General features: G+C 65.6%; 51 protein-coding genes and 1 pseudogene (1 of these 52 running past the window's edge). 16 read left to right on the top strand and 36 right to left on the bottom strand.

Going from position 1 to position 56,024, the window contains the following annotated elements; translation table 11 throughout:
• A protein-coding gene (locus PHP91_RS04580) for a sigma 54-interacting transcriptional regulator (protein WP_300137511.1) crosses the window boundary here: on the bottom strand, positions 1–821 show its 5' portion. 502 nt of this gene lie to the left of the window's left edge; 821 of the gene's 1,323 nt are visible here — the first part of the coding sequence; its start codon is at positions 819–821; its stop codon lies off the left edge, out of view.
• Positions 822–939: 118 nt separating this feature from the next.
• Between PHP91_RS04580 and PHP91_RS04575 the strand changes: the two genes are divergently transcribed.
• The 4 genes from PHP91_RS04575 to PHP91_RS04560 all read left to right on the top strand — a co-directional run bounded on the left by PHP91_RS04575 (position 940) and on the right by PHP91_RS04560 (position 3,932).
• Positions 940–1,581 (top strand): DNA-3-methyladenine glycosylase I, encoded by a 642-nt coding sequence (locus tag PHP91_RS04575; RefSeq protein ID WP_300137509.1) that lies wholly within the window; start codon positions 940–942, stop codon positions 1,579–1,581.
• Between the two features lie 158 nt (positions 1,582–1,739).
• On the top strand, positions 1,740–2,531 hold the full coding sequence (locus PHP91_RS04570; RefSeq protein ID WP_300137507.1) for an ABC transporter substrate-binding protein: 792 nt from the start codon (positions 1,740–1,742) through the stop codon (positions 2,529–2,531).
• A gap of 60 nt (positions 2,532–2,591) precedes the next feature.
• Positions 2,592–3,260 (top strand): amino acid ABC transporter permease, encoded by a 669-nt coding sequence (locus PHP91_RS04565; RefSeq protein WP_300137504.1) that lies wholly within the window; start codon positions 2,592–2,594, stop codon positions 3,258–3,260.
• A gap of 3 nt (positions 3,261–3,263) precedes the next feature.
• Entirely contained in the window at positions 3,264–3,932 is a 669-nt protein-coding gene (locus PHP91_RS04560; RefSeq protein ID WP_300137501.1) for an amino acid ABC transporter permease, read from the top strand.
• A 670-nt stretch (positions 3,933–4,602) separates the two neighbouring features.
• Here the strand turns inward: PHP91_RS04560 and sppA are convergent.
• The 4 genes from sppA to PHP91_RS04540 form a co-directional block, all read right to left on the bottom strand.
• Complete coding sequence (sppA, locus tag PHP91_RS04555; RefSeq protein WP_300137499.1) at positions 4,603–5,580, bottom strand: signal peptide peptidase SppA; 978 nt, start codon at positions 5,578–5,580, stop codon at positions 4,603–4,605.
• Between the two features lie 128 nt (positions 5,581–5,708).
• Entirely contained in the window at positions 5,709–6,434 is a 726-nt protein-coding gene (locus tag PHP91_RS04550) for an adenosylcobinamide-GDP ribazoletransferase (protein WP_300137497.1), read from the bottom strand.
• A 2-nt stretch (positions 6,435–6,436) separates the two neighbouring features.
• A complete protein-coding gene (locus PHP91_RS04545) occupies positions 6,437–7,255 on the bottom strand; it encodes an SAM-dependent chlorinase/fluorinase (RefSeq protein ID WP_300137495.1) in 819 nt (272 codons plus the stop codon).
• Positions 7,255–8,133 (bottom strand): YitT family protein, encoded by an 879-nt coding sequence (locus tag PHP91_RS04540; protein WP_300137492.1) that lies wholly within the window; start codon positions 8,131–8,133, stop codon positions 7,255–7,257. Before PHP91_RS04540 ends, PHP91_RS04545 begins: the two co-directional genes overlap by 1 nt.
• A 149-nt stretch (positions 8,134–8,282) precedes the next feature.
• Between PHP91_RS04540 and PHP91_RS04535 the strand changes: the two genes are divergently transcribed.
• Positions 8,283–8,774, top strand: a complete 492-nt coding sequence (locus PHP91_RS04535; RefSeq protein WP_300137490.1) for a PocR ligand-binding domain-containing protein — start codon at positions 8,283–8,285, stop codon at positions 8,772–8,774.
• A 74-nt stretch (positions 8,775–8,848) separates the two neighbouring features.
• A complete protein-coding gene (ilvD, locus tag PHP91_RS04530; protein ID WP_300137487.1) occupies positions 8,849–10,510 on the top strand; it encodes a dihydroxy-acid dehydratase in 1,662 nt (553 codons plus the stop codon).
• A gap of 280 nt (positions 10,511–10,790) precedes the next feature.
• Here the strand turns inward: ilvD and PHP91_RS04525 are convergent, their stop codons facing one another.
• Positions 10,791–11,954: a BamA/TamA family outer membrane protein gene (locus tag PHP91_RS04525; protein ID WP_300137484.1), complete on the bottom strand. Its 1,164-nt coding sequence runs from the start codon at positions 11,952–11,954 to the stop codon at positions 10,791–10,793.
• A gap of 454 nt (positions 11,955–12,408) precedes the next feature.
• On the opposite strand from PHP91_RS04525, the gene PHP91_RS04520 reads away from it, so the two are divergent.
• The 5 genes from PHP91_RS04520 (at position 12,409) to PHP91_RS04500 (ending at position 19,384) form a co-directional block, all read left to right on the top strand.
• On the top strand, positions 12,409–14,046 hold the full coding sequence (locus PHP91_RS04520; protein WP_300137482.1) for an arylsulfatase: 1,638 nt from the start codon (positions 12,409–12,411) through the stop codon (positions 14,044–14,046).
• A gap of 96 nt (positions 14,047–14,142) precedes the next feature.
• Positions 14,143–15,108 carry an HAD family hydrolase gene (locus tag PHP91_RS04515; protein WP_300137479.1) on the top strand — a complete coding sequence of 322 codons (966 nt, stop codon included), beginning with the start codon at positions 14,143–14,145 and terminating at the stop codon, positions 15,106–15,108.
• 151 nt (positions 15,109–15,259) lie between these two features.
• A complete protein-coding gene (locus PHP91_RS04510) occupies positions 15,260–16,537 on the top strand; it encodes a cytochrome b N-terminal domain-containing protein (protein ID WP_300137477.1) in 1,278 nt (425 codons plus the stop codon).
• 18 nt (positions 16,538–16,555) lie between these two features.
• Positions 16,556–17,083 (top strand): Rieske (2Fe-2S) protein, encoded by a 528-nt coding sequence (locus tag PHP91_RS04505; protein WP_300137475.1) that lies wholly within the window; start codon positions 16,556–16,558, stop codon positions 17,081–17,083.
• A 27-nt stretch (positions 17,084–17,110) separates the two neighbouring features.
• Positions 17,111–19,384, top strand: a complete 2,274-nt coding sequence (locus tag PHP91_RS04500; RefSeq protein ID WP_300137473.1) for a tetratricopeptide repeat protein — start codon at positions 17,111–17,113, stop codon at positions 19,382–19,384.
• An 81-nt stretch (positions 19,385–19,465) separates the two neighbouring features.
• Here the strand turns inward: PHP91_RS04500 and PHP91_RS04495 are convergent, their stop codons facing one another.
• The 15 genes from PHP91_RS04495 to rfaD all read right to left on the bottom strand — a co-directional run bounded on the left by PHP91_RS04495 (position 19,466) and on the right by rfaD (position 36,814).
• Positions 19,466–20,845 (bottom strand): TolC family protein, encoded by a 1,380-nt coding sequence (locus PHP91_RS04495; RefSeq protein WP_300137471.1) that lies wholly within the window; start codon positions 20,843–20,845, stop codon positions 19,466–19,468.
• Positions 20,846–20,855: 10 nt separating this feature from the next.
• Complete coding sequence (locus PHP91_RS04490) at positions 20,856–21,809, bottom strand: HlyD family secretion protein (protein ID WP_300137469.1); 954 nt, start codon at positions 21,807–21,809, stop codon at positions 20,856–20,858.
• Positions 21,810–22,121: a DUF3302 domain-containing protein gene (locus PHP91_RS04485; protein WP_300137466.1), complete on the bottom strand. Its 312-nt coding sequence runs from the start codon at positions 22,119–22,121 to the stop codon at positions 21,810–21,812.
• A 200-nt stretch (positions 22,122–22,321) separates the two neighbouring features.
• Positions 22,322–22,507, bottom strand: coding sequence for a hypothetical protein (locus PHP91_RS04480; RefSeq protein WP_300137463.1), 186 nt, complete (start codon positions 22,505–22,507; stop codon positions 22,322–22,324).
• A 284-nt stretch (positions 22,508–22,791) separates the two neighbouring features.
• Entirely contained in the window at positions 22,792–23,796 is a 1,005-nt protein-coding gene (locus PHP91_RS04475) for a M23 family metallopeptidase (RefSeq protein ID WP_300137460.1), read from the bottom strand.
• 357 nt (positions 23,797–24,153) lie between these two features.
• Complete coding sequence (locus PHP91_RS04470) at positions 24,154–24,801, bottom strand: HD domain-containing phosphohydrolase (RefSeq protein ID WP_300137554.1); 648 nt, start codon at positions 24,799–24,801, stop codon at positions 24,154–24,156.
• 31 nt (positions 24,802–24,832) lie between these two features.
• A complete protein-coding gene (locus PHP91_RS04465; protein ID WP_300137457.1) occupies positions 24,833–25,210 on the bottom strand; it encodes a tetratricopeptide repeat protein in 378 nt (125 codons plus the stop codon).
• A 685-nt stretch (positions 25,211–25,895) separates the two neighbouring features.
• Positions 25,896–26,570 (bottom strand): DUF47 family protein, encoded by a 675-nt coding sequence (locus tag PHP91_RS04460; RefSeq protein ID WP_300137454.1) that lies wholly within the window; start codon positions 26,568–26,570, stop codon positions 25,896–25,898.
• 40 nt (positions 26,571–26,610) lie between these two features.
• Positions 26,611–27,849, bottom strand: a complete 1,239-nt coding sequence (locus PHP91_RS04455; protein WP_300137452.1) for an inorganic phosphate transporter — start codon at positions 27,847–27,849, stop codon at positions 26,611–26,613.
• 38 nt (positions 27,850–27,887) lie between these two features.
• Positions 27,888–29,675, bottom strand: a complete 1,788-nt coding sequence (locus PHP91_RS04450) for an ATP-binding protein (RefSeq protein WP_300137449.1) — start codon at positions 29,673–29,675, stop codon at positions 27,888–27,890.
• A 329-nt stretch (positions 29,676–30,004) separates the two neighbouring features.
• Positions 30,005–30,226: a hypothetical protein gene (locus PHP91_RS04445; RefSeq protein ID WP_300137446.1), complete on the bottom strand. Its 222-nt coding sequence runs from the start codon at positions 30,224–30,226 to the stop codon at positions 30,005–30,007.
• Positions 30,227–30,250: 24 nt separating this feature from the next.
• On the bottom strand, positions 30,251–31,378 hold the full coding sequence (gene alr / locus PHP91_RS04440; protein WP_300137444.1) for an alanine racemase: 1,128 nt from the start codon (positions 31,376–31,378) through the stop codon (positions 30,251–30,253).
• A gap of 6 nt (positions 31,379–31,384) precedes the next feature.
• Complete coding sequence (gene mutL, locus PHP91_RS04435; RefSeq protein WP_300137441.1) at positions 31,385–33,268, bottom strand: DNA mismatch repair endonuclease MutL; 1,884 nt, start codon at positions 33,266–33,268, stop codon at positions 31,385–31,387.
• Between the two features lie 135 nt (positions 33,269–33,403).
• The gene (gene lptD, locus PHP91_RS04430; protein WP_300137436.1) at positions 33,404–35,782 is read right to left on the bottom strand and encodes an LPS assembly protein LptD; all 2,379 of its coding nucleotides are present in this window, start codon (positions 35,780–35,782) and stop codon (positions 33,404–33,406) included.
• 51 nt (positions 35,783–35,833) lie between these two features.
• Positions 35,834–36,814: an ADP-glyceromanno-heptose 6-epimerase gene (gene rfaD / locus PHP91_RS04425; protein WP_300137433.1), complete on the bottom strand. Its 981-nt coding sequence runs from the start codon at positions 36,812–36,814 to the stop codon at positions 35,834–35,836.
• 243 nt (positions 36,815–37,057) lie between these two features.
• Here rfaD and PHP91_RS04420 point away from each other — a divergent pair, with 243 nt between their 5' ends.
• Positions 37,058–38,107: an OmpA family protein gene (locus PHP91_RS04420; RefSeq protein WP_300137431.1), complete on the top strand. Its 1,050-nt coding sequence runs from the start codon at positions 37,058–37,060 to the stop codon at positions 38,105–38,107.
• Positions 38,108–38,233: 126 nt separating this feature from the next.
• Entirely contained in the window at positions 38,234–38,728 is a 495-nt protein-coding gene (locus tag PHP91_RS04415) for a hypothetical protein (protein WP_300137429.1), read from the top strand.
• A 187-nt stretch (positions 38,729–38,915) separates the two neighbouring features.
• On the opposite strand, the gene PHP91_RS04410 is transcribed toward PHP91_RS04415, so the two are convergent.
• From PHP91_RS04410 to rbr, 6 genes and pseudogenes are all read right to left on the bottom strand, one after another.
• Positions 38,916–39,704 (bottom strand): transporter substrate-binding domain-containing protein, encoded by a 789-nt coding sequence (locus PHP91_RS04410; RefSeq protein ID WP_300137426.1) that lies wholly within the window; start codon positions 39,702–39,704, stop codon positions 38,916–38,918.
• 203 nt (positions 39,705–39,907) lie between these two features.
• Complete coding sequence (locus tag PHP91_RS04405; protein WP_300137423.1) at positions 39,908–41,113, bottom strand: flavodoxin domain-containing protein; 1,206 nt, start codon at positions 41,111–41,113, stop codon at positions 39,908–39,910.
• 87 nt (positions 41,114–41,200) lie between these two features.
• The gene (rd, locus tag PHP91_RS04400; RefSeq protein ID WP_300137551.1) at positions 41,201–41,362 is read right to left on the bottom strand and encodes a rubredoxin; all 162 of its coding nucleotides are present in this window, start codon (positions 41,360–41,362) and stop codon (positions 41,201–41,203) included.
• Positions 41,363–41,482: 120 nt separating this feature from the next.
• Positions 41,483–41,629, bottom strand: a pseudogene (locus PHP91_RS04395) (rubredoxin); the annotation flags it as partial.
• Between the two features lie 94 nt (positions 41,630–41,723).
• The gene (locus PHP91_RS04390) at positions 41,724–42,113 is read right to left on the bottom strand and encodes a desulfoferrodoxin (RefSeq protein ID WP_300137420.1); all 390 of its coding nucleotides are present in this window, start codon (positions 42,111–42,113) and stop codon (positions 41,724–41,726) included.
• 24 nt (positions 42,114–42,137) lie between these two features.
• A complete protein-coding gene (gene rbr, locus PHP91_RS04385) occupies positions 42,138–42,710 on the bottom strand; it encodes a rubrerythrin (RefSeq protein WP_300137417.1) in 573 nt (190 codons plus the stop codon).
• A 413-nt stretch (positions 42,711–43,123) separates the two neighbouring features.
• Between rbr and PHP91_RS04380 the strand changes: the two genes are divergently transcribed.
• On the top strand, positions 43,124–43,681 hold the full coding sequence (locus PHP91_RS04380; RefSeq protein ID WP_300137414.1) for a NapC/NirT family cytochrome c: 558 nt from the start codon (positions 43,124–43,126) through the stop codon (positions 43,679–43,681).
• A 26-nt stretch (positions 43,682–43,707) separates the two neighbouring features.
• Entirely contained in the window at positions 43,708–45,093 is a 1,386-nt protein-coding gene (locus PHP91_RS04375) for a multiheme c-type cytochrome (protein ID WP_300137411.1), read from the top strand.
• Positions 45,094–45,180: 87 nt separating this feature from the next.
• Here the strand turns inward: PHP91_RS04375 and PHP91_RS04370 are convergent, their stop codons facing one another.
• The 7 genes from PHP91_RS04370 to PHP91_RS04340 all read right to left on the bottom strand — a co-directional run bounded on the left by PHP91_RS04370 (position 45,181) and on the right by PHP91_RS04340 (position 54,567).
• Positions 45,181–45,579 carry a transcriptional repressor gene (locus PHP91_RS04370; protein WP_300137409.1) on the bottom strand — a complete coding sequence of 133 codons (399 nt, stop codon included), beginning with the start codon at positions 45,577–45,579 and terminating at the stop codon, positions 45,181–45,183.
• 247 nt (positions 45,580–45,826) lie between these two features.
• The gene (locus PHP91_RS04365; RefSeq protein WP_300137406.1) at positions 45,827–47,842 is read right to left on the bottom strand and encodes a methyl-accepting chemotaxis protein; all 2,016 of its coding nucleotides are present in this window, start codon (positions 47,840–47,842) and stop codon (positions 45,827–45,829) included.
• A gap of 9 nt (positions 47,843–47,851) precedes the next feature.
• On the bottom strand, positions 47,852–48,265 hold the full coding sequence (locus tag PHP91_RS04360; RefSeq protein WP_300137548.1) for a cytochrome c family protein: 414 nt from the start codon (positions 48,263–48,265) through the stop codon (positions 47,852–47,854).
• A gap of 198 nt (positions 48,266–48,463) precedes the next feature.
• Positions 48,464–51,460 carry an AIR synthase-related protein gene (locus PHP91_RS04355; protein ID WP_300137403.1) on the bottom strand — a complete coding sequence of 999 codons (2,997 nt, stop codon included), beginning with the start codon at positions 51,458–51,460 and terminating at the stop codon, positions 48,464–48,466.
• A 64-nt stretch (positions 51,461–51,524) separates the two neighbouring features.
• Positions 51,525–52,493 carry a polyprenyl synthetase family protein gene (locus PHP91_RS04350; protein ID WP_300137400.1) on the bottom strand — a complete coding sequence of 323 codons (969 nt, stop codon included), beginning with the start codon at positions 52,491–52,493 and terminating at the stop codon, positions 51,525–51,527.
• 42 nt (positions 52,494–52,535) lie between these two features.
• Positions 52,536–53,234 (bottom strand): futalosine hydrolase, encoded by a 699-nt coding sequence (gene mqnB, locus PHP91_RS04345; protein ID WP_300137397.1) that lies wholly within the window; start codon positions 53,232–53,234, stop codon positions 52,536–52,538.
• Positions 53,235–53,244: 10 nt separating this feature from the next.
• Positions 53,245–54,567: a nucleotide sugar dehydrogenase gene (locus PHP91_RS04340; RefSeq protein WP_300137394.1), complete on the bottom strand. Its 1,323-nt coding sequence runs from the start codon at positions 54,565–54,567 to the stop codon at positions 53,245–53,247.
• Between the two features lie 68 nt (positions 54,568–54,635).
• Here PHP91_RS04340 and PHP91_RS04335 point away from each other — a divergent pair, with 68 nt between their 5' ends.
• Complete coding sequence (locus tag PHP91_RS04335) at positions 54,636–54,842, top strand: DUF2065 domain-containing protein (protein ID WP_300137391.1); 207 nt, start codon at positions 54,636–54,638, stop codon at positions 54,840–54,842.
• Positions 54,843–54,860: 18 nt separating this feature from the next.
• Here PHP91_RS04335 and PHP91_RS04330 read toward each other — a convergent pair whose 3' ends face one another.
• Positions 54,861–55,625 carry a ubiquinone/menaquinone biosynthesis methyltransferase gene (locus tag PHP91_RS04330; protein ID WP_300137389.1) on the bottom strand — a complete coding sequence of 255 codons (765 nt, stop codon included), beginning with the start codon at positions 55,623–55,625 and terminating at the stop codon, positions 54,861–54,863.
• Complete coding sequence (locus tag PHP91_RS04325; protein ID WP_300137386.1) at positions 55,626–55,835, bottom strand: hypothetical protein; 210 nt, start codon at positions 55,833–55,835, stop codon at positions 55,626–55,628.
• Between the last annotated feature and the right edge of the window lie 189 nt (positions 55,836–56,024).

Here is a 56,024-nt window from a genome sequence, read left to right as displayed (position 1 = left end):
ACCACGCGCACGTCCGCCCGCACCGGCGCGACCCCGCCCAGGGGCTCGAAGGTCTTCTCCTGGAGAAACCGGAGCAGCTTGACCTGGAGCGGGCCGGGCAGGTCGCCGATCTCGTCCAGGAAGACCGTGCCGCCCTCGGCCATCTCCAGCCGCCCCGGCTTGTCGTGCCGGGCGTCGGTGAAGGCCCCGGCCTTGTAGCCGAAGAGCTCGCTCTCCAACAGGTTTTCGGGCAGCGCCCCGCAGTTGACGGGCACGAAGGGCTTGTCCCGGCGCGGGCTCAGGGAGTGGATGGCCCGGGCGAAGAGCTCCTTGCCCGTGCCGGACTCGCCGAGCAGCAGGGTCGTGGCCTGGCTGGAGCTGACCTGGGGCAGGATGCGGAATATCCGGTCGAGCGACGGGCTGTGGCCCACGATGTCCTCGAACCGGTAGAGGTCCTTGACCTTGCGGCGCATGGCCTGGATTTCGGTCAGGTCGCGAAAGGTCTCGACCCCGCCCACCACCTCGCCGTCGCTGTTGGTCAGCGCCGAGGCGGAGATGGACACGGGCAGCCGGCTGCCGTCGTTCTTGATGATGAAGATGGACTTGTTGGTGATGCTCACGCCCCGGCGCAGGCAATGGTCCACGGCGCAGTTGCCGTCGCACAGGCTGGAGCGGAACACGTCCCAGCACTTGCGGCCCACGGCCTCGGCGTAGCTCACGCCGGTGATGCGCTGGGCCGACTCGTTGAAGTACGTGATGTTCCAGTCGGCATCCACGGTGAAAAGCCCGTCCGCGATGGAGGCGAAGACGTCTTCGAGGGGCAGGTTCCTGGGAAACGGCATGGGACCACTGTACCCGGCGCGGCCGAATATGCCAATGGGCGACGGGGACGAACCGGGCAAAAAACGCATGGTCAGGCCGGGGCCGCGCTGCTAGGGTGCGCCGAGGGAGGGAAGCCGCATGGCCGACATCATCCGCTGCCCCTGGTGCGGCGACGATCCGCTCTACGTGGACTACCACGACCGCGAGTGGGGCGTGCCGGAATACGACGACCGCCAGCTCTTCGCCAAGCTCATCCTCGACGGCGCCCAGGCCGGGCTGAGCTGGATCACCATCCTGCGCCGCCGCGAGTCGTATTATGCGGCCTTCGACGGGCTCGACCCCGAACGGATGGCCCGCTATGACGAGGCCAAGATCGAGGAACTGCTGGCGAACCCCGGCGTCATCCGCAACCGGCTCAAGGTCCGGGCGGCCGTGGCCAACGCGCGCGGCTACCTGGAGATCATGGAGCGCGAGGGCTCGTTCAGCGACTTCCTGTGGCGGTTCGTGGACGGCCGCCAGGTGGTCAATCACTGGCGCACTCCGGCCGAGGCCCCGGCCCGGACCGCGCAGTCCCAGGCCATGAGCAAGGCTCTCAAGTCGTACGGCTTCGGCTTTGTCGGTCCGACCATCGTCTACGCCTTCATGCAGGCCGTGGGCATGGTCAACGACCACCTGGCCGACTGCTTCCGCCACGGGGAATGCCGCCTGCTCGGCGAGGCGGGGAAAACGCGGCCGCCGACCGCCCCCGGTCCATCCGGCGTCGGCGGCATGTGCGGATGACCTCAAATTTCCTTGATTCTTTTGCTGCGGGACCGGGCGGCGCGCTTGCAAAATCGTCACACTTCCATTAGCGTTTCACGCTATTCGGTCCGCTTTTTTCCGGGACGCTGACCACGAATCGTTCGGATCAGCCCTTTCATGCACACCGAGGAGGAACAATGAAACGTCTCATCTGCCTGGCCGTCATGCTCTGCATGCTGATGGCCGCGGCCACCACGGCGTCTGCCGACGCCCTGGCCGAAATCGTCAAGCGCGGCGAGTTGCGCGTCGCCTGCCAGACCCAGTGCCCCCCCTTCAGCTTCGTGGACAAGAACGGCGAGCGCACCGGCTCGTCCGTCGAGTTCTGCAAGCTGATGGCCAAGGAAATGGGCGTGCAGATCAAATTTCTGGACTATGACTGGGACGGCCTGATTCCGGCCCTGCTCTCCGGCAAGGCCGACATGCTGGCCGCCGACATGACCGCCAACCTGCAGCGCGCCCTGAAGGTCTCCTTCACCGACCCGTTCTACTACACCGGCTCCGTGGCCATGACCAAGGCCGACTCCCCGCTGACCTCCTGGGACCAGATCAACCAGAAGGGCATCAAGGTCGCCGTTCTTCTCGGCGGCACCGGCGAGGCTGACGCCAAGCGCCTCTTCCCCAACGCGGAGATCAAGTCCTACAAGGGCGGCGGGCCCATGGTCATCAACGCCCTCATGGCCGGCAAGGCCGATGTCGCGGTCAACGACAAGACCTCCATCATGGGCTCCCTGGCCGCCTTCCCGCCGAACTCCACCAAGTTCGTGGGCGACATCATGTCCAAGCAGCCGCTGTCCTTCGCGGTTCGTCACGAGGACGAGAACCTGCGCCAGTGGATGAACCTGTTCTTCAACTGGATCCGTTCCGATGGGCGCTACGACGCCAACATCAAGTACTGGGTCGAGTCCAAGGACTGGGAAAAGGATCACTAGACCGTAAGCCGTGCGCCATGCCCCGCCGGGGCATGGCGCACCCCTTTACGGGTCCTGCACATGCTCGAATATTTCAACTTTCGCATCATCTGGGAGTATATGCCCCTCTTCATGGAGGGCTTGTACCATACCTGCTGGATTTCCCTGCTCGGGATCATCGGCGCGCTGGTCGTGGGCATGATCGCCTGCGCCTGCCGCATCAGCCGCGTCAAATGGCTCGTCGCCCCGGCCGTGGTCTACATCGAAGCCATCCGCTCCACCCCGCTCCTGGCCCAGCTCTACTTCCTCTACTTCGGCCTGCCCTCCCTGGGCATCGACGTGAGCGAGCTGACCACGGGCATCGTGGCCCTCTCCCTCAACTCGGGCGCCTACGTGGCGGAAATTCTCCGCGCGGGCTTCAAGGGCATCCCCTTCGGGCAGGTGGAGGCCGCCATGGGCCAGGGGTTCAACGTCTACCAGCGCTTTCTGTTCATCCTCCTGCCCCAGGCGCTGGCCAACACCCTGCCGCCGCTGCTCGGCCAGGCCATCGTCCTGGTCAAGGACTCGGCCGTGCTCTCCCTGATCTCGGTCATGGAGCTGACCCGCGCGGGCCAGGTTCTCAACTCCGAACGGTTCATGCCCTCCGAGGCCTTCCTGACCGTGGCCGCCCTGTACCTCGTCATCTACTACGCGCTCAAGGGCGTGACCAAGTTCTATCAACTGCGCATGATGCGCTTCAGGAGCGCCTGAGCCATGTGGGGATATTATTTCGAGCAGCTCCTGCACAGCCTGCCCATGTTCTGGAAAGGGCTGGCCATGACCGCCGGGGTCTCGGCCCTGAGCCTGGTCGGCGGCACCATCATCGGGGTCGTCACCGGCGTCCTGCGCGCCCGGCGGCGCTCCATCATTTCCCACCTGCTCTCGCTGTACGTCGATTTCATGCGCGGCACGCCGTTCCTGGTCCAGTTGTTCATCATCTTCTTCATCCTGCCGGAGTTCGGGTTGCAAATGGAGGCCTTCGCCGCAGCGGTCATCAGCCTGACCATCTACGCCGGGTCCTACATCTGCGAGATAGTCTGCGCAGCCATCGAGGCCGTGCCGTCCGGCCAGGAGGAGGCGTGCCGATCCCTGGGCCACACCCACACCCAGGCCATGCTCCTGGTCATCCTGCCCCAGGCGCTGCGCATGGCGCTGCCCGCCCTGGTTGGCCAATATGTCCTGCTCATCAAGGACTCGTCCATCGTCTCGGTCATCGGGCTTACGGACATCACCCGAGCCGGGTGGCTGACCGTGCAGCGCGTGCCCGAAGGCCTGATGGTCTTCGCCCTGGTCGGCCTGCTCTACTTCGCGGTCTGTTTCCCGCTCATCCACCTCTCCAACTACCTGGAGCGCCGCTTCTCCACCGGCGAGCTGAAGCTCTAGCCGGGCGGGGGGCGGCAGCCCTCCACATCGTTCCTGTAAAAAAGCAAAGCGGAAAGGCAGACAAGGAGCCGTCTCCGGCGGGACTTTATCGGGAGGTTTCGCGCCCAGAAGGCGCGACTTGCTTTTGGACCGGACGCCCAAAAGCAAGCAAGCCGCTCCGGCCGTTTGGACAGCTTCTAAGCCGCCTGGCCGCAGGGCTGCATTGTCGAAACTTGCAGGAACGCCGCAGCGGCAAGCAACAGCCCGATCATCCGCAAAAGCAAAAGCCCAAGACAATCGTCCGGGGCCGCAGTTTCTCTCCATCAATTCGCCGAGCCCAGCCCTGTGTTCCGGCGATTGGCAGCCGACCAAGCGGGTAAGGCGGCTCCATGTGGCCACCAGGACGGTTTTGTGCAGTCTACGAATATGCGTGGAGGAACGGCTTGTAGCTTTTCCGAGAGATGGAGCCGTCCCGCTTGGATCGGATGCTTGGCGACGCGACACACAGGCGGCCAAGCTACCCGCAAGTGCCTTTTTTACTTTTTTTTGGCCCAGCAAAAAAGAAGCGCCGCCCGCGCAGGGCATTACAAAATCGTGGAGGGGGAAGCGGACGCCTCCCCCGGCTCTGGCCGGACTACCAAGCTACTGCTTGCCTTCCCCCCCAAAGGGGAAAAGCAACCAAGCAGCCCCCCTACCGGGTCACCCCCTGGGGCCAGACATAGTAGAACCCCGCCTTGGGCGGCAGGATGTACCCCGCGTCCACGCCGAGCAGGTCGAGCCTGCCCGGCTCGGCCGCCGTCAGGGTGTTGTAGGGATTGTCGTTGGGATAGGTGTCGCGCCTATACGTCACGACCTTGCCGTCGGCGGGCAGCCCGGCCAGCTCGCGCGCCTTGGCGAAGGCGTCCTGGACGTAGCCGATCTGATCGACAAGCCCCACGGCCTTGGCCCGGTTCGCCGTGAACACGCGGGCCGTCCGCACCTCGGCCATGGCCTCGGGCGTCAGCTTGCGATGCCGCATCACCAGGGCCTGGAACCGTTCGGCGTAATCGTCGATGATGCCCTGGAACAGGGCCGCCTCCCCGGGCGTGGTGGGCCGGAACGGCGAGCCCATGTCCTTGTCCGCGCCGGACTTGGTCACCTCCACGTCCACGCCGATCTTGTCGAACAGGCCGACCAGCTTGGGCCGCATGAAGATGACGCCCACCGACCCGGTGATGGTTGTCGGATGGGCCACGATCCAGTCGGCGGGCAGGGCCGCGTAGTAGCCGCCCGACGCGGCCACGTCGAACATGCAGACCACCACCTTCTTGCCGGTGCGCTCCTTGAAGGCCGAAATCTCGTGGTAGAGGATGTCCGACGCCGTGGTGGTGCCGCCGGGGGAATTGATGGCCAGGACCACCGCCTTGACCTCGTCGTCGGCCTCGGCCAGTTGCAGCGCGCTGACCAGCTCCTGCACCGGGCTCGGCGCGGCGCGCAGCACGCCCTGGCGCGGCTGGTCCATCAGGAACCCGTTCAAGTGCACCAGGGCCAGCTTGCCCCCGCCCTGGCCCTCGATGACGAACTCCTTGAGCGGCTCGGTGGACGGGGCGGCGAAGAGTTTGATCTTGGGCGCGCAGCCGGGCAGCAGGAACAGGAGCAGGGCCAGGGCCGGGATGAAACGGAATTTCATGATGCCTCCATGCGGGTTGCGGATGGGCCGAGCGTAACAGGCCGGACGAAAAAGCGCGAGCCCCCGGCGCGGAAAAGACGGTGCGGCGCGCAGGTCCGCGCCGGGCGGCAGGACGGGGGAAGCCCGCCCTACAAGGCCAGGACGAAGCCCAGCCCGGCGGCCAGCTCGCCCAGGATCACGGCGCAGCCCAGGAAATCGCCGTTGGCCCCGCGCACATGCTCGGCCAGCCGGTAGAGCGGGACCAGGGCCAGCCCGGCCAGGGCCATGCCCGCCAGGGTGGCCAGGGGACCGGCCAGGAAAAATCCGCTGACAAGGGCGAAGGCCCCGGCCGCGAGGGCCACGCGCAGGGTCGCGCCGGTCATGTAGAGCCTGCCCAGGCCCGGCCGGGCCAGGTGGTGCACGCCGTAGGCCAGGGCCACGCTGGCGGCCCGGCCCAGGACGAAGGTCCAGACCACGGCCCCGAAGGCGTCGCGCACGGCCATCTCCCGGAACAGGACCGCCTGGCCGCCCAGGGCCAGGACCAGGCCCATGATCCCGAACGCGCCGGAGCGGCTGTCCTTGACCACCTGCCAGAACCGGTCGGGGTCGCCGTGGGTGGTCACCGCGTCGCTGATGTCGGACAGGCCGTCGTGATGGAAGCCGCGCGTCAGGTAGACGCCCAGGGCGACCATTCCCCAGGCCTGGACCCACGGGGCCTTGGCGAACAGCCCGAGCCAGGGCGCCAGGGCCACGGCCGCGCCCAGCACGAGGCCCACGGCGGGCATCCAGCCGATGCAGCGGCTCATCTCCGCCTCCGGGATGACGCGGGCCGGAGCCAGCCGGGTCAGAAAACCGAGGGTGTCGAGAAAACGCATCCTTATTCCTCCCAGGTCAGTTCCACCCGGTCGCCCATGGACAGGCCGAGCTGCCGGGCCGCCGAGCGCTGGTTGACGGCGATCTCCAGGAAGCCCTGGCTGCCCTCCAGCAGGCCGGGACGGCCGTCGGGCAGGTCGGCGTAGGCCGAGGAAAAGCCGAGTTCGCCATGGGCCGGGGAGACCAGCTCGATGCGCCCGGCCGCAGGCAGGGTGCCGGTGGGCAGGTTGAGCACGCAGTTGCCGAAGCGGTCGATGTGCAGGACGTGGCCCGCGGCGCGGCCCGGCTCCACCGTGGGGCTGGCCCAGAGCGGGGACACCAGTTCGGCGGGGTCCATTTCCGTGCCCAGCGAGCCGGGGTCGCCGCCCAGGGCGATCCAGGCCGTCAGCGGAGCGAAGACGTCCCGGCCGTGAAAAGTCTGGGCTACCTTGCTGCGCGCCTGCACGGCCACGGTCAGGTCATAGGCGGCGATCTCCTCGGTCCAGGCGTTGCGCATGGCCAGGGAGAGCAACCCGTTGTCCGGGGCGAGCAGGAACCGTTCGCCGATGCGCACGCCGGCGATGCGTCTGGAAGTGCCCACGCCGGGGTCCACCACGGCCATGATGACCGCGTCCTTGGGGAAATGCATGTACGACGAGGCCAGGAAGAACGCGGCCTGGGCCACGTTGTAGGGCTCCACGCGGTGGGAGATGTCCACCACCGGGCAGGCCGGGGCCTTGCGCGCCAGCACGGCCTTGACCTGGCCGACGTAGGGGTCGGTGACGCCGAAATCCGTGAGCAGCCCGATGGTCCGGGGCGGCGATTCCTTCTTCTTCGCGAACATCAGTAGATCTTCCTTGCTGAAAAACCCTGGCCCAGTACGTGGAAGCCCGACCCTACAATGAAAAAGGCATCCGGGTCCACGGCGTATACCAATTCCTCCAGCCGCTTGAGTTGCAGGGACGAGATCATGGTCAGGATGACCTTCTTGGGGTCGCCGGACCAGCCTCCCGTGCCGTCGAGCAGGGTCACGCCCCGGTCCAGGTCGTCGAGGATGGTCCGCCGCACCGCGTCCGCGTTGTCCGAGACGATGATGACCATCTTCCGCTCGCTGAACAGGTGCACCACGTACTCGATGGCCACGGCCGTGACGAAGGTCATGGCGATGGAATAGAGCACGATGTGCGGGTCCAGGAAGGCGAAGCCGCCCAGGAACCCGAGCATGTTGAACCAGAACTCGAATGAGCCCATGGAGATATTGAACCGTTCCTTGCAGATGACCGCCAGGATGTCCGACCCGCCCGTGGACCCGAGCGAGCGCAGGGCCACGCCCACGCCCGCGCCCAGGATGCCGCCGCCGGTGATGACCGCGAGCCAGACGTCCTCCATGGGCAGGGACCAGGGAATGATGTCGATGAACAGCGATGTGGCGAGCATGCCGTAGAGGCTCAGGAAAAGGAACTTGCGGCTGACGTAGACCCAGCCGAGCACGAAGACCGGCAGGTTGAGCAGCAGGTACCACTGGCCGGTGCTCAGGCCGCCGAAAGCGTAGTAGCAGAGCAGCGCGATGCCCGACATGCCGCCCGTGAGCAGCCCGTGCGGCACGGCCACGGCCTTGACCGCATAGGCGATGAGGAACGCCCCGAAGGTCAGGAGCATCATGTTCCACGGCACCCCGAAGGTCATGGCCCGGAAACGGTTCTTCCAGTCTTGCGTCGTCATGGTCTCTCCACCGCCTCCTTCTAGCCGCTTTTGCCGAAGCTGAAAACCACTATTCTCGAGCGGCCACGCTCCCGCAACCCTTGCGCGCCGCAGTGAATAGGGTTACCAAACCCGTTCACCCAACCAAGACCATCACAAGAGGCTACAACATGAAGCTGACCGACCTTGCGCCCGAAGCCAAGTGGCGCGAACTGCAACAGGACCTGCACGACCGCTTCGGCCTCAATGCCGACATCATGGACGCAGACGGCCACCGGCTCTTCGGCAACACCTGGGGCAACGACCTCTGCCGGGCCATTCGCAACGACGACAAGGGCTTTTCCTCCATCTGCGTCATGGCGGGCCAGATGTTCACCCGGCTGCTCAAGGAAGGCGAGCCCTTCGCCGAGATGTGCGACGCGGGCCTGCTGCGCGTCTCCGTGCCGGTCAAGAGGGACGGCGAGGTCATCGGCGCGGTGGGCGGCTGCGGCCTCCTGCCCGCCGAGGACGAGGAGGTGGACGCGTTCACCGTCGGCATGATGAGCGGGCTCGACGAGGCCGCCATCCCCGGCCTGGCCTCCACGGTCCGCACGGCGGACGAGGCCAGGATCAGAGAGATCCAAGACCATATTTCGAAACGGGTGGCCGAAATAACAGGCTAACCCCCCGGCGCGGTTGACAGCCGCTCCCGTTGTGCGTCAACTGACGCACCGAAAATGCGCTCCGAGGAGGAACCATGCGTAGCAAGAAAATGACCGCCGGGCTGGAAAAAGCCCCCCACCGCTCCCTGCTCTATGCGGACGGACTGACCAAAGAGGAAATGGAACGGCCGATCATCGGCGTATGCTGCGCCGCCAACGAAATCATTCCCGGCCACATCCACCTCGACACCATCGCCGAGGCGGTCAAGGCGGGCATCCGCATGGCGGGCGGCACCCCCATGGAATTCCCGGCCATCGGCGTGTGCGACGGCCTCTCCATGAACCACGAGGGCATGAAGATGTCCCTCCCCAGCCGCGAAATCATCGCCGACTCCGTGGAGATCATGGCCACCGCCCACCCGTTCGACGCCCTGGTCTGCATCCCCAACTGCGACAAGATCGTGCCCGGCATGCTCATGGCCATCCTGCGCCTGAACATCCCGGCCGTCATCGTCTCCGGCGGCCCCATGCTCGCCGGACGCCGCCGCTCCGCCGACCTCATCACCGTGTTCGAGGGCGTGGGCCGCGTCAAGACCGGCTCCATGACCATGGAGGAGCTCACCGAACTCGAAGAGACCGCCTGCCCCTCCTGCGGCTCCTGCTCCGGCATGTTCACCGCCAACTCCATGAACTGCCTCTCCGAATCCATCGGCCTGGCCCTGCCCGGCAACGGCACCATCCCGGCCGTCATGTCCGCCCGCGTCCGTCTGGCCAAGAAGGCGGGCATGCAGGTCATGGAAATGCTCGAAAAGAACATCCGCCCGCGCGACATCGTCACCGAAAAGTCCGTGCACAACGCCGTGACCATGGACATGGCGCTCGGCTGCTCCACCAACACCACGCTTCACCTGCCCGCCCTCTTCGCCGAGGCCGGGCTGGACCTGAACCTGGCCATGTTCAACGAGATCAGCAAAAAGACGCCCAATCTGTGCAAGCTCGCCCCGGCCGGCCCCCACTACATGGAGGAGCTGGAGGAAGCGGGCGGCATCCCCGGCGTCATGAGCGAACTGGCCAAGCGGGACCTGCTCCACCTGGACGTCATGACCGTCACCGGCAAGACCCTGGGCGAGAACCTGAAGGACCTGAACGCCCGCGTCACCAACCACGAGATCGTCCGGCCCATCGACAACCCGTACTCCCCGGAAGGCGGCATCGCCATCCTCTACGGCAACATCGCGCCCGACGGCTGCTGCGTCAAACAGTCCGCCGTGGCCCCGGAGATGATGCAAAACACCGGCGTCGCCCGCGTCTTCAACTCCGAGGAAGACGCCGTCTCCGCCATCCTGGGCAAGGAAATCAAGCCCGGCGACGTGGTCGTCATCCTCTACGAAGGACCCAAGGGCGGACCCGGAATGCGCGAAATGCTCACCCCCACATCCGCCATCTCCGGCATGGGACTGGGCGAATCCGTCGCCCTCATCACCGACGGCCGTTTCTCCGGCGGCACGCGCGGCGCGGCCATCGGACACATCTCGCCCGAAGCCGCCTCCGGCGGCCCCTGCGGACTCATCAAGGACGGCGACAAGATCCAGATCGACATCCCCGCCCGCACCATCGACCTGCTCGTGGACGACGCCGAGCTCGAAGCACGCCAAAAGGCCTTCAAGCCCGTCGAGAAACAGATCGACTCGCCCTTCCTGCGCCGCTACGCCAAACTCGTCACCTCCGCCGCCCAAGGCGCCGTGTACAAACGCTAGGCCCGCACGCGCACACGCGATACAATAACCGCCCGCCCCGGCTCAAGCCGGAGCGGGCGGTTTTGTTTCGTCTGCGGCGACCGGGGGAGACGGGATTGCAAGATGCAGCCGCCACGTTCCCGAGGATCAACTCCCTGCCATATCTCCGCGACATGGCAGGGAGCTACTTGTTGCGCTGCAAGGGCGCAGGATACAGTTCCTTTCAAACAGGGCGTCAACATCTGGAGCAGCGGCTGAGCGCAACGCCGCCACCTCCGCTTACCCGGTGGCGGCCCTTCGCCTAGAACCACTCGCCCAAGCGGAAATACAAGGCCGTCGACCCGGGGCCAAAGGCCAGGTCCATCCCCAGGTACATCTTCTGTTCTTCGGCGATGAGGTAACGAATCCCGAAGCCGCCGGTCGGGATGGTCGGCCCCTTGTAGAGGCCCCCGGGCTCTCCGCTGGTCCAGCCCAGGCCCGCGAAAATGTTTGCGGCCCATTTTTCGCTCAATTTGTAGCGGGCTTCGCCCTGAATGGAAGACGACTGCTTGTCGATGTACTTGGCGTAGGGAAATCCCCGCAGGTGGAGGAAAGGCATGTCGAAAAAAGGCGTACTCCCCGTGGAGAGGTTCAGCTCCCCCTGGCCGGCCAGGACAAGCTTGTCCGTCAACGGGAAATAGTGCGCATAGCTCGCCGAGGCCTTGGCATATTCAAAGTCCCCTCCCCAGGCCCCCCCGTAATCCGTCGCCTCGAACTGAAAAAGCCCGCCCCTGGTCGGATAGACGCTGTCGTCGGTGGTATCCCGTTCGCCGACCAGCCCCAGCCCGGCCGTCGTGATCGTGTGGTTCAGATACGGCAGGGTCGGGGACAGCTTCGACAGGTCCGCGCCGAAATCCCATGAGAAGAGGGAATACTTGGCGCCGACGAACCAGTCGCCCTCCACCCGCGCCATGAGTTCGGGTTGGAACGCGGTGATCTTTGCCGCGTAGCCGACGGGGTTGTCGCGAAGATACGCATCGTCTCCCGAACCGAAATACTTCAACTGGAAATCGCCGTATGCGAGAAAGGCGACGCCGCGAAAGGTGTCGTTGTCGTAGAAGCCCTTGTGGAACGCGCCGACCCCCCAACTCCCGTTGGTTGAAGCCAGGGCCGCGATGCCGGAGATGGACTGCCGGGTCGCGTTGTCCTCCGAGGCCTCGTCATTCCAGAACGAGTCCTTCGGGTGCATGTACATGCCCACGCCGATCAACCCCGCGCCCAGGGTTGGGTTCACCATCGGAACCGGTGCGACGACAATCCGGTCGGATATCGGCTGCGCCTTCCTCTCCGCGGCCTTCCCGGACCGGTGCATGGCGTCGAACCATCCGGCGTCGCCGTCGGCCAAGCAGGGCGAGATCGACGCGACGCAGACCGCCAGAAAGACGCAGAGCAAGGACGGAATGCGCATGTGGCCCACGAGAATCACGACACCCCCTGTTTCACCTTGTGCAGGACATCTCCGTTCACCGGCCGCCCGGGCTTTTGCCCATCCGCGCCGCCGATGCGCCTCTAGAGCGTATCGCGGCTTGCGCCTGTACGTTGCAGCCTGCATTTCGCCTGTTCGATACCTGCTTTTCCGCCATTCAGGCAACGCCCTGCCCGGAAAATTGATAAAAAATGTCAATCGTGATTAAAAAAAATTGCTTTTAAATATTTCACGACTCGATTATGCGTGGAATAAGTAGATAATCCCATCTGGGCGATGCATAGACGTCATGCGCCCAATAACGGATGGTTGAGTGAAGCGACAAATTCGCCGAAACACTTTTGAGAGAAGGAATGGGAATTGTCTTCCAAACCAGGCTAATCATAACAATATTAGCCGTCAAACGAACAGCCGGACTCTTCGGCGGTGGAGCGAGGCGCGAGGAGGCAGTGAGATGAAACGCATTATATGTCTCATGGGAATTGTCGCCTGTCTGACGACGCTCTGCTTGGCAGGGACGTCGCAGGCCGCCAAGAAGCCGAACATCGTGCTCATCGTGTCGGACGACACGGGCTATGGCGATCTGGGCGCCTACGGCGGCGGCGCAGGGCGCGGCATGCCTACGCCGAACTTCGACCGGATGGCTGACGAGGGCATGACCATGTTCTCGTTCTACGCCCAGCCGAGCTGCACCCCCGGCCGCGCCGCCATGCAGACCGGCCGCATTCCCAACCGCAGCGGCATGACCACCGTGGCCTTCCAGGGCCAGGGCGGCGGCCTGCCCGCAGCCGAATGGACGCTGGCGTCGGTCCTCAGGCAGGGCGGGTACAAGACCTACTTCACCGGCAAGTGGCACCTCGGCGAAGCAGACTACGCGCTGCCCAACGCCCAGGGCTACGACGAGATGAAGTACGTTGGATTGTACCACCTCAACGCCTACACCTACGCGGACCCGACCTGGTTCCCGGACATGGACCCCCAGTTGAGGGCAATGTTCAAGAAGGTGACCAAGGGCTCGCTCTCGGGCAAGGACGGGGAGAAGGCCAAGGAAGACTTCAAGATCAACGGGCAGTATGTCGATACCCCCGAGAAGGGCGTGGTCGGCATCCCGTTCTTTGACAAGTACGTCGAAAAGGCGGCTCTGGAATACCTCGAAGCGGGGGCCCGATCCAGCCAGCCCTTCTTTCTCAACGTGAACTTCATGAAGGTCCACCAGCCCAACATGCCGGCCCCGGAGTTCGAGCACAAGTCCCTGTCCAAATCCAAGTACGCCGATTCCGTGGTCGAACTCGACACCCGGGTCGGCCGCATCATGGACAAGATCCGCGAGTTGAAGCTGGACAGCAACACCCTGGTCTTCTGGACCACGGACAATGGCGCATGGCAGGACGTATACCCTGACGCCGGCTACACCCCGTTCCGCGGCACCAAGGGAACGGTGCGCGAAGGCGGCAACCGCGTTCCCGCCATCGCCTGGATGCCCGGCAAGATCAAGGCCGGCTCCAAGAGCCACGATCTCGTCGGCGGCCTGGATCTCATGGCCACCTTCGCCAGGATCGCCGAGGTGAAGCTCCCGGCCAAGGATCGCGAGGGCCAGCCGATCATCTTCGACAGCTACGACATGTCCCCCGTGCTCTTCGGCAAGGGCAAGTGCGAGCGGACCTCCTGGTTCTACTTCACCGAGGACGAACTGACCCCCGGCGCGGCCCGTGTGGGCAATTACAAGGCCCTGTTCAACCTGCGTGGAGACAACGGGCAGCCCACCGGCGGCCTGGCCGTTGACACCAACCTCGGCTGGAAGGGACCGAGCAAGTACACCGCCGCCGTGCCGCAGGTCTTCGACCTCTGGCAAGACCCGCAGGAACGCTACGACATCTTCATGAACAACTACACCGAACGGACCTGGACCCTCGTGACCATCAACGCGGCGATCCAGGATCTGATGAAGACATATGTGCAGTACCCTCCGCGCAAGCTGCAAAGCGAGGTCTACACCGGCCCCATCACGCTGACCAAGTATCAGCACTTCAAGTACATTCGCGATTCCCTTGTCAACGACGGCATCAGCCTGCCCCTGCCCACCGGCAACTAGGACGGGCTTGAACGGCACATCAAGCAGGACGACATCGACACCCGCCCCCGGAGGCCCTGGCCTCCGGGGGCGGGCCATCACCCAAGGAGAAAGCAAATGCACCTACGCCGACACATCGCATGCCTGTTTGTCCTGATTGTCGTCATCGCCTTCGGCCAGGCGGCCCCGGCGGCCGATCCGCTTCCCTCCTGGAACGACGGCATGGCCAAGGCCGGCATCATCGACTTCGTGAACAAGGTAACCGCCAAGGGCGGGCCGGACTTCGTCCCGGCGCCCGAGCGCATCGCCACCTTTGACAATGACGGCACCCTCTGGGCCGAAAAACCGATCTATTTCCAGGCGTTCTTCGCCCTGGACCGGGTCAAGGCCCTTGCCCCGCAGCATCCGGAATGGCGGACCGAAGAGCCCTACGCCTCCGTGCTCAAGGGGGACTTGAACGCCGCGTTCAAGGACGGGGAGACGTCGCTGATAAAACTCGTCATGGCCACCCACACGGGCATGACCACCGAAGAATTTGAAAACCTGGTCGCGGAATGGATAGCCAAGGCCAGGCATCCCCGGACCAAGCTCCCGTTCACCGGCATGGTGTATCAGCCCATGCTGGAACTGCTGGCCTACCTGCGCGCCAACGGCTTCAAGACCTTCATCGTCTCGGGCGGCGGCATCGAGTTCATGCGCCCCTGGACGGAAAAGACTTATGGAATCCCCCCGGAGCAGGTCGTGGGCAGTTCCGTCGCGACCCGGTTCGAGATGCGGGACGGCAAGCCGGTCCTCATGCGGCTGGCCAAGATCGACTTCATCGACGACAAGGCGGGCAAACCCGTGGGCATCAATTCGCACGTCGGCCGCCGTCCCATCGCCGCGTTCGGCAATTCCGACGGCGACCTGGAGATGCTCCAGTGGGCCACCCGATTCTCGCTTCTGGTCCGCCACACCGACGCCGAGCGGGAGTTCTCCTACGACAAGGGCGCGGAAAACGCACTGGCCGAGGCGGCCAAGACGGGATGGACGGTCGTGGACATGAAACGCGACTGGAAGACCATCTATCCTCCGGCCCAATAGACAAACCCATGCGGGCCGTGGCGCGAAAACAAAGCCACGGCCGCACGACCTGCCCTTTCCATTTTGTTCCCCATGGGTTATCCGCAAACAGTTCCCTTGTGGCGTTCCGCGGCATAGGACGCCTCATGTGCTCCACCGATCAAGGAAGCGAATGCAGCCGTCGAGAAAATCCATCACCGACCTCGTGCTCCATCTGCACCCCCGGACCATACCGTCCCGGACCCTGCGGTTCACCCTGAGCTGGGGACTGGGCGGCATGGCCGTCATGCTGGTCGGCCTGCTTTTCGTCACGGGCATCCTGCTGCTCACGGTGTATGCGCCTTCGATCGGGCAGGCCTACGACTCGGTCCTTTTCCTGAGTCGCTCCACCACCTTCGGCCCGTGGGTGCGCAACATTCACCACGCCAGCGCCAACCTGCTGGTCGTCGTGGCGATGCTGCACCTGCTGCGGGTGGCGCTGACCGGCGCGTTCGGACCGAGCCGCCGCCTCAACTGGATCGTCGGCCTGTGCCTGTTGTTCCTGGTGCTGGCCGCAAACTTCACCGGCTATCTGCTGCCGTGGGACCAGCTCGCCTACTGGGCGGTGACCATCTCGACCTCCATGCTCGCCTACATCCCGCTGGCGGGCGACGGGCTCCGCCAGTTCTTCCTGGGCGGCGACGAAATCGGCCCGGCCACGCTGGCCAATTTCCACGTGCTCCATGTGGCGGTCATTCCCGGATCGCTGCTGGTCCTGCTCGGTTGGCACTTCTGGCTGGTCCGCCGAGCGGGCGGACTGGCGCGGCAGGACTCCGAAGGCGCGGGAGAGGAGCGCGTCCCCGTGATGCCGGACCTGCTCATGCGCGAAGCCGCCGTCGGGCTAGGCCTCGCGGCTTTCGTGCTGCTGCTGGCCATGGTCTGGGATGCGCCCCTGCTGGAGCAGGCCAATCCGGGCATGAGCCCCAACCCGACCAAGGCCCCGTGGTATTTCCAGGGGTTCCAGGAGTTGCTCCTGCATCTGCATCCGATGTACGCGGTCCTCGTCTGGCCGCTCCTGGGGGTTGCAGCGCTTGTCCTTGTGCCCTTCTGGAAGGACTCGGCCCTGCCGGGCGGCGTCTGGTTCGGCTCGCGCAACGGCTGGCGCCTGGCCGTCCTGGGCCTGCTTGCCGGAGCATTGCCGACCATGGCGGCGATCCTGCTGGATGAACTGGCGCAGACGCCGGGGGCGACCTCCGCGGGTGATATCATGCCCACGCGCGGGCTGTTGCCGACCCTGGCGCTGGCCGCGTACCCGGCAGGCATGTACCTGCTGTTGACCCGCATGTTCCGCCGCTCCCGCGCCGAGGGCGTCATGTTCTGTCTGCTCATGCTGTTTGCGGCTATGCTGATCTGCACGATGGTCGGCGTCTGGTCCCGGGGCGCGGAGATGCGCCTCGTCTGCCCCTGGTAGTCCGGAGGTGTTTTTCAAATGAACGGAACGAGACGGATGACCGAGCACGACAACGACACGGGCGGGACAGCTCCCAACCGCCGACGGTTCATGAAATGGATCTGGTCCCTTTTCGGGCTGGCCGCCCTGGCCGAATTCGGCTGGCTGGGGGGAACGTTTCTGAAGGCGCGCAACCGACGGGACAGGCCCCGGAAGACGGAAAGCATCGTCACAGCAGGCCCGCTGGCGAACTTCGCCCCGGCCACGGTCACGCCCATCCCCCAGGGGCAGTTCCATCTCGCCTGCCTGGAGGACGGCAGCCTGCTCGCCCTTTCCCGGCGCTGCACGCACCTGGGCTGTTCCGTCCCCTGGAACGAAGAGGAGAGGCGGTTCGTCTGCCCCTGTCACGGCTCCGCCTTCAGCCTGACCGGAGAGGTCCTGACCGGCCCCGCCCCGAGGCCGCTTGACACGTTCCCGGTGCGCATCGAAAACGGCATCGTCAAGGTGGACGTCTCGTCGCCGCAAAAACGCGACCGCTTCAGCGCGGAACAGACGGCACGGGTCTAGACGGAAAACGGGAAGCGGGTAGCGCGCATGGCAAGGGCATCCAACGGCGTCACGCACTGGGAACGGGCCGCGCTGGCCGCGGCGGCCGTGATACTGCTGTCCCCGGTCATCTGGCTGCTGGCCGGGCGGCCACAGGGGACGGTTGCACAGGCGCCCGCCGCCGGTTTCGTGGGCAGCGAAGCGTGCCGGGACTGCCACCGGACGGCCTACGACAAGTGGCGGGGCTCCCACCACGACCTAGCCATGGACGAGGCCAACGAGCGGTCCGTCCTGGGCGACTTCGACAACGCCGTGTTCACCGACCCGCACAATCACGTCACCTCCCGCTTCTATCGGCGGGACGGCAAGTATTTCGTCGAAACCGAAGGGCCGGACGGCAAGCCGGGCGAGTTCGAGATCACGCACACCTTCGGGGTCCAGCCCCTCCAGCAGTACCTGGCGCCGTTCCCCGGCGGGCGGCTGCAATGCCTGAACATCGCATGGGACGTGGAGCGGAGGGCATGGTACCGCCTCCCGCCCTGCGACGTAAAGGGACCGGACGACTGGCTGCACTGGACAAGAGGCGGGCAGACCTGGAACGTCATGTGCGCGGAATGTCATTCCACGAAGGTCACCAAGGGGTACGACCCGGACAGCGACACCTACCGGACCACATGGGCCGAGATCGACGTGGGCTGCGAGGCGTGTCACGGCCCCGGCTCCGACCATGTGGACTGGGCCAAGCTGCCGCCGCTGGCCAGGAAGGACGTGCCGGATTACGGACTGACCGTCCGCACCGCCGATCTCGACGCCGGGGCGCAGGTCCGCATCTGCGCGCCCTGCCACTCGCGCAGGTTCCAACTGGGCGACAACAGCCACGGCGAGGGCGAGCTGCTTGACCTGGTGGTCCCCCGGCTGCTGGAGGAGGGACTGTATTACCCCGACGGCCAGATCCTGGATGAGGTGTACGTGTACGGCTCCTTCGTCCAGTCCAAGATGTACGACCGGGGGGTCCGGTGCGGCGACTGCCACGACGTGCACAGCCTCAAGCGCCACAAGGACGGCAACGATCTCTGCACCCAGTGCCACCGCGCCGAGACCTACGACACGCCGGCCCACCACTTTCACAAGAAGACCTTTGAGGGCAAGCCGAGCAAAGGGTATCTCTGCGTCATCTGCCACATGCCGGAGCGCACCTACATGGGCGTCGACAAGCGGGCGGACCACAGCCTGCGCGTTCCGCGCCCGGACCTGAGCTCGTCCATCAAGACGCCCAACGCCTGCATGGCCCCGGGCTGCCATGACGACAAGTCCCTGGACTGGAACGTCGGGCACATCGCCAAATGGCACGGCGAGTCGCGCAAGCCGCATTACGGCACGGTCTTCGCCGCCGGACGCGCGCAGAATCCGGAAGCGCGGGCGGACCTGATCCGGCTTGCGGACGACGCCCTCCTCCCGGCCATGGTCCGGGCCACCGCCCTGGAGCTGTTGCGCGCCTATCCGGCCCCGGACAGCCGCGCCGCCCTGGCCAGGGCTCTTGAGGACGAGGACGGGCTGATCCGCTATACCGCCATCCGCAGTCTGGAATTTTTCGACGCCGAGACGCGGCTGAAGCGCATCGCGCCCAAGCTCTACGACCCGGTCAGGGCCGTGCGGGGCGAGGCGGCCGCCATGCTGAGCGGCCTGCCCCGGGAACAGTTGCGTCCGGAGGACCGGGATGCGTTCCGCGCCGCCCTGGAGTCGTACCGGCAAAGCATGATCTACAACGCGGACCTCGCGCCCCAGCGATACAACCTCGGCAACCTGGCCATCAATGCGGGGGACCAAGCCCTGGCAGAGGCCGAATACCGCAAGGCTATCCAAATTGACGGAGCGTTCTACCCGGCCAAGGTCAACCTGGCCATGCTCTGCAACCGGCAGGGAAACAACCGCGAGGCCGAACGCCTCCTGCGGGAAGTGGCCGAACAGGAACCGACCCTGTACGAGGCCGCCTACTCCCTCGGCCTGCTGCTGGCGGAGATGGGCAACTACGAGGACGCGTCGGCCTACCTCGGCCGCGCCGCCGCCGGGATGGGATACGCCCGGGCCTATTACAACCAGGGGCAGGCCTTCCTGGCCCTGCGCCACCCCGATCAGGCAGCGCAGGCCTTTGCAAACGGATTGGCCCTTGCGCCCAAGGACGAGCAGCTTTTCGCGGCCCTGGCGAACCTGTATCTGCAGTCCGGCCTGCCGGACAAGGCCAGGGCGCTTGCCGAGGAAACACTTCGGGAAACGCCCGGCCACACCGCAGCCGGGAACCTCCTGCGACGCCTGGACAAATGATGCCGCTCAGGGCGACCGCTTGACGCGGTAAAGGCCGGTTGCCCGGCCTCCATTGCAAAAGGGATTTCTTCCCGGCCCGGGCTACGGCTCGGCTGCCTGCCCCGAATCGGGAGAACCCTCCATGCTTCCGCCCAGGGCCAGATGCAGGTCGACGCGGTTGTCCAGCCGCTCGCGCTGCACATCCAGCAGGGTGATACGGGAGCCGATCCATTTGGACTGAAGGTCCAGGGTCTTGAACAGGTCCGTGCGCCCCACTTTGTATTGCATCTCGGAGAGTCTGAACGATTCCCCGCTCTCGGAGACGGCCGTTTCGAGATATGTTTCCCGCTCGGCCAGCGACATTTCGTTGGACAAGGCGTTCTCCACCTCCCGGAACGCCTTCAGGGCCGTCGCGGCGTAGGCGGCCACGGCCTCCTTCTGCGCAGCGGTGGCCTGGGCTATCTGGGCCTCGATGGCGCCGCCGGTGTAGATCGGAGCAATCACGCCGCCCGTCAGCCCGGCGATGGCTTGGTTCAGATTGGTCATGGCCCCGGCCTGGATGGTGAAGGCGGGCAGATGCAACAGCTCTGCGCCCCTTTGCGCATAGAAGGCCGCCGCCACCGTATCCTCGGCCGCAATGAGGTCGGGCCGACGGGAAAGGATGTCAGACGGCATACCCGCCGGGATCGGGCCGGGCAGGGCCGTGAGCCGCCCTGCGGCTTCGAGCTCCGCCGACGGATACCGGCCCACCAGTGTCTCGAGGCCGCGCACCGCCTTTTTCATGGCGATCCCGGCCTTGACGGCGGCCTCCCTCGCGGACGCGAGTTGGGCGTTGATCTGGTGGACATCGAGCCTGGAAACCTGCCCGACCTGGTTCTTCTTTATCACGATGGCGGTCATCCGTTCGAGGATGCCGACCACGGAATTGAGATAGTCCAGCATGATCCTGGTCTCGCAGGCCATGAACCACGCCTTTGCCGTGGATGCGGCCAGGGACTGGCGGGCGAATTCGTACCGCGCCTCGGCCGACCTCGCGGACTCCTCGGCAGCCCGGGCGCCCTGGCCCAGCCGCCCCCATACGTCGAGTTCCCAGGACACCCCCGCCCCCACGCCCTGCGCCGGGCGATAGGCCGGTTCCGTGACCCCGGCGAGCCGGCCTCCAAGGCCGATCGACGGCTTGAGTTCCGCCCCCGCCGCCGCGGCCAGGGCCCAGGCGCGGTCCACGCGGGCCGCGGCAGCCTGCAAATCCGGATTGTGGCCCATGGCTTCATTGACCAGCGCGTCCAGGACCGGGTCGTTGAAGTCGGCAAGCCATCCGTCCCCGACTTGACCGGAGTCCTTCACCGCTGCCCACTCCTGTCGTTGCACGATCTTGTCGGGAGCGATGTCGACGGTGGCCTCGGTGTGGCTGTATTCCTTGCCGCAGGCGGCAAGGAGCAACATGGCCGCGACAAGGGAAAGAAGGTGACGGCATGACAACACGGAGGCCTCCCTACAAGGATTCGAAACACACTATGTTGCGCCAGCTCGCCATGCGCAGGAGTATCTGGCGGATGGGAGCCAGCGACTTCATGGAATCGCTGTACACGGCCACTGACGCCGCGCTGCCCAACGGCAGGTTCCACGGGGACATGTCGTCGGCAATTTCGATGAACACCGGCACGCGCCCCGCCGGAGCGTTAGGCTGCACCGAAAGGAGGTTTCCCGAAGGCTGCAACTGCCCTTCGGCCAGGGCCGTCAGGACCGCCGTCACCTTTCCCTTGAAGCAACGGCCGGGAAGGGCCGGGAAAATGATCTCCGCGGGCTCTCCGGGCCTGATGTTCTGTAGCGGGTTCTGCCTGAACGCGCCCACCAGGATCGGATTCTCTGAGTGAACGAAGGTCATGACCGGGGCGACGGGCAGAGGCGCGGCCATCATGCCCGGCCGCAGGCGAATCTGGGTAACCCAACCGTCCGTGGGCGCCAGGACGGTCGTGCTGTCCAGGTCGAAATTCGCCTTGTCGAGTTGCGCGGTCAACGCCTTCACATCCTTCTGATATTGCTCCACGTCGTACTGGCTGCCCGCCGCGTGCTTGGCCAGCTCCATGGATTCGGCCAGGCGGCGCTTGGCGAAGGCCAACTGGGACTCCAGATCGTCGGCCTGGGCTTGGTAGGGCGTGGGATCAATGGAGAACAGGGGGTCACCGGCCTTGAGCGGCATATTGGGCTTGGCGTGCACCGCGACAACCTTGCCACGGACCTGGGGCACGATGGGCGTGGTCTGGAAATAGATGCGCGCCTCGGAGGTGAACGGATGGCAATAGGCCATGCCCAGGAACAGCCCCCCGACAATGAAAAAGCCGCCTATCACAGCCGTCGCCACGGACAACTTGTTCACCGGCAGCCTGAAAACCCGGAAACACACGAAGATTATCGCCGCGTAGGTCATTGCGAGAAGCAGAGCCATTTACGCCTCCCCGCCCGGCGCCTTGCCCGCCGGGACCGCGTTCGGAGCCTGTTTCTCGAGGTCCTCGTCTCCGGGGAGATCCGGCTTGTGCATCATGGCCCATATCCACAGAAACGGCCAGATGACATGCAGGGACAGCAGGCTCACCCAACCCGCCACGCAAATGGCGTCCTGATGGGGATGCTCGCGTTTTTTCGCAATCTGGCAGGGGATGTCGCACACGAAGATCATCCCATAGAGAAACACCAGGCTCACGAAGACCAGCATCCCGCCGCCAACGTAATCCAGAACTCTTGATTGAACCTCGATCATAGGCCCTCCCGATTTCATCCGGCACACAGCACTGTGTACGGGCGAACGCAAAATGTACGTTTATGCTATACACCGGGAGAACGGAATTTTGAATCATAAGTTTTAAGGAAGCACCGTCAGAAGGGCAACCCGACCATGACCCGGATGCGCCAGGCCGCGAGAGAGGCTGCGAAATCCGCCCGGCCGAGGGAGTCGTTGATTCACGCCGAGAGGCGTATTCCGGCGTCATGCTTCATGTTCCGGTTGAGCGTGACGGGGTCCCAGTCGTCGGCCACCCGGCCCAGCCAATAATCCTTCAGGGAATTCCACCTGGGCATGTGGCGGCATTCGAACCCGTGACAAAGGGCGGCCCGGCCCTTGAACCGGTTGTTGTCGTAACCGCGCATCCGGTTGATGCCGCCACCGAGAGCAGGGCAAGAAGCAGCCGCTTGCCCAACCCCCGGGCAAGCTTCCTCGCGGTTGCAGTCGGCAGCGAGTGCTTTGGCGTCGGGCTCCGAATCAAGCTGCGCCCCCCGGACGGCGGATCTCCCTTGTCGATCCCGCCCCATGTGGTTTCACCTATGAGAACCCCTTCTCCTGCAACGCCACTCTCTCCACAACCCCGGCAACAAGGAAGCCAAGGGCCTCGAAGCCGGTCCCGCCCGCCCCTTGAAGGGGCCGCCGAAGGCTCTTAGCGCACCTCGACCTTGCTGCTGGCGCGGACCACGGTCTTGCCGCCGCGCAGGAGGCGGTATTCGCCCTGATAGGTTCCGGCCAGCCAGGGCTTTTTCGGGTCTTCCAGGCGCTTGCCGATGTAGATAAGGCGTTGGGCCTGGGTCTTTTCGATGGGCGAGTCGGCCCGGGAGACAACGCGGCCGAGGGGGTCGAGGATGCGCATTTCGACCCGGTCGCCCGCGCGGGTGCCAAAGACGGCGACGGCGAAAACGATGGCGGACGAATCGGCGCGCAGGGTCGTTTTTTCCGGTTCGCGGAGCACGGCCGGGAATTCGGGCCGGGCGTCGAGAAAGGTGGCTCGGATCAGGCCGGTGGGGATGTAGCCGATGCGGACCTTGGGGCCCCAGAGCGGGTCGGGCGGGGTGCCGCACAGAGCGGGCAGGTCGGCCTGGCGGCCCAGGAAGGGGCAGACGGCGTGGCCGTCACGGGTGACCCCGAAATGGAGGTGCGGAAAGACGGTCAGGCCGGACAACCCCACCAGGCCGAGCACCTGGCCGCGTTCGACCCTGTCGCCCTCCTTGACCCGGACCGAACCCTGCTTCATGTGCGCATAGACGGTCTGGTAGCCGTCCTCGTGCTCGATGATGACGGCGTTGCCCAGGCCGTAGGGCCGGACCTCCTCCTCATGGCCGCGCGCGTCGCGGTCCTCGACGGAGTCGCGCACGCGCAGCACGGCGCCGGGCGCGGCGGCCAGCACCTCGACCCCTTTCCGGTAGTCGGCCCAGGGGATGCGGAAGTCTGTGCCTTTGTGGCCGTCGTAGGTCAGGGCCCCGCAGGTGAAGTCGGCGGCGTCCGGGGACGGGTCCACGTCCACGTAGTTCTGGACGAAACAGCCGACGCCGTAGTCGCAGCGGATGGGCTGGGAGAGCTCCAGGGCCTGGCCGGCCGAGGCGGAAAGGAGGACGAGGCAGAGGACGGACGGCAATATGGCGGCGAATATGTGGCGGCGCGGGCGCGGCATGGCGGCTCCTTGTGGATTGGTTCGGTTGTCGGGAGACTACCCGGCGGACCGGGCGGCGGTCAATGCGCCGCAAGACGGAGAACGGCGCGCGTGGCCCGGAAACGAGAAAGGCCTCCCGGAGGAGGCCATTTGTTTTCTCGGTGCAAAAGAAGGAAGATGTTTTAGGATTAGCATCCTCCGTGCCAAAGTCAGAATCATTGCTCAAAATATTTTTATCTCCTGTAATGGCGGCGTGTTATATTATCAATATTCTTCCAGGCATGGCTGCTTTGCGCAGGGTTCGAGGTACAAAAACTTGGACTTTCCCCGGGTCCGCCCGGCATGGGGCAAAAAATTTGTATGCCCGCCAGGCCGGATTCAGGCGGCTGCCGGTCGGTGCTGCGCCCGCTCCATGATGGCCCGGATTTCGGCTTCGGACCGGGCGAAGGCGTCCACCACGCGCGGATCAAACTGCGAACCCGAACAATGCAGTATTTCACGCCGGGCGGAATCGAAGGACCCGGCCCGGCGGTAGGGCCGGTCCTGGAGCATGGCCGAAAGCGAATCCGCCAGGGCGATGATCCGCGCGCCCATGGGGATTGCGCCCCCGGAAAGGCCGTGGGGGTATCCCAGGCCGTCGTGGCGCTCGTGGTGGTGCAGGACCATGTCAACGACGCCGAGAGTGCTGAGGGCGGCCACGGGCCGAAGGATGGCCGCGCCGTCCTCAGGATGTTTTCGGATGGTGGCCCATTCGCGAGTGGTCAGGGGCCCCTGCTTGCCGAGCACGACGTCGGGCACGCCGATCTTGCCGATGTCGTGCAGGTGCCCGGCCACGTGGATGAGGTCCGCCTTGTGGTGGCCGAGCCCCAGGGCCAGGGCCAGGACGCGGGAGATTTCCGCCACTTCGTCGGAATGCCGCGAGGTATGGGGGTCCTTGGCGTCGATGGCGTTGCCCAGTGACTCGGCGAACTGGTGCATGACCGAGGTGATGAAACGGGCGGACTCCAGGCCGGAGTCCGCCCCCAGAGAGAAGGCGGCCAGAGCCGCCGACGGGTCGTTAGGCACGGCAGGAGCCCCCGCAGGCGCAATGATTTTCGCAGGCGTGGTTGCCGCAGCAACCGCCGTGGTCGCGGGCCTCGTCCAGCCGGGCCAGGTTGCGGGCGATGGTCCGGTGCAGAATGTTGCCGGAACCGGCGCGCTCCACAGCGATGCGAACGGCCTGCCGGAAGCAGGATTCGGCCTCGGGATAGCGGCCCGCCGCCTGGTGGACCAGGCCGAGGTTGTTCTGCACCTTGGCCTCGTGCAGGGGCTGCTGCTGCTCGCGGGCGATGCGGTCGGCCTCCAGCAGCCGGTTCAGGGCGTCGTCCATCCGTCCGTCATTGAGGGCGGCCATTCCTTCGCGGTTCAACAGGCCGATTTTCTTGAGCTGATGCATTTTTTTCTCCTTGTGATGATTGGCCCGGCCGACGCGGCATCGGTCGGCCGGACGGTACATCGCCCGGAGTGGCCCCTTCGGTTCGGGCCGTGGCTGGTCGGGTTCGCCTGTGATCGCATCCAATCGCTCCTTTCCGCCCTGGCGGACGGCACGAAACGGACATTACTGAAATTGAATTTCATTATCAAGATATTTTTTGAAAAAAAGGGAAGTATTCTTTTTTGGTTGTCGACATCGGCTTCTGGAAATGGGCGGGATTGGAGGCTCTGGAATGGGGGCCTGCGGGCTTCGGATGTGCAGCCGTGCGTTAGGCCCTGGGGGGATAGGGAATGTGGCGGCGTTGGCCGGTCCGGGCTGGCGCAAGGACCGAGCCTTCTGCGCGGCGAGTCGCCCCGGGGGCTGGGCGGCGAAATTGCGGGGCGCGGATGCGGATTGAGGGGACGCCAGCGCGTTCTCCGCCACGCGGGAAGCTGCTCTGGCGGATCACGGGCGGCTTCGCCGAGATGCGTGACGGCCCGGCCGGGCGCGGGAAGGCGGCGTCCGGCGACGGCGACAAGGGGCGGATGCCGGGGGATAGGGGCGGCGGACCGCCCTCCCCCGCCGGGGCTTTCGCGGCCACGCGCGGGCGCGAAAAAGGCCGGCCGCCTTTGCGGGCGGTCGGCCGGGGAAGTCCGTTGCGCGCGGGCTAGCGGGCGATCATGACCCGGAGCTGGTCCACGCAATTCTCGGTGTTGTGGCCCATCTTGTCCAGGCAGTCGATGAAGTGCAGGAGCTGGTAGATGTCCTTGAAGTCGATGTCCATGGCGTAGACCTTGCGCTCCAGCTCGTTCTTGAGCTTGCGGACGTTCTCGCGCTCCTCGCGCACCTTGCGGAAGCAGTCCTTGGTTCCTTCGCGGTCGATGGACGCGCCGTGCACCAGGGAGATGGTCGCCTTGAGCGCCGGGCCGAGGAGCACCGTGGTCCGCGCCACGGCGTCGAGCAGGAAGATGACGTCCTTCTGCACCTCCTCGGGGATGCCCACCTTGCGCATGCCCAGCCAGTGCAGGGCGTCCTGGGCGGAATCCAGGATGTTGTCCTGGGACTTGGTGTAGTTGAGGAAGGTCGTCTTATCCACCGGCATGAACAGGCCGCGCGGCAGGTGGTTGCGGATGTTCCGCTTGATCTTGTCCGCGTGGTTCTCGATGTCGTCGATGGTCCGGAGCAGGTCCTCGAACTCGCGGCAGACGCCGCCCGAGACGTAGCATTCCAGGGATTCATCGATGGTGGCGATGCACTCGGCGATCTTGTCGTAGTGCTCCGTCAAACCGTCCATGGGGGAACGATTGGCCAGAAGCCCGAAAAAAGGAAGACGTATGGTCATATGGTAACCTCGTTGCATGGAATGCTTGTAGTTTTGTAACCTAGCTGTAACATAACCATTTCAGCAGCACAAAGAAAACTATGCTGGTCAGGGCGGCGATGGGCACCGTGGCCACCCAGTAGGCCACGATGCGCAGCAGGACCCGGAAATCCACCGCCTTGAAGCCGCGGGCCAGCCCGACGCCGACCACGCCGCCCACGGCCGCGTGGGTGGTGGAGACCGGCAGGCCGAGATTCGACGCCACCAGCACGGTGGAGGCCGCGCCGAAGTCCACGGCGAACCCGCGCGTGTTGGTCAGGGTGGTGATCTTCTCGCCCACGGTGGCCATGACCTTGTGCCCGAGCAGCGCGATGCCGATGGCGATGCCGAGTCCGCCCAGGATGAGCATGGACATCGGCACTTCCGCCTTGGCGAGCAACTGGTGCTCCTTGGCGATCAGGTAGATGGCCGCCACCGGGCCGATGGCGTTGGCCACGTCGTTGGCGCCCTGGGAGAGGGCCACGTAGCAGGACGTGCCCACCTGCATCTTGCGGAAGACCCGCTCCACGCCCTCGGCGCCCTCCTCCTCGTTGAGGATCAGCTTCGAGACGAAGTAGCGCGAAACCGCGTAGGTCAGCACGGCCAGCACCGCGGCCAGGGCCAGGGAGGCGTACCACGGAATGCCCAGCGACTTGCCGGCCGGGGTCTTGTACAGGAACGACAGGGCGATGAGCACCACGGTCACCGCCACCCAAAACGGGGCCCAGCGCCGTACCTGGAGCACGAAATGCGTCTTGTAGAGGATGAAGCGGCGGATGTGGGTGAAGACCAGGTAGGCGATGGCGGCGGCGAAGAACGGGGAGATGATCCAGGACAGGACGATGCCGCCCATCTTGGCCCAGTTGACCACGCTCGGCCCTCCCGCGACCATGCCGAAGCCGGTTATGGCCCCCACGATGGAGTGGGTTGACGACACCGGCAGCGATGTGAGCGTGGCCACGAGGACCCACGCGGCCGCCGCCAGCAGGGCCGCGAACATGCCGATCATAATCAGCTTCGGGTCCGCGATGGCCGCCGGATTGATGATGCCTTTGCTGATGGTCGCGGTGACGTGGGACCCAAGCAGGACCGCGCCCACGAAGTTGAGCACGCCCGCGATGAATACGGCCTGTCGCACGGTGATGGCCCGCGCGCCCACGGCCGAGGCCATGGAGTTGGCCACGTCGTTGGCCCCCAGGTTGAAGGCCATCAGGAACCCGGCCCCCAGGGACAGATAGAAGAAGAGATCGTAGATATCCATTGCGTCCCCCTCTTGCGAGGGTATTTGCCAAAGGGTTGTCAGGACCGGGCCGGCTTGTTCAGCCGGAAGCAGAAGCGCGCTCCCCGCGTGCCTTCGCCGTACCCGTCGTGCCATATCTCTCCACCGAGGTTCCTCACGATCCGGCGGCAGATGGCCAGGCCGAGACCGGAGCTGCCCGAGTCGTCGATGGTGTTTTCGTCCACCCGGTAGAACCGCTCGAAAACCTTGGTGCTGTGTTCTCTCGAAATGCCCGGCCCCTGGTCCTCCACGCAGAAGACGATGGACTCGCCGTCGTCCTCGGCGCTGAGCGAGATGACCCCGCCGTCCGGGCTGTACTTGACCGCGTTGTTCAGCAGGTTGTGGAAGACGTGCAGCAGCCCGTCCGGCTCGGCCATGACGAACATCCCGTCATCCGGCACCCGCAGATTGAAGGTGATGGACCGCTCGCCGGCCCAGGGGGTGACGTCGCCCACGGCCCGCGCCATGAACTCCCGGCCGGACACCGACGAAAGGCTGAGGGCCTTGCCCATCTGCTCGGACTTGGCCAGGGCGAGCATGGAGGAAATGACCTTGTCCATGTGGTTGGCGTTCTTGAGCACGATCTCCAGAAAGGCGCGGCCGTCCTCGGGCTTTGCCGGAGGGTTGTCGATAAGCGTCTCGGTGTAGCCCTTGATGGAGGTGAGCGGCGTCCGAAGCTGGTGCGAGGCGTTGGCCACAAATTCCTTGAGGCCCTTCTCGCTGCGCTTCATCTCGGTGATGTCGTGAAAGACGAGGATGAGCTTGCTGACATCGTTGTGGTCGAAGAACGGCACCCCGGAGACCTCCACGGTGCGGGTGTCCATGAGGTCGATCTGGATGAAGCGGTCGCCCTTGTCCGGCTCGGCCAGGAGCTCGTCCACCATGTCCTGAATCTCGAAGCGCCGGGTGACCTCGATGGGGGTGCGGCCGAGGGTGGACTCGGCCAGGTTGAACATCTCGTCGAGAGCGCCGTTGAAGGACTCGATGCGCCCCCGCGCGTTCAGGGTCATGACGCCCTCGCGCATGCCGTCGAGGATGGCCTTGAGCTCGCCGCGCTGGTCGTCGATGATGCGCACGTTGCGCTCGATGGACCGGGCCATGGCGTTGACCGATTCGGCCAGGGGCTTGAACTCGCCGCCGGGCAGGGCGCGCAGCCGAAGCGCGTAGTTGCCCTCGCCGATGGACCGGGCCGCCTCGGAAAAGGCGGTGATGGACCGGCTCATGTTGCGCGAGACCAGCACGCTGACCAGCAGGGCGCAGGCCAGGGTGGAGAGGAATATCCAGATGAAGTTGGTCTTGAGCGAACTGATGCGCGCGCTGACCCGGGAGAAGGGAACGGCCAGGCGGAGCACGCCGTCGGCCACGTTCAGGGGGTGGTCCATGGTCACGGCCACGTACATCATGTCCGTGCCCAGGGTGTCGGAATGGCGGATGTTGCTCCCCTTCCCGGCCTCGCGGGCGGCCAGGACCTCGGGCCGGCGGCTGTGGTCGTCCAGGCTGCCGAGGTCGGCATAGGGCACGTTGGAGTCGGCCACCACCCGGCCGTCCACGATGTAGGTGATGCGGCGGCCCAGCTTGAAGCCCATGTTCTCCACCCACGCGGCGAAGGCCTGCTCGTCCTTGAACGGGGCGTGCTCCTGGATCAGCCACTTGATGGTTCCCAGCTCGCTCTCGGTGCGGTGCCGGGTCTCGCTGACCAGTTCGCTGCCGACCACGCTGGTGGAATAGTAGAATATCACGGCCAGGGCCGTGAGCAGAAGCGCCCACGTCCACAACAGGATGCGCATCTGAAACGATCGGAGATTCATTCCCATTTTCCTTCGATCCCGCACCCGCCTTCCCGCTCCAGCCCGGAGCAAAGGACACAAGGCGCGAGGGGTCTGTAACACAATCGTCACGGGATTGTAACGATTTTCATTGTTACGGTTCTGTTACAAAGCGATTTGGCAAGAATACCGTAAGGCTGTAACGGAATCGTGGCGATCGTGCGGAATATGCGGGGATACGGCGGTCTTGCCGAATCGCGCAGCCGCGCCGGGAATGCGCCGATCAGGGGGCGTCCCCGGGCCGGGCCGCCGGGCGCAAAAAAAGGGAGACGCGTCGAAGCGCCTCCCCCTGCGCAAGACAGCGGGCGGGCCTAGAAGCCGCGCATGCACTCCATGAGGTACATGGAGACCTCGATGCGCACCGAGCCGTTTTCCTCGACGATGCGTACGTTGTTCTCCGGGATCAGGGCCATGTCGTCGGCCACGTCCAGCCACTTCTTTTCCAGCCACTTGGCGGAAACGCCCTGTTCCTCCATTTCGGCCAGGGTATGGCTCTCGGCCACGGTCCATTCATCGTCACGCACGGCAGGCATGGTTCGCTCCTTGTATCCTTGAATTTAGACGTATTCCCGCGGGTTCATCCCCAGCAGGCAAAAAGGCTCGTAGGTGATGCTTCCCCACCATCCGGCCAGGTCCTCGGGGCTGATGGTCCCCGGGGCGGGGCCGCCCAGCAGCCAGGCCTCGTCGCCCGGCCGGACCACCGCTCCCTGCCCCAGGGCGTCGGTGACGTCAATGGCGGTCATCTGCATGCACACCCGCCCCACGATGGGCGAGAGGCGCCCCTTCACGTTCATGAATCCCTTGTTGGAAAGGGTCCGGCTGTAGGCGTCGGCATAGCCCGCGCCCACGATGGCCACCACCGAGTCGTGCTCGGCCACGTGGGTCCAGCCGTAGCTGATGCCCTCCCCGGCCTTGAGCTCGCGCACCTGGAGGATGGGGGCCGAGACCTCCATGGCGGGCCTGAGGCCAGCGCCCAGGCGCTCCAGGGGCGTGCCGTGGAGCGGGTTGCAGCCGTAGAGCCCGATGCCCAGGCGCATGGAGTCGTGGCGCACGGCCTCGTGGGCCAGGGCCCCGGCCGTGTTGGCCAGGCAGGCCTCCACGTCGAACCCGGCCGCTTTCAGGCCGTCCACGGCCTGCTCGAAGCGGCGTCCCTGAAGGGCCACGTCGGCCTCGCGGCCCGGCTCGTCGGCCCGGGCCAGATGGGAGCTGGCCATGACCGGCCGCACGGCCGGATGGGCCTTGAGAAATTTCACGACCCCGTCCACCTGGTCCGGGGAAAAGCCCAGGCGGCGCATACCGGTGTCGAACTTGAGGGCGATGTCCAGCGGTCCCCGGCCCTGGGCTTCCTCGGCCAGCCGCTCCAACTGGTCGAACCGGCCGATGAAGGCCAGGACGTCGTGGGACCACAGGGAGGCGTAGTCTGCGTCGTCCACCGGCCCGAGCAGGGCCAGGATGCGCGCCTTGCAGCCCGAGCGTCGCAGGTCCGCGGCCTCGCTGACGAAGCCGACGCCGAAGGTGTCGGCCCCCTCGGCCTCCAGGACCCGGGCGACCTCGGCCAGGCCGTGGCCGTAGGCGTCGGACTTGATGACCGGGATGACGTGGGGATGCACCGCCGTGAAGACGCGGTAGTTATGGCGCAGGTTGTCCAGGGTCACGCGGACCCGAATCTTGTTGTAGTCGATCATGGCGGTCTATTTTCTCTTGAACAGTCTTTCGAGGTCGGCCGGGCTCCACGTCACCGCGACGGGGCGGCCGTGGGGGCAATAGTCCTTTTCCGGGGTGGCGAGCCAGGTTTCGAGCAGGGACAGGGCCTCGTCAACGGCCAGGGGCTGTCCCGCCTTGATGGCGGACTTGCAGGAAAGCATGGTCCACAAGTCGTCCAGGGTGCGCGCCTTTTCCGCCAGAACGTCGGCAAGGTACTCCCTTGCCTCCCCGGCGTCCAGCGTCGGGGGCACGGCCCGGACCAGGAGCCGCGCCGGGCCGTCCATCTCCAGGCGGAAACCCTGGGCGCGCAACGCTTCCCACGCCTCCTGGACCGCCTCGGCCTCGCTCGGGTGCAGGGTCAGCTCCAGGGGCAGGGCCAGGGGCTGGCAGTCGCCCCGGGTGCGCGCCTCGCGCATGGCCGCCAGCAGGACCCGCTCATGGGCCGCGTGCTGGTCCACCAGGACAAGGTCGCGCCCGCGCCGCAGGACCAGATAGGTGTCCGCCACCTGGCCCAGGTAGGTAAAATCCGTGCCCGCCAGCCGGGCCGACACCGACGCTTCCCCCAGGCCGACGGGGCGGAACGGGGCCATGGCGGGCGCATCCCCCCCGCCGGGCGGCGGGGCCACGGGCAGGGGCAGGTCCCTGGGCGGCCGGTACTCGGCCTGGTATTCGCGATAGCTCGGAAATTTGGGACCGTCCCCGAAACCGGACGCGCCGGACGGCCGGCGCATGGCCTTGGCGGGCGCGGCCGGAGCCGGTTCCGCGCCAGGCTCGGCAGCGGACGGAAGCCAGGTCGGCGAAACGCCTGGCCTGGGCGAAAACGGTGCGTGGCCGGGGGCGGGAAAATCGTCGGCCAGGGCCGCGCCCGGCTGCTCCAGGGTGGCCAGGGCCTGGAGGATGCCGCTGCGGATCACGGAAAAGACGCGGTTCTCCTCCAGGAAGCGCACCTCCAGCTTGGCCGGGTGCACGTTCACGTCCACCTCGGCGGGCGGGACCTCCAGAAAGAGCGCCACCTGCGGGTATTCGCGGGAGATGAGGCGGCCCTTGTAGGCCTGGCGCACGGCCGAGAGCATCATCTTGTCCTGGACCGGGCGGCCGTTGACGTAGAGCAGGATGCGGTCGCCCCGGCCCTGGGCCGTTGCGGGCGAACCGGCCAGGCCGTGGGCGCGGTAGCCGTCGCGCTCCGCGTCGAAGGGCAGGAGGTCCCGGCACACGGCCGGGGGCCAGAAGGTCTGGAGCCGGGCGGCCAGGGCCTGGCCCTGGGGCAGGCGGAAGCTCTCGCGGCCGCCCATGGTCAGGGAGAACCCGGCGGCCAGGTGGGCCAGGGAGACGCGCATGAGCGTGTCCTGGCAGCGCTTGTTCTCGGTGGATTCGGCCTTGAGGAACTTGAGCCGGGCCGGGGTGGCGGCGAAAAGCTCGCGCACCTCCACGCGGGTCCCGGCGGCCGGAGCGGCGGGGCCCTCGGCCGCCACCTCGCCCGCGCGGACCTCGATGAAGGCCCCCTCCTCCGCGCCCTCGGCGCGCGACGTCACGGTCAGGCGCGAGACCGAACCGATGGACGGCAGGGCCTCGCCCCGGAACCCGAAGGAGCCGATGGCCGAGAGGTCCTCCAGGGAGGCTATCTTGCTGGTGGCGTGGCGGGTGACCGCCAGGTTGAGCTCGTCGGCCGGGATGCCCTGGCCGTTGTCCTGGACCAGGATCAGGGCGCGGCCGCCCCCCTCCACGGTGACGTCCACCCGGGTGGCCCCGGCGTCCAGGCTGTTCTCCACCAGTTCCTTGACCACGCTGGCGGGGCGTTCCACGACCTCGCCGGCGGCGATCTGGTTCTTCAACCCCGGCGGCAGGATGCGTATGGTCTTGCGTGTTTTCATGACAGGCTGCGCCGCGCGGGCGCTTCGATCTCCTTCCGGGTCATGTGCCATGTTTGGGACCGGGAAGCAATCGGCCGGGCGGGGCTGGAAATCATAGCGTCCAAGCCGGGCGGATCGCAATCCCGGGGCAGACTGCTAGAAATTGTAAAGGTCGAAGCCGACTTCGAACCGGTTGTCGTTGGGCTTCTGGGTGAACTGGAAGTGCAGGGTATAGCAGTCGGCCGCCCAGCTCAGACGCAGGGTGCGCTCCAGATCCTTCTGCTCGTTGAAGTCGTGGCGGTACTTGGCGGCCAGGGTGAAGGTGTCGTTGACGAACCACTTGGCCCCCAGGTCGAGGATGGACATGGTCCGGTCGCGATAGCGCTTGTACTCGTCGATCTTGACCAGGTAGTCGTAGCCGAGGGTGATCTCGCCCAGGTCGTCCCGGTACAGGCGGACCGTGTTCTCGTTCTCGGTCAGGCGCGTCTTGTAGGGCGAGAACCAGGCCCGGCTGATGAGGTCGATGAAGGTCTCGGGCCGGATGCGCAGCTCGGCCATGACGTCCGAGAAGGGCCGCCGCTCGTACTGGGCCAGATCATGGTTGCGGGTGGCCTCGTTGCGGTCGTAGGACTGCTCCAGGCGGAAGAGCAGGAAGTCCAGGTAGTCCGTGGCCACCGAGGCCTGGGGGTCGCCCCCGTGGCCCGGCGACAGGACCACGCTCTCGCGGCGGCGGTCCAGGACGTTGGTCAGGGAGTAGGTCACCAGGTTCTCGCCGGTGATGCGGTCGAACTGGTCGAAATAGGGCAGCTTGTCCTGGCCGGTGATGGTCGGGGTATAGCTGTACTCCACCCGCGGCGTGACGGAATGGCGGAGCCGGGTCCAGCGCGAGGTGCCCACCAGCCCGGGATCGGCCCGGACCTCGTCGCCCAGGGCGAAGACGCGGGTCATCTCGCTGAAGGCGGTGAAGCCCGCGTTCCAGGTGGTGCGGCTCTGGAATCCGCTCCTGGTGGCGTTGGAGTCCAGCTCGTCGGTGCGGCCGCCGTCGTCCACTATGGTCTGGTTGCCGTAACCCTCGTGGCGGGTCAGGCTGTAGCCCGTGTAGTCGATGCCCGCGGACGGGATGATGGTGCCGAAGCGGGACGAGAGGGGAATCTTGAGCTCGGGCGTGGCCCGAACCCGCTGGCCCGAGTGGCCCTTGTTGCGCAGGAAAAAGTCGTATTTGGCCTCGGCCGAGACCTCGAGCGGCGTTCCGGCAAGGCTCTGCTGGAAGGCGAAGGCCTCCAGCTCCGGCAGAGTCTGGGGCGTGGTGTTGTCGCCCGACTTGCCGTTGCCGTTCATGTAGCGCAGGTCCTCCACGTACCTGGCCGTGGCGGCCAGGCCGAACCGGTCCCAGCTCCGGTTCAGGAAGGCGGTGGAGGTCCGGGTCAGGCTGTCCTTGTTCTCGATGTCGCGGCCGAAGGCGTCCAGGAACTCCTCGCGGTCGTGCTCGAACCCCGTGGGGCCGTCCTGGAAGTCGCGCAGGTAGTCCTGGTCCGAGACCAGGTCCAGGTCGAGCTTGACCTGGAGGGAAGGGCTGCCGAGCCAGCCGTTGTACTTGCTGCGCACCCACCACCGGCTGCGGTTGGGCCGGGCCAGTCCGTCGCCCCGGTAGTCCTTCCATTCGTCGGCCTCGGTGACCGCGCGGATGTTGTCCTTGAGCATGTCCACCTTCCAGACGCCCCGGGTGGCCGCGTCGTTGGCGTGGCGGAACTCCAGCCCCTGCATGTAGCCCCGGCGCGACATGTAGTTCTGGTAGAAGGTCATGTCCGCTTCGTCGTTGATGGCCCAGTAGTACGGCAGGTTCATCTGGAAGCCGAGCTTCTTGCTGCTCGACATGTAGGGCATGAGAAAGCCGCTCTGGCGCGGCTTGCGTCCCGGCAGGACCATGTAGGGCCAGTAGAAGACCGGCACGTCCTTGATCCGGAAGGCGGAGCGGTACAGATGCACGCGGCCGTCCAGCTCCACGTCGCCCTCCTCGGTGGTCACGGACCAGGAGGGTTTTTCGCCGTCGCAGGCCGTGACCTTGGCGTTCTTGAACTTGTAGGTGTCGCCGTTGGTCCGCTCCACCTGCTCGGCCTCGACGTAGATGTGGGGCTTGGCCATGAACAGGCGGCCGCGCTTGAGCCAGCCGGTCAGGGTGTTCAGGTCGAACTCGCCCTCCTCCGCCTGGAGGAAGTCGCCGCCCCAGCGGGCCCGGATGTTCCCCTTGACGAAGACCCAGCCCGTGGACTGGTAGTAGCGAGCAAAGTCGGCCCGGAGCTCGTTTTCGCCCAGGGAGAGGGTGCAGTTGCCGAAGGCCTCGACGTACTCGCTGGTGTGGGAGCCGACCACGCGGTCGGCCGAAAAGGTCCACTGGTCCTTCTCGGGCTCGGCCACCGGGGCGTCGGAAACGTACCGCCTGACCTTGTTGAGCAGCGGGCTGTTGCCCAGCATGGTCAACGGCAGGCACAGGACAAGGGCGGCCAGCAGGGCCCCCGTCAGTCCTATCTTCGGCAAAATCCGTTTCAACAACACCTCGACGTACCGCTTGTTTCGCCGCGCCTCGACCTACCGGGACCGGAGGTAGGAGTTGTCCCTGTCCAGGTAGTTTTGCACGTAATCGGCCGCGCCGTCTTCCAGCGACGTCATTTTCACGTCGCACCCGGCGGCGGCGAGCTTGGCCATATTCGCTTGGGTAAAGTACTGGTATTTATCGCGAATCACCTCCGGCATCTCGATGTACTCGATGGCCGGCTCGCGGCCCATGGCGGCGAACACGGCGTTTGCCAAGTCATTCCACGACCTTGCAGTTCCCGTGCCGATGTTGAAGATGCCGTTGGCCTCGGGGTGCTCCAGGAACCAGGCCATGATGTCCACGCAGTCCTTGACGTAGACGAAGTCGCGCTGCTGGCCGCCGTGGGGGTATTCCGAGCGGTAGGACTTGAAGAGCTTGAGCTTGCCCGTCTCCAGGATCTGGGCGTGGGCCTTGCAGATGACGCTCTTCATGTCGTCCTTGTGGTATTCGTTGGGCCCGTAGACGTTGAAGAACTTGAGGCAGACGATCTGGTCCAGGAGCCCGGCGGACTTGGCCCAGAGGTCGAAAAGCTGCTTGGAGTAGCCGTACATGTTCAGGGGACGCAACCGGTCGATGCCGGCGTGGTCGTCGTCGAACCCGAACTCGCCGTTGCCGTAGGTGGCGGCCGAGGAGGCGTTGATGAAGCGCGCGCCGTGGGCCATGCAGTGGCGGCAGACGTACTGGGTGTAGCGGTAGTTGTTCTCCATGAGGAAGTCGGCGTTGTGCTCCGTGGTGGAGGAGCAGGCGCCCATGTGGATCACCGCCTCGGTCTCGAACCGGTCCTCGTCTTCGAGGATGAACTTGAGGAACTGGTCGCGATGCAGGTAGTCTTCATACTTCAACCCAACGAGATTATTCCACTTCTCGCTTGTCGAGAGGTTGTCAACCACCAGGATGTCCTCAATGCCCATGGCGTTGAGCTTCCAAATCATGGCGCTTCCGATGAAGCCCGCGCCGCCGGTGACGATATACATAAGGGTCTCCTCGCTCTGGGGTTTCCGACCGGGCGTCCGGACGGTAAACGCCTCTTTATACTTTGTTCGGGCGGAGGACGCAACCCGCGCCTTCCGGTAACTCCCCGCCGGACATGCGAAATCCTATTCACATTCTAACTCGAAGAGGCTTGCGCCCTCCTTCGGGGTCGCGTATATTGATTCACTGTAAGGTCAATCTGGCTTCTCCCCCAACCGGTCAACCCATAATTAAGGAGTGTACCCATGAAGCTGACCAGTAAAACCCTCTTGCTGACCCTGGCGGCGATGCTGACGCTTTCTTTCGCCCTTGCGGCCCCGGCCAGCGCCAAGATGGTCAAAAAGGCAGACAATTTCATTTTCTTCCTCGACCAGTCCGGTTCCATGGCCATGAAGTACAACGGCAATGGCGACCGCAAGATCGACATGGCCCTGTCCACCATGAAAGCCATGAACCAGGCCATCCCGGCCCTCGACTACACCGCGGGCATGTTCCTGTTCGCCCCCTTCGAGGCCAAGGCCCAGCCCGGCGCGTACAACAAGGCCGCCATGGCCAAGGTCATTGACGGCGTGGCCACCGACTTCGACATCTTCAACCGCAAGACGCCCATGGGCAACGGCCTCATGGACCTCGACCCGGTCCTCTCCGGCCTGTCCGGCAAGACCGCTCTGATCATCTTCACCGACGGCAACTCCAACATCGGCGCCGACCCCGTGGCCCAGGCCAAGGCTCTCTACGCCAAGTACGGCGACAAGCTGTGCATCCACATCGTCAGCTATGCCGACGTGGCCCGCGGCCAGATGATCATCGACCAGATCCGCGCCCTGTCCTCCTGCACCGTCGTGGCCGACTACGCCTCCCTGGCCGCAGCCGGCGCCATGGACAAGTACGCCAAGGACGTCTTCTACGAGGAAGTCGCCGACGCCCCGGCCCCGGCTCCCGCCCCGGCCCCGGTCGCCGTGCCGAGCATCTCCTTCAACCTGCACTTCGGCTTCGACAAGTACCAGCTCACCGATGAGATGATCCCGGTCCTGGAAGAGGCCAAGGCCATCCTGGACGAGTACCCGAACGCCTCCTTCGAAGTGGCCGGCCACACCGACTCCACCGGCGCCGAGGCCTACAACCAGGGCCTGTCCGAACGCCGCGCCGCTTCCGTGCACGACTGGCTCGCGGCCCACGGCATCGACGCCAAGCGCCTCGAATCCAAGGGTTACGGCGAGCTCGCGCCCAAGTACGACAACGCGACCCGCGAAGGCCGCAAGCTCAACCGCAGGGTTGATATCCTGAACAAGTAAGGCTACAGTCGATACCGGCCGGGCGGCGCTCCGCCGCCCGGCCCATTCGGCTGCCGATATTTCGCGGCCGATCCCAGGCGGCCATGTGCCGCCGATGCCGGACAATCCGGCCGGAGGACGCCACCCATGAAACACCTGCTCATCGCCGTCGTGGCCGCGCTGGCCCTTGCCGCCCTGCCCGCCCTGGCCGCCGATCCCGCCGCCTCGGTGGACCTCGCCGCCATCGAACCTGGCCGGGCCCCCGCGCCGGTCAATTCGGCCACCATCCCGGCCTACCTGGACGAGGACCTGGCCAGCAAATACGCGGACTTTTCCCGCTTCGCCAAGGCCTGGATCCGCACCAGCAACCAGCACCACGTCCTGTCCAGGAATCGCATGCAGATTCGGCAGGAGGCGGACGGCACCTACAGCGCCATCTACCACCGAAGCGACGAGAACGACATGGTCTGCACGGTCAAGAAAAGCACGTCCGGCATCTATACCGCCATCCTCCGCTACAAGGAAATCATCTACAAGAGCATCGCGGCCTCGCCGCAGGCCTGCCGCGCCGCCGAGTTCCTCCCCTCCCTGGTCAACCGGCGCATCCGCATCTTCAAGCTCAAGGGCAATAGCTGGGAATAGCCCGCCGAACCAACTCGGACAACGATGAAAGCGGACTACGGCCCGCTTTTTTTGTCGGCAGGGCCAGCCGCCCCGGCCGGCAGGCAAAGCCCGCAACGCCTGCGGGGCGCGCACTGCGGCCGACTGGTTCGGTTCGAAGGGCTTTTCGGTGGGGGAGGAAAGGGAAAGGCGCGCCCCGGCGGACCGGCTAGCCGTCGGCCCCGTTCATGTGCACCGGGCAGGTCATCGGGCAGGCCATCCCGCCCAACTCGTTCTCCATCTCCCGCTGAATCTGGACCATCCTCCCTTCGCGCTGCATGTCGCGCAGGACGCGGTCGAGGCGGGGAACAAGGTCGGCGTGCCGCTTGTGCAGGTAGTGGTACATGGGATTGAAGGCCAGGGGCGGCTGGAGCAGCCGGATCGCCTTCAGGTCCAGGGAGCGCAGGGAGGGCAGAACGTCGAGATACTCCACCACCGCCACGTCGATCCGGCAGTTGGTCAGCATGTTGAAGAGCTTGGCGTAATCCGAGACCAGGGTCCGGTTCATGTTCATGGTCATCTTGTCCACAAACTTGTACCCGAGCACCGCGCCGATCCGGTATTGGGCCAGTGCGCCCCAGGAAGCGACGTACGGAACGCCGTCCTTCCGGACGAAGGCCACCACGCGGTTGGTGTAGAGCGAGGTCGGGACCCGAATGAGATTGGGGCATCGCGGCTCGATGACCGGGACCCGGCCCGCCTCGCCGTCCACCCGGCCCTGGTTGGCCATGACCAGAGCACGCTCGGCCGGGACCTCCAAAAAGGCGGCCTCATAGCCCAGCCGGGCATAGGCTTCCTTCAGAATCCGCCCGAACAACCGGCTCATTCCCCGCGATTCGAAGGTGGAAAAGACCAGGATAGGCATCCCGTCCGGATCGTCCGGCCCGGACGATCGCGGCTCCGCCGACGACGCGGCCGCCGATACAAGGATGAGTGCGAGCAGGACCGCGGCGGCCATTCCGCCCTCGCGACGCCGCGGCGATCTCGTCATCACGCGCATTCCCGTTCCTCCCTTCCGCCGTTTCGGGAAAAAACTATCTTCTGTCCAGACATTCATACATGACCGGCCAGGCGGCGTCATCCCTCCTGCCGCGCCTGCCGCAAAAAAACGGCCCGGCCCCCATGGGAACCGGGCCGCGGCAATGACGCGCGGGAGCCCGACTAGGCGAGCTTCGCCTTGATGGCGGCGGCGATGGCCTTGCCCTGGTCGAAGCACTTGCCGAGGATCTCGTGATCCGGCACGTGCTTGACCTTCACGCCCTCCAGGACCTCCATGCCGCAATCCTCAAGCCACTGGTTGAGAATCTTGACGCACTCGCCGGACCAGCCGAAGGAGCCGACGGCCGAGCCGATCTTGTTCTGAGGCCGCAACCCCTTCATGTAGGTCAGCATGTCGGCCATGAGCGGGAGGATGCCGTTGTTGTGCGTGGGCGAGCCCACGATGACGGCGGCGGCGTCGCGGATTTCACTCATGACGTCGGAGTGGTGATTGTTCTTCATGCACATGACGCGCACGGAAACGCCCTCCTCGGCCAGGCCCGAGGCCACGGCCAGGGCCATTTTCTCGGTGGAGTGCCACATGGTGTCGTAGACGATGACCGCCTTGTTCTTCGGCTTCTGCTCGGCGAACTCGCGGTATTTCTCCATGGCCCACTTGCAGTCCTCGGCGCCCCGGAAGATGAGGCCGTGGTCCGGGCAGACCATGTCGATGTCGAGCTTCAGCTCCTCGATGGTGCCGAGCAGCTTGAGGACCACCGGGGAATACGGCAGCACGATGTTGGCGTAGTACTCGCCCATGAGCCGCTCCAGGGTGGAGCGGTCCACCTGGTCGGCGAAGCGCTCGCTGGTGGCCCAGTTCTGGCCGAAGGCGTCGTTGGTGAAGACGATCTTGTCCTCCGGGCAATAGGTCAGCATGGAATCCGGCCAGTGGAGCATGCGCGCCTCGATGAACTTGAGGGTGCGCTTGCCCAGGGAGATTTCCGTGCCGGTGGGGACGACCTCCACGGGCCAGTCCTTGTAGTGGAAATGGGCGTCCATGGCCTTCTGGCCCATGGGCGAGACGTAGATTTTCTCGGGCTGGTACTTGGCCACGGCCAGGGCCAGGGAACCGGCGTGATCCGGCTCCAGGTGGTTGATGACGAAATAGTCGATCTTCTCGCCGGGCTTGAGCACCTGGGCCACGTTGCACTGGAGGGTGCCCCAGAACTCCTCGGCCACGGTGTCGACCAGGGCGATCTTCTCGTCCTTGATCAGGTAGTTGTTGTAGGTGGTTCCCTTGTGCGACAGGGAATAGCCGTGGAAGCTGCGGCGGTTCCAGTCCACCGCACCGGTCCAGTAGATGCCGTCTTTGATTTCGCAGGGTTTCATCGGGGTCTCCGCTTTGGGGGGTCGGCGGGTTTGGAAAAAAAAGGAGGCGCGATGGGTTCGCGCCTCGTCCGGGCCGGCCGGTTTCAGTTATTCCTCGGGCGAGAAGCTGTCCTTGTCCGCGCCGCAAACGGGGCAGGTCCAATCGGCGGGGACGTCTTCCCAGGCGGTGCCGGGAGCCACGTCGTTGTCGGGATCGCCCACGGCGGGGTCGTACACATAGCCACAAACATCACAGACATATTTTTTCATGGGGTTCGTCTCCTTTCGTTCCAGTTTCGCAGTCTCTGCCCCCGCTGTCAACTTGGCGGAGTCGGTCTCCACCGGAAGTTCACAGTCCGCCTTGGTCGAGCCCGGCCCGGCCAGGGGGCGGAAGCATTTCTTGGTCCCGCCGCAGATGGGGCAGCGCCAGTCGTCCGGAAGGTCCTCGAACTTGACGCCCTTGGGAATCTTGCCCTTCCGGTCGCCCTTGTCCGGGTTGTAAATGTAGCCGCAGTTCACGGTCTGGCATTGCCACATGTCTTCGGGTCTCGCCATGGTGTTCCTCCGGGGATCGGAAAAAAGGGGCGGGCACCAGCCCGCCCCTCATGGATGGTTTTGCTCGGTGCGGGGCCTAGGCCGAAGCCTTCCAGAGCCCGTGCAGGTTGCAGTACTCGCGCGCCACCATGGGGCCGTTCAGGCCGCAGACGCAGAAGGTGGCCTCGGGTTTTTCGCCCGGCTGGAGCATCTTGGTCAAGACCACGTCGCCCACCTGGAGCTCGATCCACTCGATGTAGTGCTTCTCCTCCATGGGATGGGGCACGGAGCCGACCTTGACGGTGACCTTGTCGCCGTCCTTCTCGATGACCGGGACGTGCTTTTCCTTGGCGGCGTCAACGGTGTTCTCGGACATGAGCTTCATGTCCTGGCCGCAGCAGACGAGCGTTCCCCCGCCCTCATGGATGGTCATGACGATGTTGCCGCAGACTTCACATTTGTAAACTTCACCCAATTTGATAGCCATCTGTTCTCTCCTTCGGGATGGTGTTTACCAGTTGGTGTCCTTGATCTCGAAATGCGCCTGGGGATGATCGCAGGCCGGGCACTTGACCGGGGCCGTGGTCCCCTTGTGGTTGTATCCGCAGTTCTGGCAGCGCCAGACGATCTCCTCGTCCTTCTTGAAGACGCGGTCGTTCTCGATGTTGGCGATGAGGGATTTGTAGCGCTCCTCGTGGTAGCGCTCGGCCACGGCGATGTTCTCCATGACCGCCGCGATCTCGTTGAAACCCTCGGAGCGGGCGACCTTGGCGAAATCGGGGTACATCTCGGTGTACTCCTCATGTTCGCCCGCGGCCGCGGCCTTGAGGTTCTCAAGGGTGGTGCCGATCACGCCGACCGGGAAGGTGCCGACGACCTCGGCGGTCCCGCCGGGCATGAACTTGAAGAGTCGTTTGGCGTGCTCCTTCTCGTGGCCGGCGGTCTCCTCGAAAATCTTGGAAATCTGCACGTAGCCCTCATTCTTGGCCACGCTGGCCCAGTAGGTGTACTTGTTGCGGGCCTGAGACTCGCCGATGAAGGCGTACAAAAGGTTCTTCTCGGTCTGCGATCCTTTCAAAGACATGGATTTCCTCCTGGTGTGTGTCGGTTGTCGGCCGTGGGTTGTCGCCCCATCCCTTCCATACCAGATACCGGCGGAAAGTACATCGGGCGGCCGTGTCATTTATATTATTAACCACCGGCCAAAAGTCAAATCAACGAATTTTGCGAGTTACGCGCAATGTGAGAATCATTCCTACTTATAGCAGGCCGGACTGTCAAGGAAGAAAATAAGACCGGATACGGAAAAGGCAATCGCCGGCGCGGAGCGGGGCCGACCGCACCCGGCGGCGGGCCCATGCCGAGCTTGCGGCCGAAACGTCCATGTTATTTTTTCCCGAATCCGGTTTACAGGAAAACTGCCGCCAAGTTATGGTTAATGCCAAACACCGGACTCCGCCGGGGGGCGCGGGCCGGGGGAAAACAGAGGGAGGAAGCATGAAACGCGGCGTCAAATCCATGCTGCTCGTTGGCATCGGCATCCTGCTGGCCTTTCCCATCTTCAGCATGACCTATTACACCATGGTCAGGACCTCGACCCCGGAATTCTGCTCCTCCTGCCACGAGATCCGCCCAGCCTTCGGCGCCTGGCGGACCTCCACCCACGCCAACAACGCCCAGGGCATCGTGGCCGACTGCATGGACTGCCACCTGCCCGCGCCACAGGACACCTTCGACTTCTTCTACGCCAAGACCCTGCACGGGATAAAGGACGTGGTCTCCCACTTCACCGGCGGGGACGAGCGGTATGACCGCGCGGCCATGCGCGGCCGGGTCTATGCCGAGCTGGACAACAGCCAGTGCATGAAGTGCCACCGCAACATCCTCTACCTGCCGCAGCGCCGGGGGGCCATGCTCGCCCACCGCCAGGTCCTATACCCCCGGCCGGGGCACGCCTACCGCTGCACGGACTGCCACTCCAACCTGGTCCACGTCGACGTGACCTTCTACAAGTACAAGCAACTGTCCGCGCCCTACCGGGCGCCGGGCCTGTAATCATCCGATCCCACGGGAGGTGCTGCATGAGGACGAGAATCTTTGTGACGGTCGTGGCCGCGGCGCTGGTCGCGCTGGCCTCCATCCCCGCCCCGGCGGCGGACAATTTCCCCAAACAGCGGGAGTTCCGCATCGAGCGCGGCATGCCGGAGCAGGCCAAGGCCTGCGTGGTCTGCCACCAGCAGGCCACCCCCGGCATCTTCGCCGACTGGGCCATGAGCCGCCACGCCGCGGCCAACATCACCTGCCTGGACTGCCACCAGGCCCTGCCCACGGACCAGGACATCGCCACCGGGCACGAGCAGTACTACTCGCGCGGGGACCTGCCCATGGGCGAAAAACAGTACTTCATCCCCGTGGCCTCGGCCGTGACGCCCAAGGACTGCTCGCGCTGCCACCCCGACGAGGCCAGGCAGTATTCCGTGAGCAAGCACGCCAACACCATCGAGATCATGTGGAAGCTCGACCCCTGGCTGAACAAGGGCATGAACTCGGCCGTGGAGCGCCAGACCGGGTGTTACTACTGTCACGGCACCATCCTGAAGATCAAGGACGGCAAGCTCGACCCGGCCACCTGGCCCAACGTGGGCGTAGGCCGCCGCAATCTGGACGGCAGCCTGGGCAGTTGCACCAGTTGCCACACCCGCCACCGCTTCTCGGTCATGGAGGCGCGCAAGCCCGAGACCTGCGGCCAGTGCCACCTCGGCCCGGACCACCCGCAGATCGAAATCTATTCCGAGTCCAAGCACGGCGACATCTACAAGGCCTTCGGCAACCAGTACAACTGGGACGCCGCGCCCGGCACCTGGACCGCCGGGGTGGATTACCGCTCGCCCACCTGCGCCGCCTGCCACATGTCCGGCGCGGGCAAGGTGGCCACCACCCACGATGTGACCGAGCGCCTTTCCTGGGAAACCCAGGCCCCGCTGACCGTGCGGCCGCAGGACTTCAAGCCCCTGCCCGCCAAGACCGACTGGCAGTCCGAGCGCGCCAAGATGCAGCAGATCTGCTACCAGTGCCACGGCAAGGCCTGGGTCGAAGGGTTCTACACAGACTTCGACAAGGCGGTGGAGGAGTACAACGAGGTCTACTACAAGCCCGCCAAGGCCATGCTCGACCAGCTCTATGACAAGGGAGCGCTCGACAAGACCAGGTACTTCGACGAGGCGCTGGAGGTGGAGTTCTACGAGCTGTGGCACCACGAGGGACGCCGGGCGCGCATGGGCGCCATGATGATGGCCCCGGACTACGCCTGGTGGCACGGCTTCTATGAATGCAAGCACCGCTACAATCGGTTCATGGAGGAGGCCCGCCACCTCATCGAGACCGGGCAGAAGGCGTACCGCTACCCCGACTTCCCCGGGGCCACCGGCGACACCACACGCCCGCCCGAGTTCTTCCCCAAGCAGTAACCGGCGAGCGTCCGGGAAAGGACACAAAACAAGGCCGGGCGTCCCGACGGGACGCCCGGCCTCCTGCTTTCCGGACCGACGAACCGGCTACTGCCGGATCTTCTGGCACTGCGGGCAGATGCCCACGAATTCGATGTTGGTGGCGTGGATGGTGTACCCTGCCGCGCACTCGGCCGGGATCTCGGGCACCTCGATCTCGCACTCCACGTCGGCCACGGCCGTGCACACGGCGCAACGGATGTGCGGGTGCGGCTCGGGCGTGCCGTCAAACCGTTTCTGCGCGCCGGGCGCGCCCAGCTTGAGGACGAGCCCCTTGCTGCACAGAAACTCCAGGTTGCGATAGACCGTCCCCAGGCTGATGCGGGGAATGATCTTGCGCACCATGTCGTAGACCTCATCCGCCGTGGGATGCGTCTTCACTTTCCTCAGTTCTTCCAAAATGACCTTGCGCTGCTTGGACAGCCGGAATCCCATGTCGGAAGTCATAGGTCAACCTCCATTATCAAAAAATGATAACCATTATTATTCGCTTTGCCGCTCAAAGTCAAGCGGATTCGAAGCCCGACGTGCGAGGCATTCCCTCCCCGGGAAATGCCTTGTCCTACCGCAGTTTCCCACTCACCGCAAACGGTAAGTTTGCCAGGCGGTTTCATTGGGGAAAACCTGTCTTTGGCATAAAAAGAGGCGGCCCGGCATGGTTGCCGGGCCGCCCTGCTTGCGTCGTTTTCGTCCCCTAGCTGCGGAACTTGGCCACCAGGGTGGTCAGGTCCTGGGCCAGGCGGGACACTTCCTGGATGCTCTCGTTGGACTCGCGGATGCCGCTCAGCACTTCCTGTGAGAGCTCGTTGATGTGCGTGACCGAGGTGTTGATCTCGTCCGAGGTGGACGACTGCTGCTCGGCCGCGGTGGCGATGCCGCGCACCATGTCGGCGATGGCGTTGGAGTGGCCCACGATCTCGTCCAGGACCCCGCCCGCCTCGCGGGCCATGCCCGAGGTGTTGAGAACGCGCTCCTTGGCCGTGTCCATCTCGCGCACCACGTCGGTGGTGGACTGCTGGATGAGCCGGATGGCCTCCTCGACCTCCTTGGTGGCGGTCATGGTCTTCTCGGCCAGCTTGCGCACCTCGTCGGCGACCACGGCGAACCCGCGCCCGGCCTCGCCCGCGCGGGCGGCCTCGATGGCCGCGTTGAGCGCCAGCAGGTTGGTCTGGTCCGCGATGTCGTTGATGACGGCCATGACCTGCCCGATGTTCTCCGCGCGGGAGGACAGGGAGGCCAGGGCCTTGGCCAGGTTCTCGGTGATCTCGGCCACGGAGTTGATCTCTTCCACGGTCCGGCCGACCACGGCGCCGCCGTCGGCGGCCACCTTGTTGGCCTGGGCCGAGGCGTCCGAGGTCTCGGCCGCGTTCTTGGCCACCTCAAGCACGGTGGCGTTCATCTCCTCCATGGCGGTGGCCACCTGGCCGGTCTGGTCGGCCGTGGTGTCCACGCCCCTTGCCAGATGCTGCATCTGCTCCGCCAGCAGGTCGGACGCCTCGTTGAGCTTGCTGGCCACTTCGGTGACCTCGTTGGCCACCACCAGCAGGTCCTGGCGCTGCTTTTCGATGTTCTTGCGGTCCTGCTCCTCGCGGGTCAGGTCGATGAGCACGCAGATGGCGCCCACGGAGCGGCCCTCGGCGTCGTGGAGGGGCGAGGCCTCAAAGTGCAGCGGGAAGACGGTGCCGTCCTGCCGCGCGAAGTGGAACTTGCCCGAGATGGACACGCCGCTGGCGATGACCTGGGCGGCGTCGCACTGATCGTCGCCCTCGTCGCACTCGAAGAGCTCGGCGACGGTGCGGCCCTTAACGGCATCGAGATCCAGCCCCATGATCTCCCTGAGCGGCGGGTTCACGAACTGGAGGCGCTGCTCGGCGTCGGTGACGAAAAGCGGCACCACGATGCCTTCGAGCACGCTCTTGTTGTATTGGAGCTGGTCCTTGATCTGGTCCACCATCTCGCCCAGGTAGCGGGACAGGGAGCCGAGCTCGTCGGAACCCTTGACCGCGAACCGGGCGTCCAGGTTGCCCTTGCTCACATCCTCGGCGGTGACGGCGATGGAGGTGATGCGGTTGACCACGTTGCGGCGCATGAACAGGATCAGCGCGGCCAGCAGGGCCACTACGCCGACCACCGAGATGCCCGCGGAACGGATCTGGTTGGTCTTGAGGGCGTCGAACTGCGGGCTGACGTCAACGGTCAGGACCATGGAGCCCAGAATCTTCCGGGTGCGGCCATGGCAGTGGTAGCAATTCGGCATGTTGGCGATGGACTTGACCTCGGCGAACTGCAACTTGCCGTCGATCTCCATGAGCCGCCCCTCGGAGATCATCTCCTTTTGGCTGCGCTCGATGAGGGCTGGCAGGCCGTTCTCGCCGCGCACCTTGCCGATGTTCTTGCGCACGGTCTTGGGATGGGTGGAGTAGGTGATCTCCCCCTTGTAGTCGGTCAGATAGGCCCCGATGTGCTTGTAGCGCTGGGTCATCTGGGTGAACTTGAGCTCGGTGCCCTCGTTGTCGCCCACGCTCATGGGGTCCTCGATGGCCATGTAGAGCAGGTCCGCCACTTCCTCGGACGCCTGGTGCACCGATTCCAGGGTGTTGCCGTAAGTGGAATAGGAATTGTAGATGAACAGGCCGGTGAAGGCGACAATGGTCAGGAGCGACGAAAGCAGGATGACTTTGATCCCGAGAGACTGTCGGATGAATTGCATGGCAGCCTCCTAGTGCGCGCCGCCGAAGAGCAGCGGCTTGAAGTCGAACGCGGCCACGCGCTCGGGATTATGGCAGACCTCGCAATCGGACAACTGCAACTTGCCCTTGATAAGTTCGGGGTCGCCGCCCGCCTCCACATGGTCGAATCCCGGCCCGTGGCAGGTCTCGCACCCGGCGTCGGCCATGGCGGGGGTTTCCTCGAAGCTGACGAAACCGCCCGGCTTGCCGAAGCCGGTCATGTGGCAGTGATAACACTCTTCCAGTTCCTGCTTGGTCAAGTCACCCGACATGAGCTTGACCGATTCGCCGGAATGGGCCTTTTTGGAGAATTTCTTGTAGTTGCCGTACTCCTTGTCATGACATTCGGCGCAGGCCTCGCTTCCGACGTATTGTCCGGAATTGGTCTTGCCCACGCCCGTCATGGCCACGCCGACGAGCACGGTTGCCAGAGACAGGGCCAGACAGCCCTTCAGCCAGAACGATCCCAACATGCACCACCCCCAGTACACGCAGTCAAATGATAAAGATGATTCCAGATACCGACGGAATCCGCCCCTCCAGTTTCGCTTCGTATAAACCCTTTTTCCAAATAGGTAAAGGCGGTTGCCGATTCGGCCCAGCTACCAGTTGAGCGGGGCCTTGAAGGCCTCGGCCAGCGCCTCCACCGGCTGCTCCAGGACCACGGCTCCGGCCGACTTCACGCGCAGGGCCGACCCCTCCGTCACCTCGCCGACGCAGGCCAGGACCTGCCCGGCGAACAGGGCCTCGAAGGCCTCCCGATTTGCAGCGGGAACGGCCGCCAGCAGGCGGCTGGCCGACTCGGCGTAGAGCTTGCCGGTGGCGTCCAGGCTGCCGACAGCGGGGACCTTGTCCAGGTCCACGTCCGCGCCCAGGCGGCCGCCGATGCACATCTCGGCCAGGGCCACGCCCAGGCCGCCGTCCGAGCAGTCGTGACAGGCGGCGATCAGCCCGGCCTGGGCGGCCCTGAACACGGCCCGATACCGCGCCTTGGCCGCCACCACGTCGACCTGGGGAACCTGCCCGCCCGAGAAACCGAGCTGGGCCGCCACCTCGCTGCCGCCGAACTCCGGCCGGGTCACGCCCAGCAGGTAGATGGCGTCGCCCGCCTGCTTGAAGTCGGAGGTCACGCACTTGTTCACGTCCGGCACCACGCCGATGACCGAGAACAGCACCGTGGGCGGAATGGAAATCTTGCGCCCGCCGCCCTTGTAGTCGTTCTTCATGGAGTCTTTGCCCGAGATGCACGGCACGCCGAAGCCCAGGCAGTAGTGGGCCAGGGCCTGGTTGGCCCGGACAAGCTGGGCCAGCTTGTAGCGCCCGTCGGGCGTGGACTCGGACTGAACCGGGTCGCACCAGCAGAAGTTGTCCACACCGGCCATGTAGTCCACGTCGCCGCCCACGGCCACGGCGTTGCGGATGCCCTCGTCGATGGCGTTGGCCATCATCCAGTAGGTGTCCAGGTCCGAGAACTGCGGGCAGATGCCGTGGGCGACCACCAGGCCGCGCTCGCGGGAGAGCTCGGGCCGGATGACGCCCGCGTCGGACGGGCCGTCGGCCTTGACGCCCACCATGGGCTTGACCGCGCTCTTGCCCTGGACCTCGTGGTCGTACTGACGCACCACGTATTCCTTGGAGCAGATGTTCAACCTGCCGAGCATGGCCCTGAGCAGCCCGCCCTGGTCGCTCACGGCGGGCGCGGGCTCGTCGGCCACGGCCGGGCGCTCCCACACGGCCTCAAGCTCCATCTGGGGCACGCCGTGGTGCAGGAACTCCATGTCCAGGCAGGTGACGATCTTTTCGCCGTACCTGACCAAGTAGCGGCCGGAGTCGGTGAAGGTGCCGAGCACGGTGGACTCCACGTCCATTTCGGCGGAAAGGTCCATGAATTCCTTGAGCTTGTCCTGGGGCACGGCCATGGTCATTCGCTCCTGGGCCTCGGAGATGAGGATTTCCCAGGGCCGCAGGCCGTCGTACTTGAGCGGGGCCTTGGCCAGGTCCATCTCAAACCCGCCGGAGTCCTCGGCCATCTCGCCCACCGAGGAGGACAGGCCGCCCGCCCCGTTGTCGGTGATGGCGTGGTAGAGCCCCCGGTCGCGCGCCCGCATCAGGAAGTCGTACATCTTGCGCTGGGTGATGGGGTCGCCGATCTGCACGGCCGTGGCCGGGCTGCCCTCGTGCAGCTCCTCGGACGAGAAGGTTGCGCCGTGGATGCCGTCCGCGCCGATGCGGCCGCCGGACATGACGATGGCGTCGCCGGCCTCGGCCTTCTTCTCGTAGGAAGGGTGGCCCGCCACGGTCACGGGCATGGTGCCGATGGTGCCGCAGTAGACCAGGGGCTTGCCCAGGTAGCGCTCGTCGAACACGATGGACCCGTTGACCGTGGGGATGCCCGACTTGTTGCCGCCGTGCTCCACGCCCTCGCGCACGCCCTCGAAGACGCGGCGCGGGTGCAGCAGCCGGGGCGGCAGCTCGCCCTCGAAGAACGGGGAGGCGAAGCAGAACACGTCGGTGTTGCACAGCAGGTTGGCGCCCATGCCCGTGCCCATGGGGTCGCGGTTGACGCCCACGATGCCGGTCAGGGCCCCGCCGTAGGGGTCGAGCGCCGAGGGGGAGTTGTGCGTCTCCATCTTGACGCAGACGTTGACGGTCTCGGAAAACTTGATGACGCCCGCGTTGTCCTTGAACACGGACAGGCAGTAGTCGCCGCCCTCGCGGGTGGCGGCGTTGCGCTCGCGCAGTTGTTTGGTGGAGCCCTGAATGAAGGTCTTGTACAGGCTGGAGAACCGCGCCTTCGCGCCCGTCTCCTTGTTTTCGTAATTGATTTTCGCGGAGAATATCTTGTGCTTGCAGTGCTCGGACCAGGTCTGGGCCAGGACCTCGATCTCGGCGTCCGTGGGGTCGGCCGAGAGGCCCATGGCCTCGCGCCCGGCGCGCACGGCCGGGTCTGCGTACCAGTCGCGGATGATGTGCAGCTCATTCAGCGACAGGGCCAGGGTGTTGGCCCGGGAGAAGTCCATCATCTCGGCATCGCTCATGGTGGAGAGCGGGATGACGGCCACCTCGTCGCTGGCCTTGCCGGTGACGCGGGCGGCCTTGGCCTCGAAGCCGGGGGCGGCGGCCCACTGGGCGGCGGACTTGAACTCGTAGCGCTGGATCAGCTCGTTGGCCAGCAGGTCGCGGGCGATGCGCAGGGCCCCGCCCTCGTCCATGGCGGCGGAGACCAGGTACTGGCGGGAGGTGTAGACCTTGACCCCTTCCAGCGCCTTCTTGCCCAGCCCGAGGGCCACGCCCAGGGTCTCGCGGGCGGTGCGGCCCTCGTTGTCGGTGACGCCGGGGCGGAAGCCGACCTCGATGATCCAGTCGAAGTCGCGGGCCAGCGGCGCGAGCGCGACCTCGTGCAGCACGGGGTCGTGCAGGGCGGCCCGCTCGATGGCCAGGTCCACCTGCTCGGGGCTCAGCCCCTCCAGCGTGTAGACGTTGACGATGCGCACACCGTCCACGTTCATGCCCAGTTCGCTCCGGATCTTGCGGGCGACTTTCTCGCCCAGCACGTCCCGCACGTTCTCCTTCAGGCCGACGACGACACGACACAGCATGGTCTTTCTCCTCGATCGCGTATGGAAAGCTGAATGGCCGGCCCGCCGGGGAGCCGGCCCGGAATCACTTGGTTCTGGTCAACACGAAGTCCGCGGCCTGCCGCAGCACGGTCACGGGTTCGCCCTCCCCCAGGGAGGACAGGGTGGCCTTGGCCCGCTCCACGAAGACGGCGGCCTCGGCCCGGGTCTTGTCCGCATGGCTCCCGGCGCGCACCCGGGCCAGCACGTCCTCGCACTGGGCCTCGGTCAGGCTCCGGTCGCGCAGGCCCGCGAGCAGCGCGTCGCGCCCGGCCCCGTCGTCCTCCTCCATGAGCAGGATGAGGGGCAGGGTGACCTTGCCCTCGCGCAGGTCGCCCCCCTCGGGCTTGCCGGTCTCGGACGTGGGCGAGGCGTAGTCCAGGGCGTCGTCCACCAGTTGGAAGGCGATGCCCAGGTTCAGGCCGTAGTCGCCCGCCGCGTCCTCCTGCTCCGGGGTGGCCCCGGCCAGGGCCGCGCCGCAGCGGCAGGCGCACTCGATGAGCCGCGCCGTCTTGCCGATGATGATGGCCATGTAGGTCTCGCGGTCCAGGGAGGGATTGCGGGAAAATTCGATCTCCTCGATCTCGCCCACGGCGGTCTCCATGATCCCCTTGGCCAGGAGCCAGGAGAGCCGGGCGTTGCCGTAGCGCGCGCCCATCTCGTTGGCCAGGGCGAGCAGCGCGTCGCCCGCCAGGATGGTCTCGGTGCGGCCGAAGCGGATGTGGGCCGCCACCCGGCCGCGCCGGAGCTCGGCGTCGTCCAGGTAGTCGTCGTGCAGCAGGGTGGCCGAGTGGAGCAGCTCCAGGGCGCAGGCGATGGCGTGGAAGTCGTCCGCCTTGTAGCCCAGGGCGCGGGCGAAGAGCAGGGTCAGCACCGGCCGGATGCGCTTGCCGCCCGAGCCGATGATGTGTTTGGCCACGTCCCTGACCAGTCCGTTGAGCTTGTCGGCCTCGGCGTCGAGGCAGGCGTTGATGCCGGGGAGTTCCCGTTCGAAGTAGCGCAGCAGGTCGTTCATATCAGTCCAGTATGGCCGTTTGCCCGTCGGAAGTAAAGGTTTCTACGCGCCGGAAAGGAGGTGCCGGACGCTGTTTCCCAGCGATTTCAGCGCTCCCCCCACGTCCCATTCGTCGGCGAACCGGGAGCCCGCCAGGTTGGAGATGGTCCGAAGCTCAAGGAAGGGCGCTCCCTTGCGCGCGGCGGCCAGGGCCAGGGCGAACCCCTCCATGTTCTCGATATCGGCGCTGTACGCCGTCTCCAGCCAGCCAGCCCGCTCCGCCGTGCCCGTCACCGAGGAGACGGTCACGGCCGAGGCGCGCGGCCAGTCCGCGGAAAGATGCAGCCCCATGCGGGCCGCGTCGTTGGTCGGGTTCAGGTCCACCCGGTCCCAGACAGGCTTGCCGCCGATGGTCTCCTGGGCGAAGCCGATGCCCCTGGCGTCCACCCCGCCGTCCTCGTTCAGCAGCCCGTACTCGGGCCAGATCTCGCGCCAGGCGTAGCAGGTGGAGGTAAGCGACAGCTCGCCCAGGCTGTAGACCCCGGCGATGCCCACGGCGACCAGGCCCTCCACGTCCGGCCGCTCCAGGAGCCGGCCGGCGTGCAGGGCCGCGTTGACCAGGCCCACGCCCGTGACGCAGAGCAGCAGCTCGCGCCCGGCCGTCCGGAATTCGACCTCCCGGCCCTGCTCCAGGGCCGGGGCCCCGGCATGGCCCAGGGCCGCGTGCATTTCCTTGTCCGTGGCGGCGACGAAGATCAACATGCGCCCGCCCCTACAGCCGCCACCAGGCGATGCCCGCGTCGTCCAGGGCCGCGCGGTCGAAGAATCCCTTCACGTCGATGACCAGGGCGGTGTCCGGGTCCGCGAACCAGGGCAGGATGGCCGCCGGGGTCAACGCCTTGTAGGCGTCGTGGCTCACGGCCAGGATGAGCGCATCCAGGCCGCGCATGTCGTCCAGGGCGCACAGCTCGACCCCCAGCTCCTCGCGCGCCTCCTCGGGATCGGCCATGGCGTCGTGCACCAGCACGTCCACGCCGTAGTCGAGGAGCTCCTCCACGATGTCCACCACGCGGGTGTTGCGCAGGTCTGGCACGTTCTCCTTGAAGGTCAGGCCGAGCACGCCCACGCGCGCCCCCTTGACCTTGCGGTCGCTTTGGATGAGCCGTTTGACCGTGGTCTCGGCCACATGCTTGCCCATGGAGTCGTTGATGGTCCGGCCCGCCAGGATGACCTGGGGGTGGAAGCCCATGGCCTCGGCCTTGAAGGTCAGGTAGTACGGGTCCACGCCGATGCAGTGGCCGCCCACCAGGCCGGGCCTGAACGGCAGGAAATTCCATTTGGTGCCCGAGGCCTCGAGCACGTCCAGGGTGTCGATGCCCATGCGGTCGAAGATCATGGCCAGCTCGTTCATGAGCGCGATGTTCAGGTCGCGCTGGGTGTTCTCGATGACCTTGGCCGCCTCGGCCGTGCGGATGTTCGGAGCCAGGTGCGTCCCGGCCTTGACCACCGAGCCGTAGACCGCCCGGAGCAGCTCGCCCGTGGCCTTGTCCTGCCCGGCCACGACCTTGGTGATGGTCTCCAGCCGGTGGACCTTGTCGCCGGGGTTGATGCGCTCGGGCGAGTATCCCACGGTGAAGTCCACGCCGCACTTGAGGCCGGACTCGCGCTCCAGGATGGGCACGCAGATCTCCTCGGTCAGGCCGGGGTAGACCGTGGACTCGTAGCAGACCACGCTGCCCCTGGTCAGGTGTTTGCCCACCGAGGTGCTGGCCCCGATGACCGGGCGCAGGTCCGGGTTGCGGTACTCGTCGATGGGCGTGGGCACGGCCACCAGGATGAGCCGCGTCCCGGCCAGGTCTGCCAGGTCGGCCGTGAAGGTCAGGTTCACGTCGTCGCCCACGGTGGAGAAATCCACCTCGCCCGTGCGGTCGATCCGCCGGTTCAGCTCGTCCACGCGCCGCCGCGACACGTCCACGCCCACCACCCGGAAGTGGCGGCCCAGCGCCACGGCCAGCGGGAGTCCGACATAGCCCAGGCCGACGATGGCCAGGGCGTCCTCCCCGCTCTTCAACGATTCGAACGTCACCATGCTCATATCTTCTATCCGTCTCCGTATTCTTTCTTCAAGTGGACACCGGCCGACATCCCGGCTATCACCGGACAATGAACATCGACTGGCCCCTTCTCATCGTGGCGGTGGGTCTCGCCCTGGTCTTCGAGGGCGTGCCCTACTTCCTGTTCGCCGAGCGCATGCCGCTCATGCTGCTCAAGCTGGCGGAGCAGCCGCCGAAATTTCTTCGCTTCATCGGCCTCGCGGCCATCATCCTGGGCCTGCTCGTCATCTCGCTGGGCCGTTCCCTGACCTTCTAGCGGCCCGGCCCGCGCAGACTACTTTTCGCCCGGTTTCCCGGCGGGCTTCTCGGCCACGTGCAGGTAGACGATGCCCGACATCATGGGCACGGCGTAGACCCGCTCGAACCCTGCGTCCAGCAGTTCGCGCGCCAGGGCGCGCTCGTCCGGGAAATGCTTGATGGTCTCGGCCAGGTAGCGGTACGCGCCGGGATCGCCGGAAATGTGGTCGCCGATGAACGGCAGCAGCCTGTCCAGGTAGAAGTTGTAAAGCCCCTTCCAGACCCGGCGGCTGCCCGTGCCGAACTCCAGGATGCACAGCCGCGCGCCCGGCCGCAGCACGCGCAGGAACTCCGCGTAGGCCTCCTCGCGCGGGAGGATGTTGCGGATGCCGAAGGCGATGGTGGCCGCGCCCATGGAGGCGTCGGGCAGGGGCAGGCAGCGGCCGTCCGCCTGGACCGGAAAGATTTTTTCCTCGCGCCCGTCCCTCAGCTTGCGCGCCTTGCCGTGGGTGAGCATGGGCAGGGCGAAGTCCAGGGCCGCCACCCGGCAGGCGGGATACTGGCGCATCAGCTCCACGGACACGTCCATGGTGCCGGCGGCCAGGTCGAGGATGGTCTCGCCCGGCGCGGGCCGGGCGGCCTTGGCCAGCCGGTAGCGCCAGTAGATGTCCTGGCATCCGCTCAGGGTGTGGTTGAGGAAGTCGTACCACCCGGCGATGCGGCCGAACATGGCCGCCACCCGCTTGCCGTGCTCGGCATGGGTGGTGGCCCCGGTGGCGGACTCGCACTGCGGTTTCGCCATCTACTCTTCCGTCTCCGGTTCGTCCATCTCGGCCAGCTCGGCCTCGCGCGAGCCGTCCCCGGCCGTCTCGCCGGAGATGGTGCGGATGATGTCCTTGTAGATGACGTCGAAATTCTGCCCGAAGTTGGCGGGCGAGATGCGCCCCACCTCGATGAATTTGATGACCACTTCCTTGGCCACCTGGAGCGCCTGCTTCTGGTATTTGTCCATCTGCTATCTCCCTGTCGTCAAAAGGAAAAAACCGCCCGGTGGGAAATGGCCTTGACCAACGCAGTCAGGGTTCCGGGCGGGAAAAGGAAAGAAACCGTAAAGCCCCTTTCTTTTTTTGCGGCATCAGTAGCACGGCCGGGCGCGGTTCGTCGAGCGCTTTGCGCCGGATTCGCCGGACCTTCGGCCGGG

Origin of the sequence: Pseudodesulfovibrio sp. (assembly GCF_028692895.1) — a bacterium.
In the GTDB taxonomy this organism is placed as follows: Bacteria; Desulfobacterota; Desulfovibrionia; order Desulfovibrionales; family Desulfovibrionaceae; genus Pseudodesulfovibrio.
The sequence above is the reverse complement of the archived record's forward strand: the minus strand, read 5'-3'. Positions and strand labels throughout refer to the sequence as shown.

What these genes read in the sequence shown, in the direction of transcription:
- PHP91_RS04575 (WP_300137509.1), top strand. Translation starts at nt 940, where the DNA reads ATGGCCGACATCATCCGCTGCCCCTGGTGCGGCGACGATCCGCTCTAC.
- PHP91_RS04570 (WP_300137507.1), top strand. Translation starts at nt 1,740, where the DNA reads ATGAAACGTCTCATCTGCCTGGCCGTCATGCTCTGCATGCTGATGGCC.
- PHP91_RS04565 (WP_300137504.1), top strand. Translation starts at nt 2,592, where the DNA reads ATGCTCGAATATTTCAACTTTCGCATCATCTGGGAGTATATGCCCCTC.
- PHP91_RS04560 (WP_300137501.1), top strand. Translation starts at nt 3,264, where the DNA reads ATGTGGGGATATTATTTCGAGCAGCTCCTGCACAGCCTGCCCATGTTC.
- sppA (WP_300137499.1), bottom strand. Translation starts at nt 5,580, where the DNA reads ATGAAATTCCGTTTCATCCCGGCCCTGGCCCTGCTCCTGTTCCTGCTG.
- PHP91_RS04550 (WP_300137497.1), bottom strand. Translation starts at nt 6,434, where the DNA reads ATGCGTTTTCTCGACACCCTCGGTTTTCTGACCCGGCTGGCTCCGGCC.
- PHP91_RS04545 (WP_300137495.1), bottom strand. Translation starts at nt 7,255, where the DNA reads ATGTTCGCGAAGAAGAAGGAATCGCCGCCCCGGACCATCGGGCTGCTC.
- PHP91_RS04540 (WP_300137492.1), bottom strand. Translation starts at nt 8,133, where the DNA reads ATGACGACGCAAGACTGGAAGAACCGTTTCCGGGCCATGACCTTCGGG.
- PHP91_RS04535 (WP_300137490.1), top strand. Translation starts at nt 8,283, where the DNA reads ATGAAGCTGACCGACCTTGCGCCCGAAGCCAAGTGGCGCGAACTGCAA.
- ilvD (WP_300137487.1), top strand. Translation starts at nt 8,849, where the DNA reads ATGCGTAGCAAGAAAATGACCGCCGGGCTGGAAAAAGCCCCCCACCGC.
- PHP91_RS04520 (WP_300137482.1), top strand. Translation starts at nt 12,409, where the DNA reads ATGAAACGCATTATATGTCTCATGGGAATTGTCGCCTGTCTGACGACG.
- PHP91_RS04515 (WP_300137479.1), top strand. Translation starts at nt 14,143, where the DNA reads ATGCACCTACGCCGACACATCGCATGCCTGTTTGTCCTGATTGTCGTC.
- PHP91_RS04510 (WP_300137477.1), top strand. Translation starts at nt 15,260, where the DNA reads ATGCAGCCGTCGAGAAAATCCATCACCGACCTCGTGCTCCATCTGCAC.
- PHP91_RS04505 (WP_300137475.1), top strand. Translation starts at nt 16,556, where the DNA reads ATGAACGGAACGAGACGGATGACCGAGCACGACAACGACACGGGCGGG.
- PHP91_RS04500 (WP_300137473.1), top strand. Translation starts at nt 17,111, where the DNA reads ATGGCAAGGGCATCCAACGGCGTCACGCACTGGGAACGGGCCGCGCTG.
- PHP91_RS04490 (WP_300137469.1), bottom strand. Translation starts at nt 21,809, where the DNA reads ATGGCTCTGCTTCTCGCAATGACCTACGCGGCGATAATCTTCGTGTGT.
- PHP91_RS04485 (WP_300137466.1), bottom strand. Translation starts at nt 22,121, where the DNA reads ATGATCGAGGTTCAATCAAGAGTTCTGGATTACGTTGGCGGCGGGATG.
- PHP91_RS04480 (WP_300137463.1), bottom strand. Translation starts at nt 22,507, where the DNA reads ATGCGCGGTTACGACAACAACCGGTTCAAGGGCCGGGCCGCCCTTTGT.
- PHP91_RS04475 (WP_300137460.1), bottom strand. Translation starts at nt 23,796, where the DNA reads ATGCCGCGCCCGCGCCGCCACATATTCGCCGCCATATTGCCGTCCGTC.
- PHP91_RS04465 (WP_300137457.1), bottom strand. Translation starts at nt 25,210, where the DNA reads ATGCATCAGCTCAAGAAAATCGGCCTGTTGAACCGCGAAGGAATGGCC.
- PHP91_RS04460 (WP_300137454.1), bottom strand. Translation starts at nt 26,570, where the DNA reads ATGACCATACGTCTTCCTTTTTTCGGGCTTCTGGCCAATCGTTCCCCC.
- PHP91_RS04455 (WP_300137452.1), bottom strand. Translation starts at nt 27,849, where the DNA reads ATGGATATCTACGATCTCTTCTTCTATCTGTCCCTGGGGGCCGGGTTC.
- PHP91_RS04450 (WP_300137449.1), bottom strand. Translation starts at nt 29,675, where the DNA reads ATGAATCTCCGATCGTTTCAGATGCGCATCCTGTTGTGGACGTGGGCG.
- PHP91_RS04445 (WP_300137446.1), bottom strand. Translation starts at nt 30,226, where the DNA reads ATGCCTGCCGTGCGTGACGATGAATGGACCGTGGCCGAGAGCCATACC.
- alr (WP_300137444.1), bottom strand. Translation starts at nt 31,378, where the DNA reads ATGATCGACTACAACAAGATTCGGGTCCGCGTGACCCTGGACAACCTG.
- mutL (WP_300137441.1), bottom strand. Translation starts at nt 33,268, where the DNA reads ATGAAAACACGCAAGACCATACGCATCCTGCCGCCGGGGTTGAAGAAC.
- rfaD (WP_300137433.1), bottom strand. Translation starts at nt 36,814, where the DNA reads ATGTATATCGTCACCGGCGGCGCGGGCTTCATCGGAAGCGCCATGATT.
- PHP91_RS04420 (WP_300137431.1), top strand. Translation starts at nt 37,058, where the DNA reads ATGAAGCTGACCAGTAAAACCCTCTTGCTGACCCTGGCGGCGATGCTG.
- PHP91_RS04415 (WP_300137429.1), top strand. Translation starts at nt 38,234, where the DNA reads ATGAAACACCTGCTCATCGCCGTCGTGGCCGCGCTGGCCCTTGCCGCC.
- PHP91_RS04410 (WP_300137426.1), bottom strand. Translation starts at nt 39,704, where the DNA reads ATGGCCGCCGCGGTCCTGCTCGCACTCATCCTTGTATCGGCGGCCGCG.
- PHP91_RS04405 (WP_300137423.1), bottom strand. Translation starts at nt 41,113, where the DNA reads ATGAAACCCTGCGAAATCAAAGACGGCATCTACTGGACCGGTGCGGTG.
- rd (WP_300137551.1), bottom strand. Translation starts at nt 41,362, where the DNA reads ATGAAAAAATATGTCTGTGATGTTTGTGGCTATGTGTACGACCCCGCC.
- PHP91_RS04390 (WP_300137420.1), bottom strand. Translation starts at nt 42,113, where the DNA reads ATGGCTATCAAATTGGGTGAAGTTTACAAATGTGAAGTCTGCGGCAAC.
- rbr (WP_300137417.1), bottom strand. Translation starts at nt 42,710, where the DNA reads ATGTCTTTGAAAGGATCGCAGACCGAGAAGAACCTTTTGTACGCCTTC.
- PHP91_RS04380 (WP_300137414.1), top strand. Translation starts at nt 43,124, where the DNA reads ATGAAACGCGGCGTCAAATCCATGCTGCTCGTTGGCATCGGCATCCTG.
- PHP91_RS04375 (WP_300137411.1), top strand. Translation starts at nt 43,708, where the DNA reads ATGAGGACGAGAATCTTTGTGACGGTCGTGGCCGCGGCGCTGGTCGCG.
- PHP91_RS04370 (WP_300137409.1), bottom strand. Translation starts at nt 45,579, where the DNA reads ATGACTTCCGACATGGGATTCCGGCTGTCCAAGCAGCGCAAGGTCATT.
- PHP91_RS04365 (WP_300137406.1), bottom strand. Translation starts at nt 47,842, where the DNA reads ATGCAATTCATCCGACAGTCTCTCGGGATCAAAGTCATCCTGCTTTCG.
- PHP91_RS04360 (WP_300137548.1), bottom strand. Translation starts at nt 48,265, where the DNA reads ATGACGGGCGTGGGCAAGACCAATTCCGGACAATACGTCGGAAGCGAG.
- PHP91_RS04355 (WP_300137403.1), bottom strand. Translation starts at nt 51,460, where the DNA reads ATGCTGTGTCGTGTCGTCGTCGGCCTGAAGGAGAACGTGCGGGACGTG.
- PHP91_RS04350 (WP_300137400.1), bottom strand. Translation starts at nt 52,493, where the DNA reads ATGAACGACCTGCTGCGCTACTTCGAACGGGAACTCCCCGGCATCAAC.
- mqnB (WP_300137397.1), bottom strand. Translation starts at nt 53,234, where the DNA reads ATGTTGATCTTCGTCGCCGCCACGGACAAGGAAATGCACGCGGCCCTG.
- PHP91_RS04340 (WP_300137394.1), bottom strand. Translation starts at nt 54,567, where the DNA reads ATGAGCATGGTGACGTTCGAATCGTTGAAGAGCGGGGAGGACGCCCTG.
- PHP91_RS04335 (WP_300137391.1), top strand. Translation starts at nt 54,636, where the DNA reads ATGAACATCGACTGGCCCCTTCTCATCGTGGCGGTGGGTCTCGCCCTG.
- PHP91_RS04330 (WP_300137389.1), bottom strand. Translation starts at nt 55,625, where the DNA reads ATGGCGAAACCGCAGTGCGAGTCCGCCACCGGGGCCACCACCCATGCC.
- PHP91_RS04325 (WP_300137386.1), bottom strand. Translation starts at nt 55,835, where the DNA reads ATGGACAAATACCAGAAGCAGGCGCTCCAGGTGGCCAAGGAAGTGGTC.